Genomic DNA, 44,053 nt, shown 5'->3' with positions numbered 1-44,053 from the left:
TGTTTGGAAACAAACAGAATGCTATCGCTGCATAGTTGAACAGTGATGTTCAGCAGTGTTCAGCGTAAATGTATCAGCTACAGATCCCCACCAGTGTCAGCAGCAACAGTCAGCAGCCCTATCCAGATCCCGATCGGATCCCTCGGCGACCCCCCGAGCAGTTGCGGGATCGGCTGATCGTCTCCGGCCTGCGCTACTACGGTTATACCGGCCTTGATGAGGCGGAACGGGCTTCGGGGCAATGGTTTGAGGTGGATTTCGAGTTGTGGGCGGATCTGCGCCCGGCTGCTCTCAGCGGCCAACTGTGTGATAGCCTCGACTACCGTTCTGCAGTGGCCGGGATTGCGGAACTGGTGAAAAGCAATCAGTTTGTGCTGATCGAGAGTTTGGCGGAGGCGATTGCCGAAATGGTGCTGCGGGAGACGGGGGCCAGCAAAGCTAAGATCCGATTGACCAAGTGTCATCCCCCGATCCCAGAGCTGACGGGGCGGGTTACTGTGGAGATCGTTCGTCCCTAAAACTTCTCTTAGCCCTTTTCTACCGACCTTGTGCTTGTTCTAGAACTCGCCTCTCCTACCTCTAAGGACTGGATCGACCAGGCCATCCGGCACATCGATCTGGTCTTGCTAGACCACGCCAACTGTGAGAAAAAAGCAGCGGGCAACGCCCTCAGTCTGCTCTTTCGCTACCCGGCTAACGGGCGTTTGGTGGAAACCCTCTCGCCGCTGGCGCGGGAGGAGCTGCAGCATTTTGAGCGGGTGCATCGCCACCTGCAACGGTTGGGGATCCCCATCAAGCCCTTGTCGGCTGCGCCCTATGCCGGTCGTCTGAACCAACACCTGCGCCGCTCCGAGCCGGAGCATCTGCTCGACACCTTGCTGGTGGCAGCCATTATCGAGGCCCGCAGCCACGAACGCTTGGGCCTGTTGGGGATCCACGCGCCCGACCCAGAGCTGCGGCAGTTTTATCTCTGGCTGGCGGCTGCGGAGGAGCGCCATTGGCAGCTTTACTTGGATTTGGCGTTGGAGCAGTTTCCCGCCGATCAGGTGCAGGAGCGTCTCGATACTCTACTCCAGGTGGAGGCCGAGATCTTGTCTTCCCTTCACCCCGAACCCCGTGTTCACAGCTAGCCCCACTCCGTTCTCCCCCCGCGGTGCAGCTCCCATGTTCCAAGCGACGCGGCAGTGGTTGGCCTTCTGGTATACAACGGTTACGGCAGTGTTGCTGCTGTTGTTTGCCGGCAGCTTCTATTGGTACGTGCAGTCAACCCTGATCGAGCGGGTGGACGATACCCTTGGCCATGTGGTGGAAATTGTCGAGCGGTCTTTGGTGGTGGATGAGAGCCTCTTGGATCCGCAGCAAGCCCGCCGCAGCTTAGAGGCCAGCTTTCGGGATGATCCCAGCACCCTAGAGGACGATCACATCGACTTGGAGTGGTTCGGCCCTCAAGGAACGCTCATCTGGTCCACGGTACCCGGCGGGATCCCTGCCCCCCTGTTGACCGAGAGATCCCTGCACACTGCCCGCATCGCTCCTGGGTATTGGCTGCGTCAGTTCACCGAGCCGATCGTGGCCCATGGGAAGCTGCTGGGCTATCTGCGGGTCAGCCATCCTTGGTTTGAGGTGAGCAAGCCAACGCGACAGTTGATCCGGGATCTTTCCCTGTGGGTGGTGGCCGGCTTGACGAGTGTGGGAGCCATCGGCTGGATGCTCTCCGGTTTGGCCATGCAACCCATCCGGCAGTCTTATCAGCAGCTCAAGCAATTTACCGCCGACGCCTCTCACGAGCTGCGCAGCCCCTTGGCCAGCATTCAAACCGCGGTACAGGTGGCTTTGGCGGATTCCCAATTGGATGCCGACACCCGGCAGCGCTGGCAGATGGTGGAGCGGTTGTGTTTACGGCTGGGTCGTCTGGTGGATGACCTGCTGTTTCTGGCCCGCCACGACAGCGGTATGGTGCCTTTCCAACCCCGTTGCTGTGCGCTGGATGCTCTGCTGCTGCAGGTGGTGGAAGAGCTGCAGGGCTTGGCCAACCAAAAACAGATCCGCTTGCAGCTGGATATTGCTGCCCCTGAGAGCGGGACGGAACCTTCTCCCGCCCAGGTGGATCCCTTCGGCTTTTGGGGAGATGAAGATCAATTGGCCCGCCTGTTTACCAACTTGATCGAAAATGCCCTTCTCCACACTCCCCCCCAAGGAGAGGTGCAGGTGAGGCTGGAGCAGCGGCTGCGCTCTGGATCCCCAGAGCTGGTGGTACGGGTACAAGATACCGGGCCAGGGATCCCGCCTCAGGCTCTGCCCCATGTGTTCGATCGCTTTTATCGAGCAGATCCGGCTCGCAGCGGGGATCCCGGTCGCCTCTCGGGGTCAGGTTTGGGGCTGGCGATCGTCAAAAGCATTGCCCAACAGCATCAAGGTCAGGTGCAGGTGGAGAGCGAGCTGGGCCAGGGATCCAGCTTTGAGGTCATTTTGCCGCAGCGACAGTTGGAAATCTGTACCCCAGAGAGGGTCTGAAAGTGCTCTGGAAAACAGACAGCCCTCGGTCAATATGCTAGCTTTAAGCCAAGATTGACTGAGTCTTTATTCAGAACTGTATTAAGAACCGTATTGGCCCAGTTGAACTGGATTTTTGGGTACTAGAGATCTTTCCTTTCCAGATTTAAGAACTTCTCTTTTTCCCGGATAAAACGGCAGAGATGGGATCAGCTCCCAGGCTCTTGCCCTTCTCAGCCGGCTGCTGAGCTGTTGATTGGGTGATGAGTGAGTGCAGTCCGCCCGCGCAGCCCCACAATTTTCCATTGAATCCTGTGCCAGGAAAACGTTATGTATCGCTTCCAGGTTCGTGCCATCACCCAGCCGGGCGAGAGAATTGCCTTGGTGGGATCCAGCACAAAATTGGGCTCCTGGGATCCCTGCCATTGCATTTGGCTGCAGACGGATCCCGCTCATTATCCGCTGTGGTGGGTAGAGTTGCCGTTGAGCCCGGCAGATGGCGCGCCCGGCCCGCTGTTACCCTACAGTGGATGTTTAAAAGAAACTCCTCGAGTGGAGTACCGATATCTGCGCGTGCAAGCCGGTGGGCAAGTGATTTGGGAATCCACCGCTGTCAATCGCTGGGTGCCCCTTGAACCAGAACCTTTGCCGGCAGTTTTGATTGTCGAGGATGGGGAGTTTGGCCAGATCCCTGCCTATCCTTACGGCTATTTTGCCGATCCCATTCCTGAGGTCGAACCGGAAAATCCGCAAGGGCTAAAAGTCGTCATTTTGGGCAGCTCCGTTGCCCTGGGGTGCAGCGCTTGGCTGTTGCGAGGTTGGGCTTGGCTGTTGCAGAAAGCTCTGCAAGAACGCTATGGCCATCAAGTGCGAAATCTCTCCCAATTGGGGGCCAATGTCAGCCGAACTCTGTTGCGGTTTGAGCAGGCGGTGATCCCTGAACGTCCTGATGTCGTTATTGTTGCCCTGTCCTTGGGAAATGAAGGCTTGGTATCGGCCTTGCCCCAGCATCGCCGCGCCCTGCAGAGGCGGTTTGAAAACGGCCTGCAGCGGCTAATTCAGCGAATTCAAGACATTGGAGCCTTGCCAGTTCTGGGAGGGGTTTATCCCCATGCAAACTACGGCCCAGAACAGCATCTTCTTTTGCAAGAAACTCAGCAGAGAATGCTCGACTGGGGATGCCCTGTGTTCAATTGGCTGCCTCATTTGGAAGATGGACAGGGCCGCTGGAAACCAGACCTTGCTTTTGACCCAGCTCACCCCAATTCCAAGGGTCATCAGGTCATGTTTGAGGCCATCGATCTCTCTCTTTTGGATCCCGGCCAAGTTAGTTCAGCTCGTAGAAAGCTTGCTCAACCCGTTGGAGAACGGGTCGTTTTTGCAGATGAGCATGGTTTTTGGGTGACTGCAGAAACAGGCAAAAACCAATTTCGCATCGTGAATATAACTCCCTACCCTTACACCATCACGCCCACTTGGCAACCTTTGCAAGCCGCTTTCCAAAAAGCAGGTCTACAGCCGGGTCTGTATGTTGGCAAAAGCGATGAAAGGCTAGGGGATGCTACCTTATATTCCCTTTCCGTACAAGAAGATGGTTCGGTGCAAACCACCCTCTCCGTTCCTGCAGATGCCGATCTGGTCTTCTCCCCAATAGCTCAGTTCTTTTCCTCGGAATCAGTAGAAACGATCTTCGAGGATGGATCGTTGATCCTTCTCAAGCTCAGTGGATCCTCAGAAGGCTCTTCTAATCCCATGCCTCGCCTGTGCGTGATCAACCAGAGCAATCACGAGTACAACATCCACCCCATGTGGAAGGAAGTGCGGGCCGCTCTCAAAGCCATGCCAGCGGGTGTTTATGAAGATCCGAGCCACCGCGAAGCTCTCTTCCGAACCCTGATGATCGGGGAAGGTGGCCTCGAAAGTCGGGTAAAGGCTGCTCCCGAATCGGTCATGCTGCTGGAATACACCTGCAAATTATCGGATATTCATCGTGTTGCCATTGTGCCGTTAGGGGATCGCTGCGCGGTGCGAATGCTGCTCTACAAGTTGGAATATGATGGGCCTGCCTTTCCTTTTGATTTGACGCGCACCAGCAATTTGGCTGATGTGGCCGATATGATCCACAACGAGTTTCAGGGCATGTGGGATCCGCAATATTTGCACTACAGTCCTGAAGATCGGCGAATTTACCACAGCAAGTGGACGGGCCTCTCTTTTGGCCATGAGGTGGAAGAGGGGGAGGATCCACTTCAGAATATGCACCCCATCCATGAGCGAATGCGAACTCGCTACACTGCTCGCGCCAAGCGTTTTATGTATGTTTTGGAAAAAGCCGATAAAGTCTTGTTTGTGCGCACAGGGGGTTGCCGGCGAGAGGCCGTTGTTGACTTAATGGATAAGCTGGCGGCTAAGCGCAGGGGCAAGCCTTTTCTGCTGCTGATTGTTTCTCCTCAGTCTTCTGATGAGTTTGCCGGGATCCCCAATGTTATCCATTATGAGATGGAGTTAAATCCCGACCGCATGTGTGCAGATCCTGAGCATTGGAAGTACTGCACAGGGGTAATGAGAGATATTCTCCATTCTTTGGGGGTCTCTACCCGAAATCTTTTCTGGTGCCCTCCACAACTGTAGCCGTTCCAAGGTTTCACTGCAATTCGAAAGAATGATCGCTGCTGCCCAAACGCTCCGCGCCGCTTCCGCGACCACCCCCAACTCTTCTCCCAAAGGGACTCTGAGGTGTTCAACTCCAGAAAGCTGATGATCGGACTCGAACCGACGACCTGCTCATTACGAGTGAGCTGCTCTACCAACTGAGCTACATCAGCAGGGCTTTGAAGTGAGGACTGGATAGAAGAATCCGCAGACCCACCGGTGGGCCTATCGATTCTAACTCATCCTTGCCTTGCTCGGGATCCCCAGCGCCATAGCCCCAAAGATAGCCCCAACGTCAGCCACGCCAGCCAATCCCCCGCGCGATTGTAGAAAGTTGTCTCAGAACGCCGCTTCACTTCTCCCGTGATCACCCCCCGCTGAAAGATGGGGCCAACCTGCTGGAGCCGACCTGAGGGATCCACCACCAGATTGCCGCCTGTGTTATTGACAAACACCACGCCCCGCCGATTTTCCACAGCCCGGAAAACCGAGAGCTGGCCATGCAACATCGGCCAGTGGCTATTACCAAACCAGCTATCATCCGAAATCACGATCAAAGACTCGGCGCCGCGACGGGTTAAAGTTCGGCTGGGCGCAGGCAAGACGCTCTCCAAGCAGATCATCACCCCCAAAGGCCCGAAAAGCTCCCCTCCGTCCAGAGGCCGATAGCCATCGGGTGAAGGCACGTAGCGCCCCGACTCGAAATAGGGAAAGATCCACTGCTTGCCAAACCAATCCAGTAAGTTGCCCCGGGCGTCAAACAACAGGGCCGTGTTAAAAAATCGCTGCTCTGGCTCCGGCAAATGGGCTGTGCGGGGATCCGGCTCTGTTGCCCCCGTAATCAAAGCGCCTTCCGGCGGCAGAATCGCTTGCATCGGCTCGATCACGTAGGGTTCCAGGCCAGTATTCAGCAGCCGTGCCCGCAGCGCCCCCTCCGGCCAAATCACCAACTGTGCCCCAGCAGCCACCCCCTGGGCAGAAAGCTGATGCAGCTCCCGGTAGCGCTCCAGGCGGTAGTTCCAACTGCGATCGGCTTCCAGCCAAGCCACCTGCTGCACCGCCGCCACCCGAAAGCCGGGATCCCTGTTTTCGACGGCCAAGGCATCGAAGTAGGCCAGGCGTGCGCTTCCATAGGCCAAGACCAGCCCCGTCAACCCCAGGCCGCAGGCAAGCGTACCCCAGAAATCCCTGTTCCTGAGCATCTCACCCAAAACGTTTCTCAGGGATCCCCCAGCCGCCTGCCACCGGCTAGAAATCTGCCTGGCCATCTGCCAAAGAACCCCATTGACGAACACGGCATAGAAGGTAACCCCCCAGATCCCCGTAACATCGGCTACTTGGATCCCGAGGGGCCAGTCGAACAACAGGGATCCCCAGTGGAAAGGGATGGGCCACCAGAGCAAGCCCAACAGCCCATCCAAGCCCGTCCAGACCGTGGCCAAACCCAGCGGACGTGCCCAAACCGGCAGGGGACGGCTCAGCTCCAAACTGAGGAGCGTAGCGGTGGTGAAAAAGAGGGGGATCAGGGGAGCCACCACCACGCCCCCCAGGATCTCCCAGGCGCTCAACACCTTAACCGAGAAGGGATCCACCCAGAAGGCATACAGGCAAACCCAAAACCAGAGGCCATAGGCCAAACGCCACCGCGCCCACCCTTGCCGTTGCTCGCACAGGCCAAACAGCAGGGCTAAGCCCAGCAGCGCTCCCGGAAACCAGTGCCACCAGCGGTTGGGGGATCCCAGACAAAGCAGCGCAATGGCCAAACCCATCAGCCAGCGGGATCCCTCGCCTGGATTTCTCTTTTGGGGCAGATCCTGCTGTTGAGTTGAAGATTTCAGTTCCAGCTTCATCACCTCAATAAAGTTCAGCCTATTCGGGAAACCCCACGTAATGCCCTAGGATTGAACACGCCCTTGCCAACAGATCTTCTCCAGAGTAGCGTTTTGCAGCAGCCGGGAATATCTCCTGGAGCACAGAACTCCTACTGCTTGAATCTAAAGCTGTGTTAACATTTTGCATAACTTCAGGGGGCTGGCGCCTTCCGGCTTGGGTTGGGGATCCCGTCAGCGGTGCGCGGCACTATGGGCAAGGTTTTGGTTTTGAATGCCTCCTACGAGCCGCTCAACATCACCAGTTGGCGCAGGGCAGTCGTTCTTTTGCTTAAGGGCAAGGCCGAGCAAATCGAGCACAATGGCCGAGTGGTGTACGGCAACATTCCCTTGCCCACCGTCATTCGTCTGCGCCACTATGTCCACGTTCCCCACAAGGAGATCCCACTTACGCGCCGCAACGTCCTCTACCGGGATGGGCATCGTTGTCAGTACTGCGGCTGCTTCGGCGAAGATCTCACCCTGGATCACGTGATCCCTCGCTCCCGTGGCGGCGGGGATACTTGGGAAAATGTGGTCAGTGCCTGTGTGCGTTGCAACGTGAAAAAAGGGAACCGCACCCCCCGCGAAGCCGGTATGCCCCTGCTGCGCCAACCCCGCCGTCCCCACAGCACTCTTTACTTTGAAATCTCCAAAGCCGTCGGCAGTGGTTCCCATCGAGAATGGTCTAAGTACACCATCGGCCTAGAAGGGGATCCCCAGGAGGAATTGTTGGACAGCCCAAGCTAGACGGGCCGCCTAGGGATGGACTTCCGATACAGGGGCAGCTTTGGAAATGGGGGGAGAAGTGGTGGCTGGGATCCCGGTCTCGATCCACCGGTGAATCAGGGCATTGACCTCTTCGGGGCGCTCATCGTGGGGGCAGTGGCCAGCCTCCAGGAAGTATTCCACTGCTTGAGGGTAGTGGGCCCGGTACAGCTTAGAGCGTTCCCGAGCCCGCATCCAGGGATCCCGTTCTCCCCAGATCAACAACAGCGGGCGCACCAAGCTGCACAGCAGCTCATCTACATACCGTCCCTTCTGCCCACCTCGCATCAAGGCCACAAACACATCGGCAGCCCCCGGATCCTGGGTGGGGCGATGGATGGCCTCGACCAGCTGATCGGTCACGGCTGCCGGGTCGTAGTAAACCTGCTTCAGCTTGGCTCGGATCACGTGCGGCTGCCGCAAATACTGAAACAGCAGGTAAGACACCAGGCGCTGGCGCAGGCCCCAGCCCACCAATCCGCCTATCCATTGCCGCCATCCGGTCGGGGATCCCTTGAGGGTGGAAAACCCACCTGCCCCATTCAAAAGCACCACGCCCCGCACCCACTCCGGCCACTCCGCCGCAAAACTGAGCACCACATAGCCGCCCAGGGAGTTGCCGATCCCCACCACAGGCCGACGGATTACCTGTTGGCAAAAGTCCCGCAGCTGATCCCGCCAGATTTCGGCGCGGTAGTCCCAGTTGGGCTTGGCGGAGCGACCGAAACCCAGCAAATCAATGGCATACACCTGATAATGTTGAGCCAATTCGGGAATGTTCTTGCGCCAGTGGTCGGTAGAGGCCCCAAAGCCGTGCACCAGAAGCAGAGGCTGCCCCTGCTCACCCTGTCTGACGTAATGAACCGACTGCCCTCGCCAGATCCACCGCGCCGAAATGGGAGTGGCCGATGCCGATGTCGAAGCCATAGGAGTTGCTTGTAAGCCTTTCTTAATTCTAGGTTCTTTGCAGCTACTCCGGGGGGAAGCCCACCCTCTACGGGCAGCGTAAGAGCAGCGAGTCTGCTACAAATAACCTCTGCTTTTCAAGCTTTGCACCACTAGGTCAATACATTCGGAGATGCTTTGCTCGGCAGTTTTGCACACCACCTCCGGGTGTTCCGGCGGCTCGTAGGGATCGTCGATGCCGGTAAAGTTCTGGATTAAGCCTGCCCGCGCCTTTCGATAGAGGCCCTTCACATCCCGACGTTCGCACACCTCCAAAGGGGCATCCACAAAGACCTCGATGAAGCTGCCAATATATCGCCGTACCTCCTGCCGCACCGCCCGATAAGGGGAAATAGCCGACACCAGCACAATCACCCCGTGCCGAGTCAGCATCTCCGCCACAAAGCCGATGCGGCGAATGTTCTCATCCCGATCCGCTTTGCTGAAGCCCAGACCCTTGGTGAGATGTTGCCGCACCACATCTCCGTCGAGCACCTCCACCGGCAGCCCCCAAGCGCGCAACTGCTGGGCCACGCCGCAGCTTAGGGTGGTTTTGCCCGCCCCGCTCAACCCTGTAAACCAGACCGTTACCCCCCGCCGCGACATCTGTCTGTTTGCTTCTGTCTGTTTGCTGTGGATCCCTGAATCTTTGGCCCCGCCAGAATATCATCTCCAAAGCAGGGTGGTACACTCGAAACACGGCTTGCGCCAGCCCCAAAGCGCTCCGCGCCGCCAACACGACAGCAATCTTTTACCGGCCATGTCTCCTCTAACTTCGCCTCTTGCCAGTGCCACTTCGGGATCCCCGACAACTGCCGAGCTGTTTGCCGAGCATGTGATGTCCACCTACGGGCGCTATCCTTTAACCCTGGTGCGCGGGCAGGGGTGTCGAGTTTGGGATGAGCAGGGGCGGGAGTACCTGGATTTTGTGGCCGGCATTGCTACCTGTACTCTGGGGCATGCCCACCCGGTGTGGATTCAGGCGCTCACCGAGCAGGCGCAACAGTTGCATCATGTTTCCAACCTTTACTACAACCAGCCGCAGGCGCAACTGGCCCAATGGCTGACCCAGCACTCCTGTGCCGACAAGGTGTTTTTCTGCAACTCAGGGGCGGAAGCCAATGAGGGAGCCATTAAGCTGGCTCGCAAGTATGCCCACACGGTGCGCGGGATCCAAGATCCGATGATCCTCACCGCCCATGCCAGCTTCCATGGCCGCACCCTGGCCACCATTACCGCCACCGGCCAGCCCAAATACCAAAAAGACTTTGCCCCTCTGGTGCCCGGCTTTGATTACGTTCCCTACAACGACATCGAGGGCACAGCAGCGGTGTTGGAGCGCTGGGGCGAGCGGGTGTGTGCCGTGCTGTTGGAGCCGTTGCAGGGGGAAGGGGGGGTTGTGCCGGGGGATCCCGCCTATTTTCAATGGTTGCGCCGGATCTGCAGCGAGCGGGGCATTCTGCTGATTTTGGATGAGGTGCAGGTGGGCATGGGCCGTACTGGTATGCTGTGGGGCCACTGTAACCTGGGGGTGGAGCCGGATGTGTTCACCTTGGCCAAGGGCCTGGCCGGTGGGATCCCCATCGGGGCCTTGTTGGCGAAAGACTTTTGCGCCGTGTTTCAGCCGGGGGATCACGCCAGCACCTTTGGGGGCAACCCCTTGGCTTGTGCGGTGGGCCTGGCGGTTTGCCGCACGCTAATGTCGGAGAGTTTGGTTTGGAATGCCCAGCAGACAGGGGTGTATCTGCGTCAGGGGCTGTCCCGCTTGGCGGAGCAGTTTCCGCAGCTCGTTGAGCAAGTGCGGGGCTGGGGCCTGATTCAGGGCTTGGTGGTGCGCATCCCGGCGGCTGAAGTGGTCAAGGCAGCCATGGACTGCGGGCTGTTGTTGGTGCCGGCAGGATCCCAGGTGGTGCGCTTTGTGCCCCCCTTGATCGTCACCCCGGCAGAAATTGACGCGGCTCTAGCGATGTTGGCATCGGCTTTGCAAAGGTTGGCCGCCTCCCTTGGCCATTCCGGGGCAGCCTAGCCTCGCCAGACTTGCCGCAGAAAGGCCTGCAACTGCTGTCGGGCAGGGAGCTCGTGGGGAGCGGGATCCCTTGCCTGTTCCAGAAGGGGCAATACCTCCTCCGCATAGGCCGGAACAAAGCCGGCAGCAGGCCAGAGCAAATCCGAGGTGGCCCGCAGGTTGAAGACTTGGGATCCCTGCCTGAGCAGGAGAGGCCGCACCCAGAGCAATGCTGGGGATCCCGCCGCAAGATTGTGGAGAGAAGCCTGAATCAGCTCCACATAGAGGGTGGCTTGCGGCCCTGGCAGGGCGAGGATGGGACGGGGTGAGGGGGGAGCGCTGCCCACTTCCGCCGAGGCGGGCAAAGGGCGCCCCAGCAGACGCAGGCCCTCAACAGAGTCACACTGGGCGGGCAAACAAGGCAACAGGGTCATGCAATCGTTAACTGAAGACGATATGGACTGTACTGATCCTAATCGATGGCCTCCTTACTTTTCTTTGGCAGGCGGGTTGGCCGGGGATCCCGTCTTTGCGGGCATTTCGTGAACCCGATTTTGTGGCATGGTGCTAGGTAGCTTTCTGATCAAACTTGAACGGATCCCGCCATGATGCACACTTTTGTCCCGCCCCACCGCTTTTTCCCCTACCTGACCTGGACGGAGATCCAGGCCATGCCCGACAAAGAGAACGTGGTGATCATTCAGCCGGTTGCCTCAATCGAGCAACATGGGCCCCACCTGCCCCTGGTGGTGGATGCCTGCATCGGCACGGCGATCATTGGGCGCGCCATGGAGAAGCTGGAGCCTGAGATCCCGGCCTATGTTTTGCCCACCCAATGTTACGGCAAAGCCAACGAGCATTGGCATTTCCCCGGCACCATTACCCTCTCGGCTCAAACCCTGATGGCGGTGCTGGCAGAAGTGGCAGAGAGCATCTACCGAGCTGGGTTTCGCAAGCTGGTGTTCCTCAATTCCCACGGTGGCCAGCCACAGGTCCTGGAGATTGTTGCCCGCGATCTGCACCAGAAGTATGAAGATTTCATGCTGTTTCCGGTGTCGGTCTGGCGCGTTCCCCACGAAGGACGAGAGCTGTTTACCGAGAAAGAGCGGGAATTGGGTATTCACGCCGGCGATGGGGAGACCAGTATGCTGATGCACCTTTTGCCCGATACGGTGCGAACCGACCGATTGGTCTGCGAATATCCCCACGATCTGCCGGAAAACAGCCTGCTCAGCATGGAAGGGCGGATCCCTTTCGCTTGGGCAACTCGCGATCTCACCCAGAGCGGAGTTTTGGGCGATGCCACCGCCGCCACGCCGGAGAAAGGCAAAGTTTTGGTGGAGTCCATGTCTGACGGCTGGGTGCGGCTGATCCGAGATCTGCACCGGTTCCAGCAGCCCAAGGCTTGGCGCAAAGCCCCGCTGCTGGTCTAGGGATCCAGGCAAAAGACCTACGGCCTGCTTTGTGAAAGGCTTTCGCCAGAACTGGCCGACCAAGATACGACCTGCTGACGCGATCAGGGCAGCTTTTTGCTGGGCTGCTGCAAACTCTATCTGCCCAATGGGAAAGGGTGATACCTTGGCCCCAGAACACACCCGTTCTGGTGGAAATGGGGTGGATTTGGGCAAAGTTCACCTGGCCACTGCCCATGAGGGTATGGATATCTTCATCGCTAACGGTCAGGAGCTGCAGTCGAAGCGGCAGTACCCGGAAAGCCGAAGGGGAAGCTGGCCCAGTTGCTGCGTTGCAGGCAAAAGGGTTCGCGGCGGTATCGCCGACTGGTTCGTCATCTTTCCTGTCGGGCCCAAGCTGTTCGCCTCTGGCGGCGGGGAGCGCCTGAAAGAATCCTCGCCCTCTGGGTCAAGACTCAATTAACCAACGGCTCCAGCCCCCGCAAACACGCTGCCAATGCGGCGCATTGCCTCTTCCACGTTGGCGCGGCTGTTGAAAGCGGACAGGCGCAGATAGCCCTCTCCGGCGCTGCCGAAGCCAGAGCCAGGGGTACCCACCACATGGCAGGTGTGCAGCAGCTTGTCAAAAAACTCCCAACTGCTCAGCCCAGCGGGTGTTTTCACCCAGACGTAGGGGGCATTCACGCCGCCATAGACTTGGATCCCCACTTCGGCCAACTGCTGGCGAATGATGCGGGCATTTTCCAGGTAAAACTGCACCAGACCTTGCACCTGCGCTTGCCCCGCTTCGGAATAGACCGCCTCCGCCCCCCGCTGCACAATGTAGGACACCCCGTTGAACTTGGTGGATTGACGGCGATACCACAAGCTCCACAGATCCACCCAGGATCCATCGGCAGCTTGCCCCCGCAAAGACTTGGGCACCACCGTAAAGGCACAGCGGGTGCCGGTAAACCCAGCGGTTTTGGAAAAGGAGCGGAACTCGATGGCACATTCCCGCGCCCCTGGAATCTCGTAAATGGAGTGGGGGATCCCGGGCTCGGTGATGTAAGCTTCGTAGGCGGCGTCGAACAGGATCAAGGAGTTGTGGGCACGGGCATAGTCCACCCAGTTTTGCAGATGCTCCCGTGTGGCCACTGCGCCTGTGGGGTTATTGGGGAAGCAGAGGTAGATCACATCCACCTTTTGGCTGGGCAGGCTGGCGGTGAAGTGATTTTCGGCAGTGATGGGCAGATAGACCAGGCCCTCGTATTCGCCGCGTTCGTTGGCCGGCCCCGTATGGCCCGCCATCACGTTGGTGTCCACATAAACCGGATAGACAGGATCCGTGATGGCGATGGTGTTGTCGTGGCCGAGGATATCCAGGATGTTGCCGCAATCGCACTTGGAGCCATCGGAGACGAAGATCTCGGAAGCGTCGATATCGCAGTTGCGGGCCTGGAAGTCGTGCCGGGCAATGGCCTGGCGCAGCCACTCGTAGCCCTGCTCTGGCCCATAGCCGCGAAAGGTGGCCCGTTCCCCCATTTCCTCCACCGCCCGGATCATGGCCGTTCGACAGGCTTCCGGCAGCGGCTCGGTGACATCGCCAATGCCCATTTTGATAATTTGAGCTTCGGGATGGGCGGTGGCAAAAGCCTGCACCCGCCGGGCGATCTCGGGAAAGAGATAGCCGGTCTTGAGCTTGAGGAAGTGGTCGTTGATCCTGGCCATGGAGGTTTGCCGAAGAGGAGGTCATCGGCTTTTCAGTGTAGCTGTTCGCGCTAGCGGGACGGAGTCCTTAGCCGGTTCCGGGCCAGAACTCTTCTACGTCGCGGTTCCCCTGCCCATAGCAACAACCCCGGCGGAGGCGGGACGGAGTAGGATGCTACCTTGGCAAAGATCCTTTGGAGAGCAGGGATGAAGCAGCAGAGGGGAATGGCTCGGCACGAGAGGTGGGCGGTGGGCCTGTTGGCGATCTGGGTTTGGCTGAGCTGGGGGATGGGGGCCTGGTCTGCTCCCCTTTGTCGGGATCCCCTCTTGCTGCGGCAGATCTTGGCAGCTCTGGGCCGCCCGGAGGTGAAGGTAGAGGAGGTGGCCCTTTTTGATTCGGATCAGTGCCTTGTCCAACTGGTGCTGGATCGTCAGGGGTTGAGCGGATCCCTGCCGCCCGAAATAGGCCAATTTCGCCGGTTGCGAGCCTTGTCCCTCAGCCACAACCAACTTTCCGGCCCCCTGCCGCCCGAGCTGGGGCAACTCAGCCAGTTGGAAAACCTGTTTCTCGACTACAACGAATTCTCCGGCTCCATTCCAGCCGAGCTGGGGCAGCTGCGCAACCTGCGCGGCCTGTTTTTGGATCACAACCAGCTCTCTGGGCCTATTCCCCCCCAACTGGGGCAACTGCACCATCTGGAAAACCTCATCCTGCAAAACAACCGCCTCAGCGGCACCCTTCCCGGCCAACTGGGCCAGATGAGCTCCCTCAAGGGCCTGTTTTTGGATCGCAATCAGCTCTCTGGGCCTATTCCCCCCCAACTGGGGCAACTGCGCCACCTGGAAAACCTCTACTTGTCGGACAATCGCCTCAGCGGATCCCTGCCCCCCGAGCTGGCTCAGCTGAATCAGTTACGGGATCTGCGCCTGGCACGTAACCAATTCACGGGAGAACTGCCGACCTTTTTGGCAGAACTGCCCCGACTGGAGCGGCTGCACATCGAGGGAAACCCCGGCCTCTGCTTGCCGGCTGCCCTATCCGAGTGGTTTGCCGGCCTAAACCCAGCGGATCCCCTGCCGGCTCCCATCTGCTCATGGACTCCGTCCCGCTAACGCGACCGGTAGCCTACTGGGACTCCGTCCCGCTATCGCGAAAGGACTCTGTCCCACTATTGTGCTCTGCACCGCTGTCACGAACGCAACAGCGTCGCGTAGCAATAACGGCGCAAGTGTGGGATCCCAGCTTTTCCGGGGGGGAGGGGGAGAGCCGTAGCGACGACCAGGCCACTCCTGCTCGGTGGGCCACCACCACTCCAATCGCCTCTAGATAGGAGGTTACCGATACATGAGGGATCCCCAACTGGCGGGGATGCACCTGCATCACGGTGGTGTTTTCCTCGACGGCAATGAAAAGCGGAGGACGGGCAAGGACTCCGTCCGTTCGCGTCAGCGGCGGAGCATTGTGGTGGGGTTGCGACAGCGTTGCGGAGCCATAACGGCTGGCCAGGTGCAGCAAGCCAGGCCCCCCAAAGGCAGTGGCCGGGGCAATGACGCTGTCCACCTGCTCTGCTGTCAGGTCGCCCGGTTGGGCGGGATCCCCGCTCTTGACGAACTGGGGAGCGTAGCTGAGGCCCACCAAAACCGAAGGCAAGAAGGTAAACCCCACCTCTTCAGCAGCAGCGCGGGGGTGAACCGGCTTGGGGAAAGTCTCAGGGTAGAAAGCGGGGGCATGGGCACAAGGGATCCGCAACTCCCGCACCACCAGGTGGCTGATCAGGGCTTCGACGCCGGCCAGGGGATCCACCCCCCTTCCCTGCTCGTACTGGCTGAAGTCCAAATCATCCGGAAAGCGGGCCACCACGGCAATGGCCTCTGCCCCCAGGCGAACCAGCTCCTGGGCAGTCTCCAAGAGAGCATCAGGCTGGGCCAGGGATCCCTGGCTGGCCCCGGAGGGGGAGAAGCTGACGGAAACGCCCAAGGGTTGGCGGGTCAAGCGCCAGGGGCCGATGTTGAGCCCCAAGGTGGCCTGAGCGGCTTGCATCACCTGCAGGTGGCGTTGTTGCAGATCGGGGGGGATCCCGGCATCCAGCACCACCCCAACACAGTTTTGGCGCACTGGCCGCAAATTCCACACCCCCGCACAGAACTGATCCAGGCCGTACCCTTCCACGTACAACACGTTCCCCATCGGCCAAAACAAACTGGCTCCGTTTAACACGTTGGGATGGGTAATGACCCGCTCTGCGGCTGCTGCCAGAGTGCGGGCAACAGGCAGGGCATCCCCGGCAAAGCCGCCAATGCGGGCACCAATGCCGGTGGGGATGAGCAGGAGGCTGGTGTAGGGATGGCTCATGCTGCTATGTCTACAGCACTCTATGCTGCTACACGCGAACGGGAACCGCACCGCTAACGCCGGACGGACAGGATCTGCTGGGCTAGGGCCTCGGCCCGCCGCACACAATCTCCCAAGGCCACGCCATCCAGGTAGTTGGCACACACCCACACCCCTGGGGTTTGGTCGGCCAGGCTGGCCTGCAATTGGGCAATCCGCTGCCGGTGGCCAAGCGTATATTGCGGGATAGCCTGGGGCCACAGGCGCTCTCCCAGGCGGATGGGTTCGACAGGGCGGGTGAGCAGGATCTGGCTGAGTTCTGCATGCACAATTTGGGCCCGCTCGTCAGGGGAGAGCGCCGTAATGGGCGGGATCCCTTTCTGGCGGGCAAAAGCCGCATCGGTAGCTCCCCCGATGAAGCTGACCAGGCAGTGATAGCCCTGAGGAGCCCGCTCTGGGAAGAGGGAGGAGGCCCAGATGGTGCCCAGGGTGCGCAGGCCCTGAGAGCGAGGGATCAGATGGCCAAACCCTCGCAGCGGCTGGGGAAGGGCTTCTTCTGGATAGGCCAAAGCCACCACCGCCACAGGCGGGTAGGGGATTTCCCTCAGCAGCCGGCTGGCCTGGGGGTTGAGATCCTGCAGGAGGGTGGCAGCAGCGTAGGCAGGGAGGGTGAGCACCACCTGTTGAGCCGCCACCCAGTGGATTTCTTCTGGGGCCGTGTGCTCTGCACCGCTGTCGTGTATGACGAAGCCCACCCGGTAGCCCGTCTCATCCCGCTTGAGATGCACAGCCCGCCAGCCCAGCCGCAGCGCACTGCCCAGTTTCTGGGCAATCGCCTCAGGTAGCTGCTGCAACCCCTGCCGCAGGTTACCCAGTTGGCCCCGCTTGGGAGGAGGTTGGATAGGGGAGTTGCCGCTGTCCTGGTGACGGGTTCGCGGGAGCGTCGCGTAGCGATAACGGCTGCGCAAAGCCTGCACAGCACCGGCAAAGAGGCTGCCGTAGCGTTCTTCCAAGCCGGCAATGCGGGGGAAGGCTGCCAAGGCGCTGAGCTGATCCGGATCCCCGGCATACACCCCTGAGGTGAAAGGTTCGACCAGCCGCTCTACCACCTCGGATCCCAGTTGCCGCTGGAAGAATTGCCGCACCGTTTCCTCTCCGCCTGGCGGCGGCGCAACAAACCCCAACAAGCCGCGCAAGGCCCGCAACTTGCCGCCCACGCTCAACAGCCGCGAGCCAATGGCTGCAGAAGGGCTCAGGGGCACCGGCAGCAGCTCTTTTTCCCAGTAGATGTAGCGGGGCAGCTTGGCATCGGCCAGCACCAGGTGCTCCGCCAAGCCCACCTCGGCAATGAGGTTAAGCAGGGCGGGGACGGGGGTAAAGCTGTTGGGGCCCTCTTCCCAGCGATAGCTGTCTTTGGATTGGGTGGAGATACAGCCCCCCACGCGGGAGCTGGCCTCGGCCAGGAGCACCGGCTGGGTGGAGTCATCCCTGGAGGATAGGCCCTGTTGCAGTCGCAAGGCTAACGTTAGGCCGCTGATGCCCGCCCCGACCACCACCACCTCGGCCTGCGAGGGCTGCGTCCCGCTAAAGTGCTTAACAGAAGAGTTCATCTTTTGGGTTCCAACGGGGTTTTCAATCCTCAAGAGTCAAACAATTATGCTCTGAGCCGCTCCCCGTCCCACCAGCGCGTTCGCGTCAGCGGTGCGGAGCATTTTGGATCTATAGCAGCTAGCGCAGCACCCGAAATAGGCTGGGGATCCCGGCTACCTGGGGCAGTTGTTGGATCTCGGCCAGCGCCTGCCGGCAGTCGGCCTCCCGGACGGTGTGGGTGAGAATCACAATCTCCGCCTGCTCTTGGTGACATTCCTTTTGGGTAATGCTCTCCAGGCTAACCCGGTGGCGACCGAAGCAGGTGCCAATCGCCCCCATTACCCCCGGCTGATCCTGAGCCAACACCCGCACGTAAAACTCCGACTCCAATTCCGAGAGAGGGATCAAAGAGGCGGCAGCGGGGAAGCAGGAGAATCCCCACAGCGGATTGGGGGCATCAGCCCCCGTTTGCCGGTGGGCAATCAGGGTCAGCAGATCGCCAACAACGGCACTGGCAGTCGGCCCCCGCCCCGCCCCCGGCCCCGACAGCACCACCTGCCCCAAAGGATCCCCCTGCACCAGGACGGCATTGTCCACGCCGTTGATGTTGGCCAAGGGGTGGGTAGAGGGCAGAAGGGTGGGGTGAACTCGGATGTCCAAGGCCATCTTCGCTGCCTCCCCGCCAGAGTTGGCCCTTTGGGCGATGGCCAAGAGCTTGAAGGTGTAGCCCCACTCGCGGGCATAGCGAATGTCGGTGGGGCTGATGCCGCGGATCCCTTCGCAGGGGATGGCTTCCCGCTTCACAGACACCCCGAAAGCAAGGCTGGCCAAAATGGCGATCTTGTCGGCGGCATCCCACCCTTCCACATCGGCGCTGGGATCCGCTTCGGCGTAGCCGTGGGCCTGGGCCAGGGCCAGGGCTTCCTCAAATGAGCTGGCCGCCTGGGTCATCTGGCTGAGGATGAAGTTGGTGGTACCGTTCACAATGCCCCAGACCGCCTGGATGTGGCTGGCCTGCAGGGACTGTTGCAAGGGCTGCAGAATCGGAATCCCGCCCCCGACTGCCGCTTCCAAGAGCACCGAGACTTTGGCTTGGGCTGCCGCCTGAAAGATCTCCTCCCCGTGGCGGGCGATCACCGCTTTGTTGGCCGTGATCACCGGTTTGCCGTGGTCAAGGGCTTTTAAGATCAAGCTGCGGGCCGGCTCCAAGCCCCCCATCAGCTCGATGACCACGTCGATTTCCGGATCCGACACGATTTGCTCCAGATTGGTGGTCAGGCGCTCAGGCGGGATCCGCACTTGCCGTGGCTTGTCCAAAGAGCGCACCCCCACCGCCGCAATCTCAACCGACTGCAAGAGAGGATGCCGGGGTTGCTGCAGAATTTGCACAACACCCGTGCCAACCGTGCCCAGCCCCAATAGCCCAACTCGTTCGCGGTAGCGGCGCATAGCGCTTTAGACCACAACTCTTCCTTTTGCCTGCTGTTCCCGTTAGCGGGACGGAGTCCTTTGCCCTGTGAGGGCTCCGCCTCGCCAATGCAAACAGGAAGCGGACGGGATCCCCTCACCATTATCACGCTTGGATCCACGCTCTGCTAACGCGACCATGATCCGCATGCAGAGCACTTTGTTCGCGCTAGCAGGACGGCGTCCTTAGTTGGGATCTATACACTTGTCCGCCAGAGAATCCCGTAAGGCACGGACAAAGTGATAAGGGGGCAAAGGGGCGCTCCAATCCAGTTGCCAATGGGGGTGCTGATCCAGCCAGGTTTGGGTGAGCTGAGCGGCGGCTTCCCACTCGGCAGGGGTGAGCAAAAAGTAGAGCCGCAAGGCCTCTCCCGGTTGGGGATCCCCCCTTTGCACAGGCCAGGTGGAAGGCCAAAGCTGCTGTAGGGCTTGCTGCTCCTGCTCTTGCTGCTCTTGGGCCTGTCGTTGCTGGAGATAGGCTTGCTTGCGGGCCAACAGATAGGCCGTCCCGCTTAGGGAGGGCTGTGGCTCCGGTTGGGGCTGAGGTTGAACCCTTCCTTTGAGACAGTACTCGGCCCGCCCCCCAATGGCTGCGAGGGCTTGTTCGTACTCCGTCTGCCGGGACAGCAGATGGGATCCCAGCTTTTCTGCTGAGAAAAAGCAGGTGCCAAAGCGCAGGGGCAGCACCGGCATCTGGGCGAACAGTCGGCAGATCACCTGGTCGTGGCGCAGGGCAGAACGCACCAACACCTCATCCGAGACTTGCAGCGACTCCGGATCCGGCATCGGCTCCACAGCAGCGGCAATTCGGCTGCCTGTCGGGGAGAACACCTGCACCGACCGATGGATCCCCTCGGTTTGCCGGATGAAGGGCAAAAGTTCTGGAGCTGGCTGCGGGAAGAAGGCGTAGGTGTAAAGGGGGCTGTTGATACTCTGCTCATTCCCGTCAGCAGTACGGAGCACTTGGGGTTCTGGCTGAGCTGGGAAGGTCATGGTCTCGGATTTAAGACGAGTAGGTAAGACGGGTAGGCTTGCCTTCCCAGTCTACGCAACCTAGGATTGGGATCTTTGAAACCTACAGGGTTCCACCTATAGAGTTCCACGGCCAGAGTTCCACGGCCAGCCTGGAGATGCGATAGACTAACCTCGCATCGGTTCTGCACAGGCTGGGGTGTCTGGGGCCGGAACAGCGCCCGTGTTCAGGCGGGCTCCCCGCCTCAATGCCACTAACAGGTGAGGCCATGAACAGCCGCCCAGATTTCAAATCCTTTGAAAAAGAAGAAACCGAACGGTTGCGGGATCTGCTCCCCGCTTCTTTCCGACCCTTGATCAGCGTCGTTCCCCACTTCGGGGGTGAAGCCATGCTCATCTCCCGCCGCAAAGCCCCTTGGCAGCCCCAGGGCACCATCGCCATCGATTTTCGCCGTTGGCAAGGGATCCCTCAGCCGCAGCGGGATCTGTTGTTTCTGCGGGAGGTGGGATGGCTGGGCAACCGCAACTGGCTGCAGCCGGGGTTTTACCAATCGCTGGCCTTGATGGGGGGCATCACCACCGTGGCGGAGCTCTCTTTGCAGCACCCCTTTTCCGCTCTGTTGGCAGGTGGCATTACGGCTCTCTCCGTCCGGCAGATCTGGCAAAACCTGAACCGGGAGAGCGCCCATTTCGACGCCGATGAATTTGCCCTGCGCCGTGCTCAGTTTCGCGGCTACACCCGACAGGAGGCCGCTCAACACCTGGCAGATGCCATAGAACAGGTTCTGAAGCTGGATCCCACCGATATCCTGACGGCGCTACGGCTGCAACGGCTGAGAACCATTGCCCGCAACCTGGCTTCTACCCCCCCCAGCGGAAACGCCTGGTCGCGTTAGCGGGACGGAGTCCTTGGCCAGTTGCACTTGGGTGATGGCCACCCGACCGGAGAAGCAGATGTCGGTATCGGTTTGGGGATCCCGAGCGCGCTCCGCATAGCGGCCCTGATAGCGAAACCACAGCGACTCTGCCCCATTTCCCTCGGCTTCCACCGCATAATCGAGCGGCAGGGGTTGGGTGCAGAGGGGACAATAGACCCGCTCCGGCAGAGGGGATCCGGCGGGCAAGTGGGGCAGGTTCACATTCCAAAACGCCCCCCTGGGCAGGGGTTGTTCCATCAGCTCCGCCAAGATTTCCCGCGTCCACCGCTGGGCTTGCTCCCAGTCGATGGGTTGGCCCCCTGCTCGGTATTGGGAAATGGCAATTCCCGGGATCCCGCGCATCGCTGCTTCCCGTACCGCCGCCACCGTTCCCGACAGATACACATCCGATCCAAGATTTCCCCCCTCGTTGATACCGGAAAGCACCCAATCCACCGCTGGGGCCAGCTTGAATAGGGCCACCCGCACACAGTCGGCAGGGGATCCCTCGACGGCAAAGGTGCGCTCGCCGCGGGCCAAGGCTCGAAAAGGTCGCCCCGTCGTCACCTGGTGGCTGCAGCCGGAAATCTGCTGGTGGGGGGCCACAATCCAACAGTGTTCTTCCGGGATGAGAGAGTTGAGGGCCAACTTGAGGTTGGCCAGCCCGGCAGCCTCGATGCCGTCATCGTTGGTCAGCAATACCTTCATTCCTACTTTTCCCTTCTGCCGGCAACTTCTTGGGTGAGTCCCAGTGGCAAATCTGGAGATCTTGGGTGCAAAAGCGATGGGGATCCCGTTCTTCTTCTACCCTATCCCTAGGGGGGCAGCGTCTCCCATGCCGCGTCCCCTGATCCATCGTATAAACTGATACCGGAGGATTGCGATGACCACACGGGTAGCCATTAACGGATTTGGTCGCATTGGGCGGGCCTTCTTGCGGGTGCTGCTGTCTCAGCCAGCTCGGGAGCTGGAGGTGGTGGCAGTCAATGACCTGACCGAACCCGACAACTTGGCCTATCTGCTCCAGTTCGACTCGGCCTATGGGCGCCTTCCCCAAACCGTGAGCGCGGTGGACGGGCATCTGCAAATCGGCAACCACCTGAAAGTCCGGGTTTTGGCAGAGCGGGATCCGGCACAACTGCCCTGGAAAGATCTAGGGGTTGACCTGGTGGTGGAATCAACCGGCTTGTTCACCAAACGAGAGGGGGCGGCCAAACACCTGGAAGCCGGGGCCAAAAAGGTGATCATCTCTGCTCCTGCCAAAGGCCCCGACTTGACGGTGGTGATGGGGGTCAACGATGACCAATACGACCCAGAGCGGCATCACATCATCTCCAATGCTTCCTGCACCACCAACTGCTTGGCGCCGCTGGCCAAGGTTTTGTTGGATCGCTTCGGCATCGAGACCGGCTTTCTCACCACTTGCCATGCCTATACCGCCACTCAGGCAATTGTGGATCGCCCGGATCCCAAAGATTATCGGCGGGGCCGCTCGGCAGCGGTGTCGATTGTGCCTTCCACCACTGGGGCTGCCACGGCAGTGGCCGAGGTTTTGCCCGCCCTGAGAGGAAAGATGGATGGCCTGGCGTTGCGGGTGCCCACCTTGACCGGCTCGATTGTGGACTTTGTGGTGCGTACCGAGCAGCCCATCACCAGAGAAGCCGTCAACCAAGCCTTTGTCGAGGCTGCAGAAGGCCCGCTGCGCGGCATCCTGGCCATTGCTCCACCGGAGATCGTATCGGCGGATATTGTCGGGGATCCCCACTCTTCCATTGTGGATTTGGGATCCACCATGACCTTAGGGGATCGCACGGTGAAGGTGCTCTCCTGGTATGACAACGAGTACGGCTATGCGGCGCGGCTGGTGGATCTGGCGGCCAAAATCGGGGCTGCGCTGTAGGCGGCCATCCTTGTTGCGTTCAAGGCAAGGCTATTAGAACCGGATTTGCGGTGGGGCAGTTACGGTTCAGATGCGGTTGTGGCCGGGGTTGCAGGCGATGAAGGGGGGCCGAGCCACAGCAGGATCACCATTGCCGGAGCGGCTGTCATCGCTGTAATCAAATAAAACAAAGGCCAATTGACCGCAGCCGCCAAATAGCCTGACACAGCCCCGGCCAAGGTTCCCCCCACGGCAAATACACTGGTGAGCAAAGCATACTGGGTGGCACTAAATTGCCGATCGCAAAGGCTCATCAAAAAAGCCAGAAAAGCAGCCGTGCCCATGCCCCCGGCCATGTTGTCGAAAACGGTTGCCCCCAGCAGCAGCGGATAGTTTTGCCCCACCAACCCAATCGCTCCCAGGCCCAAATTGCCGATCCCTTGCAAGGCTGCGAAAATGAACAGGCAGCGGTAGGTGCCGATGCGGCTGACCCACTCCCCCCCCACAAAAGCCCCAGCCAAGGTGGCCAACAAGCCTATCCAACTGCGGATAATGCCCAGATCGCTGGTGCTAAATCCCGTCTGCAACAAAAATGTAGGGGTCATTTGCCCTGCCAAGCTGTCCGGCAACTTGAAGCAGACCACAAACAGCAGGATTGCCCAGGCCAGGCGATGCCGCCAGAAAGATTGAAATGGCTCGAGGATAGCCGCCCGCAAAGAGGTAGGCTTGAGGGCGCTGTTTTCCGGCTCAGGGGCCAAAAACGAGGTAATCAACCCGATCAACATCAGCAGCGCCATGATCCCGTACACCTGCCACCAGGGCAAATAGTCCGCCAAGATCAAGCTCACGCCACTGCTGACCAACAGCGCGATGCGGTAGCCAAATACGAAAATGGCTACCCCTGCCCCCATCTCCCGCTCTGCCAAGATATCGGTACGGTAAGCGTCCACCGCGATGTCCTGAGAGGCGCTCAAAAAAGCCACCAGCAACCCCACCAGAAAGATCGGGCGGGTGAAAACTGTGATGCCCGGCCAAGTCTGGGACAGCTCTTCCCATCCCAAGGCTTCCAGCCAGGTTTGGGTCGGATCCTGAAAACCCAGTAGCCCTATGCTGAGCAGCAACAGCACCTGGGTCAGGGCCATCCACCCCCGCCGCCGACTGCCCCGCAGGGATCCCGGTGCCGGCAACAGAAATCGATCCAGAACAGGCGACCACAGGAACTTGAAGGAGTAGGGCAAATTGAGCAGGTTAAACAAGCCGATGGCAATGGTGGTCAAGCCCGCTTGGGTCAGCCAAGCATTCAAGGTGGTGTTGATCAACAGCAGCGGCAAACCCGAAGAAAATCCCAACAGCAGCAGGACGCCCATCTTGGAGCTGCCGTAGACGCCCAACATCCGCCTCAAGACGCTTGTCCCTGCCTCAATCATGACCAGCCTTCCCCGCCATCCTGTCTATTTTCAGGGATCCCTGTATTGCCAGTATGGTCATTTCAATTAAACTAGGGCACTGCACCCACACCTAAAACTCTGAGTGCAGCAGGCTATAGGGCTTTATCAAGGACTCCGTCCCGCTGGCGCGATCAGCAGCCCAGGCGTCTCACCTTAACCTGAAATGACCATAACATCCCAGTGAAACTCCCCATTGCGTAGCTCCCCTCTCTCAAGGGGAGAGGGACTTCCCTTAGGGCCAATCCTGAACGCAAACCACCTGCTGGGTTTGGGCAGATCGCTCGGCTGCCTCGGCCACCGCCAGGGCGTGGAGCATGTTTTCAGTATGGATATAGAGGGGTCTGCCGTGGCGCAGGTGATCCAGCACCATGCGGGTGTCTTGCTCGAACAGGCCGTGGCGGGATCCCGTCTCTAGAGGGTGGGCGCTGCCGGGCCGCAGCAACGTTGCCTCTTCGCCGTTGATCAATAGGCCCCCCCGTTGACCGTGGAACTCCAGTAGCCGCTGCGAGCACCACAGGGAATCCCCCTTGCCATAGGTCAACACCGCCAGCAACCCACTGGCAAAACTCAGCTGGGCTGTGCAGTAGCAACTGCTGTAGCGGTGGGGCAGATCCGGCCCGTCGTAGCGCAGTTGGCAGCTCACCCGTTCCACCTTGCCCAACAAGTCCACCAAGCGGTGGATGCGAGAAACAGCCCCCATGAGGGGGAAGCCAAACAACTCAGGCCGATAGGTCCAGCGATCGGGGGCGGGGTGGGTGGCGGTGAGAGTGATGTAGCGAACGGCAAACAGCTTGCCCAACCCTTCCAGCTCTTGTTTCAGCAACCGGTGAACGCCGCTAATTAGCTCGATGTGTTCGACGTGCAGCAGCACTTGCCGCTCGGCTGCCAATTGCACCAAGGAACGCGCTTCGGCAGCGCTGAGGGCGAGGGGATATTCCACGACGGTGTGGATCCCTGCCTCCAGAGCAGCACGGGCAATGGCGGCATGATCCCGATTGATGGTGCTGACAAAAACCAGATCCAGCCGCTGCTCGCCCAACAGAGAAGACCAGTCCGAATAGGCGACGGCCCCCAACTCGGCGGCAAAAGCATCGCTCCGGTCGGGAGCTCGACCGGCAACAGCGACAATCTGCACTTGCCCATCTTTGCGCAAGGCCTCGGCCCGTGAGCGAGCTGCGTAGCCGGTGCCGATGATCCCCACCCGCAAGGTTTGTTCCCTCCCCTAGCCTGCCTCTGTCTGTAGCATCACACAGGAGGGATCCCTTCCACCAGCTGGCAATCGGGATCTCGCTCTCCCCAGGTCTACTGCTGCACCCTTTGCACCATTCATTTCCGATTGCAGCAACCTGTGTGATTGTGTTGGCTCTCCTCTCCCGGGGGGCAAGGGCAGTCAATTGCAGCCCACCACCGGGAAAAAGAAAGGAATCTGTCTCAAACCAACCCAAAGCGGCTCCTCTGCAGAAGGAAAATCACTCGTGCCCGCCCCACAGAGCCGTTCGCCGATGGAGGGTCAGCGTGGGCATTGGGAAGAAGCCGCTGTCTCAACCTGCTGTACCCGCGACGCAATGGCAAAATGCCGCTCCAACAGATCCGGGATCCCTTGGGGGGAAACGCCGCTATAACGGGCTTTGTCGGGCATAAACACCACATGGGGGCCCCGTTTGCAATCTTTCATGCAGCCCACCCCCTGCACGCAAATCGAACCAGAGTAGGCGGCCAAGTGGGCGTTCAGGGCTTGCATCACCGCTCCGGCCCCACGCCGATAACAGTCGGATTTCTGGCAGACCAGCACCTTACCTTTGATGTCTGTACCTTTGATATCTCCTTTGATATCTGTGATGTTTGGAGCAACCGGTTCGGAAGCTGCCTCAGCCCCAGAAGCCGAAGACAAACCCCCCGCCCTCTCTCCGAGGGGAACCACCCGGTAAAGCACCCACTTCTCTCGCCCTTTGTGCGAATCCACCTCCCGCTCCCCACAGATCTGCACGGTGTCTCCAGGTTTGAGGGTGCGGTAGAGGGCAGAACGCAGGGGCTTGGGGATCTTGCCGGAAAAAATGTCAGCCCCAGCCTGCCAACGCAGGTACTTGAGCTTGCCATCCTTATCGGGAAGAAATCCCAAAAACCGGCCTTCCGACTCAAACGGGATCCCTTGCTTAGGGAACTTGCTCATCTTGACCCCCAGCCTCTGTGTTGAGCTGCCAACAAACCTCTAGGCCATCCAATAACTCCTGTCGCCGCGCTGTGTGCTGACGGATCACACTGCGCACCTGTAGAACGGCCAATGGAGTACTCGCCTCCACCCGCAGACGGCCATCTCCCGTACAAACTGCCGGGATCCCCAATTCCATCAGCCGCCGACCAACGCGCCAGCGCTCGCCCAGAGGAATGTTCAAGAGATAGCCGCGCTCAGAGTCCAGAAAGACGGGGTTCATGGCCGGGATCAGCACCTCAGAGTAAAGAATAGTGAAGAGATGAAACAAATTCTCAATAGCCTTTCAAAAAAAAGCCAGAGGTCGGAAACCAGGCAGGCTCAAGCCCACCTGTGGACCTTCTGGCTAGGCTCTGCCGTTCATCAAGCCAAAGACCAGGCTGTCGTTGGCCAGGAAGTGATGGAGATGGAAGGCGCGATCCTCTGTCTTCAACAGGATCTGCTCGTAGAGGTAGCGAGTGGCCCGATCCCCAAGGCTCTCCGCCTGGGCTGCCTGTCGCCGCAGCAGATCGATGATGGCCTGCTCTGCCGCCAGGTCGTTCATTAACATTTGCCGCGCCCCAAAAGCTCCATCCGGCTCAGGGGTAAAGCAGCAAAGCTGGGCCAAGGTGGCAAAGCTGGCTACCGGCACACCTCCCAGCCCTTCTAGGCGTTCTCCCAGGTCGTGGACATGCTCCCTCGCCTGCTCGTAGTGATCTTTGAAGAGTTGGTGCAGCGGATAGAACTCAGTGCCTTCTACCACGAAGTGATGCTTTTGGTACTGCAAGTACAGCCCCTGGAAGCTGGCCAGCAGGGCGTTCATCCCCTCGCAAACCGGCTGGGTTATCTCAGTGCCAAGCAAGACAGGATTGTCGCGCACGCTGTTGAAAGACTGGCGCAGGGTTGAAGTTTCGGACATAAAACTCTCCAGCACAAGTTAAAAGGAGCTGTGAATCCTAGAGCGCCCGCCACAACGGGCCTGGGATCCTTGGGTGTTTATCTCCAAATCTAGCATAGTGCAGAAAATGGCTCTTGTGAATAACTCTCAATAAGCCCGTTGTTGCAGATCCCTTTGGAGTGGGATCAGGGCGCAGACAGATTGGCTCTTGGCTAGGTCAGTCTCCGGTATCGGAAGAAACTTGGCAGTAGGATCCGCCCTGAACTACCTTTGTGGGGCTATCGGCCTTAGGGGAAGAAGCAAGAAGCATGTCTCAGAAAAGCCCATCCTTCTTAGAGAAACTGACTGACCTAACCCGCCAAATTGTTGACCGTGCCCGAGGCATCCCAGAAGCTTCTGAATCTCTCGAGAAGCCAGAAGCCTTTAAGTCTTTCTGGAATTCGGTGTCTCAGATACTACAGAAGGACCTCCTAGAGGCGCAGACAGAGTTGGGCCACTGCAACATCCTGGTCATTGGCAAAAGCGGGGTGGGCAAGAGCACCTTGATCAATGCAGTGTTTAGAGATGAGCTGGCCCGTACCGGTGTTGGCAGCCCCGTCACCCGCCACATTCGTCAGTATTCCAAGCCAGGTTGCCCAATCACCATCTACGATACACCTGGCATGGAACTAGACGGTGAACAGAATCAGCAAGTTCGCCTGGAGGTTTCCCAGCTTATCGAGGAGCTGCGCTTTAAGGATCCTGAACATCACATCCATCTTGTTTGGTACTGCCTCCACCACGAACTGAAGCGGTTGGAGGAAGTTGAACGCAAATGGCTAAAGGAGTTGGAACTCAAAGACGTTCCCGTCATCTTGGTCTTAACCCAATGCTTGGAATATCCCAATCCTGAAGAGAGCGAGTTTTTCCGGTATTTGCAGCATCAAAATTTGCCTGTCCGCTACATTGTTCCCGTTTTGGCCCGCAACAAGGCGATTAACCGGCAAATTACCATTCCTGCCCACGGGCTGGAGCACCTAATTGGCTGCACGCTAGAGCTTTTGCCGGAAGTGGCTCGCCTTGCCTTTATCCGCCAGCAATTGCTGCGGGTGGATCTCAAAGCCGAGGCTGCCTTTAAGTACGTATCAGGCTATGTGGCCAGTGCAGCGTTTATCGGGGCAGTGCCCCTTCCCTTTGCAGATGCCCCTCTGTTGGTTACAGCCCAAGCAGGCATGATTGCCAATATCAGCTTTATTTTTGGCTTCGAGGCTTCCCCTTCTTTTTACTACTCTTTGATAGCCGCTTTGGCAGGCACTACAATTACAACAGCAATCGGGCGAACGATTGTGTCCAACTTGCTGAAGATGATTCCCGGCTCGGGGATTGTAGGCAGCGCTATCCAATCCACTACGGCAGCCACCCTCACTCTCTCTCTGGGCCTGGCCTATATCGAGCTGATGAAGGCCATCGCCCGCGCCAAAATCCAAGGGATCCAGCTATCTCCAGAAGAGATGAAAGATATCTTTATACGCGAGTACCAAAGTTATGTTGCCTCGGGATCCAAAACTCTGAAAGATGACTTTTCATCCTAGCTTTTGCGTAGGTACTGAATCTAGGGCAGGGGAAGGTCGTGGGGTCTCAAACCCAAAGGTGCCATCGACCAGGTAGAGGGGGCGGCCTTTCACTTCTTCAAAAACGCGGCCTAAATACTCGCCAATCACGCCCAAGCTGATCAGCTGGATCCCGCCCAAAAACAAGATCATCACCGCTAAAGAGGCATAGCCAGGTACATCGGAGCCAAAGAGCAAGGTGCGGATGATGAGAAAAAGGCCATACAAAAAGGCTGGAACCGAGATCGCCAACCCTATGTAGCTCCACACCCGCAACGGCCAAGAGCTAAAAGAGGTGATGCCTTCTATGGCTAGGTTCCACAGCCGCCAGTAGTTCCACTGGGTTTTGCCGCGAAAGCGGGGGGCGCGATCGTAAAAAATGGCCGTTTGCCGGTAGCCCACCCAGGCAAAGATCCCTTTCATAAAGCGGGTGCGCTCTCGCAGCTGTTTAACTGCCTCCACCACCTGCCGATCCAGCAGTCGAAAATCCCCCGTATTGCGCGGGATCCGCACCTGGCTGAGTTGATCAATCAACCAATAGAAGCCGTTGGCTGTAAAGCGTTTTAGCCAGCTCTCCCCGCGGCGGCTGCGGCGCACCGCATAAACCACCTGATAGCCCTGCCGCCACTGCTGCAGCATCTCCGGGATCAGCTCCGGCGGATCTTGCAAGTCGGCATCGATGGGAACAACAGCTCGACCAGAGGCGTGATCGAGGCCGGCAGTAAGGGCGATCTCCTTGCCATAGCAACGGGAAAGGTTCACCACTTTGATACGGGGATCCCGACGATGGAAGGCAATGAGCTTTTCCAGCGTGTTGTCTTGGCTGCCATCGTTGACGCAGATAATCTCGTAGGGGATCCCCAGCGGCTCCAAGGTAAGTTGCAGGCGTTCGAACAGGTGTTCCAGGTTGTCCGCCTCATTTTTGCAGGGGACAACAACCGATAATTCAACCAACTCAACCGGGGGCTCAGACAACATCGAGAGGTGTCAGAATCGGGATCCCGTAGTTGGCCATCATTGTGCCATCAGGGGGTGGCCGACATCTCCGCCACAATCGAGCGCAGCTCGTCTTCCGAGATGCGGTAGACCTCGTTGCAGAATTGGCAAACCGCTTCTGCCCCCTTGTCGGTGTGGATCATATCGAGCAACTCGTCCCGCCCCAGCATGCGCAGAGCCCCCTTCACCCGGTCGGAATTGCACTTGCAGTAGAAGCGGATGGTGCGCATTTCCGGCGCAATTTTCAGATCCAAGTCGCCCAGGCAGATTTGCAACAGCTCCCGCAAGCCGCCGCCACCAGCCAACATCGGGCTAAATTCTTCCACTTTGGCCAAACGGGCTTCCATCTCTGGGATCAGACTGGCCGGCGCCCCTGGCATCAGCTGCAACAACACTCCGCCGGCGGCGCGTACCCGCTGTGAGTCGAGATTTACTCCCAGAAGGACTGCCGAGGGAATCTGCTCTGAGGAGGAGAGGTAGTAGGTGATGTCGTCTCCCACCTCTCCCGAAACCAGCTCCACCGCGCTGGTGTAAGGCTGGCCATACCCCAGATCCCGCAGCACATGGAGGTAGCCATAGCGCCCAACGGCTTGGCCCACATCCAACTTGCTCTCGGCAGTGAGAGGAAGCTCAATGGCGGGGTTGCTCACATACCCGCGTACCGTGCCATCCAAGCCGGCATCCACCCAGATGTTGCCCAAGGGGCCATTCCCTTTCAGTTGCAGGTTAATCCGCGCCTGGCGTCGCTTCAAGTTGGCCGCCAGCAACAGGGCTGCGCTCATGGCCCGCCCCAAGGCCACTGTCGCCACATAGGAGAGCTTGTGCCGCTCCCTTGCCTCTTGTACCGCCTGGGTGGCCACCAAGCCCACCACTCGGATTTTGCCTTCTGCCGCCGTGGCCCGGATGAGGTGATCCGGCAGAGATGAGGGCGTACCCTCAGAAATACCTTTCGCTCGCTTCAATCGTTCTGACCCAGAGGCATCCGTCATCGCAACCTCAACGCATGTCTTAAACCAAGCCTGCAGGGATCCCCTGGCGACTCAGCCTTCATTCTAAGTGAGTCTAAGTGAGATTGTAGCCCCTCTCTTGCCGGACTTTGGGGAGGGAACTGCCCTGTCGGGGCGGGAATGGGACTGTCCCTTTTCTGGGAGAGATTTTAAGAAGTGTGAAGATCTGAGATGGCAGACGGCAAGCATATCGGAAAATAGCTTGCGGGTATGCTCGTCATACTCTTTAAAAAATCGACTTGAGGATGGATATCCATGAGTGTTGTTACGAAATCGATTGTGAACGCGGACGCGGAGGCCCGCTACCTCAGCCCGGGGGAACTGGATCGGATCAAGTCCTTTGTTGCCTCGGGTGAGAAGCGGTTGCGCATTGCTCAAGTCTTAACCGAGTCTCGTGAGCGCATCGTCAAACAAGCTGCCGACCAGCTCTTCCAGAAGCGCCCTGACATTGTCTCTCCGGGGGGCAATGCCTACGGGGAAGAGATGACGGCGACTTGCCTGCGGGATATGGACTACTACCTGCGCCTGATCACCTATGGTGTCATTGCCGGCGATGTCACCCCAATCGAAGAGATCGGCCTGGTGGGTGTTCGCGAGATGTACAACTCTTTGGGCACACCCATTCCGGCGGTGGCCGAGAGCATTCGTCAAATGAAGCAGGTGGCCATGGGTCTGCTCTCTCCTGACGATGCGGCTGAAGCCGGCTACTACTTCGACTTTGTGGTGGGGGCAATGAGCTAATCCCTCATTGTTTTTGCCGCACAACCCTTTGCTGTTCGTCGATTTGGATTTAGGAAGCTCATCATGCAAGACGCAATTACTGCTGTAATCAACAGCTACGATGTTCAAGGCAAGTATCTGGACAGCTCGGCCATGGAGAAGTTGAAAGCCTTCTTCGCCACAGGCGAGCTGCGGGTGCGGGCGGCTGCCACCATCGCGGCCAATGCCTCCACCATCGTCAAGGATGCTGCTGCCAAGGCGTTGCTGTACTCCGATCTCACCCGTCCCGGTGGCAACATGTACACCACCCGTCGCTATGCCGCTTGCATCCGCGACATGGACTACTACCTGCGCTATGCCACCTACGCCATGCTGGCCGGGGATCCCTCTATTCTGGATGAGCGGGTGCTGAACGGACTCAAGGAAACCTACAATTCGCTGGGGGTACCCATTGGGGCCACCATCCAGGCCATCCAAGCCATGAAAGAAGTGACTGCCGCTCTGGTGGGTGCCGATGCCGGCAAGGAAATGGGGGTGTACTTCGATTACATCTGCTCTGGCCTGAGCTAACTGCCAGCGTCATTGCCTCGGCGTGAGGTTCATTGTCCAACGAGCACGACGGGCGATTTGCCACAGGGATCTGGTGTGCTATCTGCGGTACGCGAGCTTTCTGAGGTGAGTCGCCTGTTCTGCTGGTCGAGATAGCCCATTTCGTTGTTGAGCAGGGATCCCATATCATGCGCATGTTTAAGATCACGGCCTGTGTGCCCAGCCAAACCCGGATTCGCACTCAGCGGGAGCTGCAAAATACCTACTTCACCAAGCTGGTGCCCTACGACAACTGGTTTCGGGAGCAGCAGCGCATCCAGAAATCGGGTGGCCGCATCCTGAAGGTGGAGCTGGCCACGGGTAAGCCCGGGATGGATGTAGGACTGTTGTAGTTCCCCTATCCAGTCGTTCCTTTCCCTCAGATACTGAGAATAGCCCTCTCCAGATCCGGTATGCCCAGCTCCAGAAGATTTGCCCTTGGGGTTGGGGTAGCGGGTCTGGCTATTTCGTGGGGGTAAGGACAGATGTCAACTGATGTTCCGACCCGGTTGGAGCCAATCATTGCCGCCCACAACCTGAGCAAAGTTTATCCAGTGGCCGTCAAGGATCCCGGAGTGGTTGGCACCTTGCGCCACTTTTTTCGTCGCACCTATCGCTACATCCCGGCGGTGCAGTCCGTGAGCTTTCAAGTTCAGCCGGGGGAGATGGTGGGATTCTTGGGGCCCAACGGGGCGGGCAAGACCACGACCCTCAAGATGTTGACCGGTTTAATCTATCCGTCCGGCGGCACGGTGCAGGTGGTCGGCCATGTGCCCTACCGCCGGGAGCCGGCTTTTTTGCGGCAGATCACCCTGGTGATGGGACAGAAGCAGCAGCTCATCTGGGATCTGCCGGCGATGGACTCTCTGCGCATCAACGCTGCCGTTTACGAGATCCCCGAAAAAGAGTTTCAAACTCGGGTGGGGGAGCTGGCAGAGCTGCTCGACCTAGAAAGCAAGCTGAAGCAACCGGTGCGCAAGCTCTCGCTGGGGGAGCGGATGAAGGCGGAGCTGTTGGCGGCTCTGTTGCACCGCCCGCAGATTTTGTTTTTGGACGAGCCCACCTTGGGGTTGGATGTCAACGCTCAGGCCGGTGTGCGGCAATTTCTGCGGGACTACAACCGCCGCTACGGAGCAACGGTGCTGTTGACCAGCCATTACATGGCCGATATTACTGCGCTGTGCCAACGGGTGCTGGTCATCAACGCGGGGCAGCTCATCTACGATGGCGACCTCGAGGGGCTGCTGGAGCGCTTTGCCCCCTACCGAGAGGTGAAGTTGGAATTGGCCCGCCCTTGCCCTGTGGCTCAACTGCAGCTGTATGGAGAGGTGCGCACGGATGGAGAGGCCGGCGGCTGTGAGGCGCGGCTTTGGGTGCAGCGGGAGCAGCTTACCCAGACGGTGGCGAAGCTGTTGGCGGAGCTGGAGGTGCTGGATCTAACGGTAACCGACCCGCCCATTGAGGAAGTGATCGGGCGGGTGTTTGCGGACGGGATCCCTTCTGGCAGCCCCCAAAGCGTTCGCACCAGCGGTGCAGAGCACCTTTAGATTTTTTGTGTGGCGGCCTCCCGTTGTTCAGGAGTGGAGCGCGCCGCATGCAGCGCAGAGTAGAGCTTGTTGAGGGCATTCATATAGGCTTGGGCAGAAGCGACAATGATGTCGGTGTTGGCGGCATGGCCGGAAAAGATGCGGTCTTCGTGGCGCAGGCGGATGGTGACTTCCCCAATGGCGTCGATGCCAGCGGTAACCGATTGGACGGAAAACTCGATCAGCTTGTTGGGGATATTGACGATGCGGTTGATGGCCTTGTACACCGCATCCACCGGGCCTGTGCCCACAGCAGCGTCCACCCGCTCTTCTCCTTCCGGGGTTACCAGCCGCACCGTGGCGGTGGGAGCTTCCCGATTGCCACACACCACTTGCACATGCTCCAGGCGATAGAGCTCCGGCACCGGGCGAGTTTCGTCGTTAACAATCGCTTCCAGATCCAGGTCGGAGATTTCTTTTTTCTTGTCGGCCAGTTCTTTGAAGCGCAAGAAGGCTCTGTTCAGATCTTGCTCCGACAGCTCGAATCCCAGTTCTTTCAGGCGGGTGCGGAAGGCATTGCGGCCCGAGTGCTTGCCCAACACCAAGGTGCTCGATTGCAGGCCGATGGTCTGGGCGTCCATGATCTCGTAGGTCTGGCGGTTCTTCAACATGCCGTCCTGGTGGATGCCGGATTCGTGGGCAAAGGCGTTGGAGCCGACGATGGCCTTGTTGGGCTGCACCAACATGCCGGTGAGGTTAGAGACCAGGCGGGAGGTGCGATAGATCTCCTGGGTTTTGATGTGGGTGAGAGGCTTCTCGGAGTCCACCGGCAGGCCGAAGTAGGGGTTGAAGTAGCTGCGCCGCACGTGCAGGGCCATCACCAACTCTTCCAGCGCTGTGTTGCCGGCCCGCTCACCAATGCCGTTGACCGTCACTTCCACCTGACGTGCGCCCTGCTTGATCGCTTCCAAGAAGTTGGCCACCGAGACGCCCAGATCGTCGTGGCCATGCACGGAAAGGATCGCTTGCTTAATGTTGGGCACATTTTCGCGGATGCCCTTGATCAGTTGGCCAAACTCCTCCGGCATGACATAGCCGACGGTATCGGGGATGTTGATGGTTGTAGCCCCCGCCCGAATGGCCGCCTCAATCACCTGGTATAGGAACTCGGGATCGGAGCGGGTGGCGTCCATCATGGAGAACTCCACATCGTCCACGAAGGACTTGGCGTAGGCCACCATCTCCTCGGCAATTTGCAGCACTTCGGCGCGGGTTTTGCGCAACTGATACTTCAAGTGAATGTCTGAGGTGGAGATGAAGGTGTGGATGCGGGGCTTGGCAGCAGGCTTCAGGGCGGCGGCGGCGGCCTCAATGTCCGGCTTTAGGGCACGGGCCAGGCTGCAAATCACAGGGCCATCGGGGGTTCCCACCTGCTCGGCCACCTTCTGCACGGCCTCAAAGTCACCAGGGCTGGCATAGGCAAATCCCGCTTCGATGATATCGACGCCCAGCCGGGCCAACTGCCGGGCAATGGCCAGCTTTTCTTCGGTGTTGAGGGTGGCGCCGGGGCACTGCTCCCCGTCTCGCAGGGTGGTGTCGAAAATGAGTACGTGATCCAAAGCTTGGCCATCAAACGCAGCGACCGCGGCAGCATCCATAACGGTTACTGAGATAACGAAACATTGCCTTACTATTTTGACATTAACTGGCAGGGGTTCTAACCTGGCTCGGGGGAGATTGGGGTGGGCTCTGTTAAATTGCCATTTGGCTTGTTTTCCCTGCGTTCCTCGGCGGCAGAAGGAGATGGAGAAAGGTGGATCCCGAAGGCGCAAGCGAGCAGTTGTTCATACTCTTTCTCGTCCTTGAGAGGGCGTTCCCAGCGGCCTTCTGGGGTGGTCTCGATCCACTTGAAAGAGCCATTGGCGCGGGCGGTGAGGGTGACCCGTCCGGTCGGAGTGGCCAGGGTGCAAAGGCGCAGCCGGGTAAACATCGATTCTGGCGAAGTTTGGTGAAAGTGGCACATGGGCTCGAACTCCTGCAGGGAGCGTGGGATCCGATCCAGAAGAAATAGAGTTTTCCAGGTGCGATCCGGCTGTTCCTGCTGAATGAGCCAATAACGGCAAGCAGTGGGATCCCCTGGCCAAGGGGTGAGGCGGTAGCGTCCTTCAGCCTGGGCTTGAATCCCGGGATCCCCCAGCCGCAACGGCTCGCGAAAGGCCTCCCCATACCCCACATCTGCCAGCCAGGCTTCATCGCCGATGTTCACCTGCACAGCCAAGTGGTCGCACTCAGGTCCAAAGCGGACATCGGACTCCGTCGGAGTAGCGCGAACGGCGCGGCTCACCTGTCCTGAGAGCAGGTGTACCGAAAACCCCATTCCCTGCAAGGCAGCGGCCAGCAGGCTGTTCAGCTCAAAGCAAAAGCCGCCCCGCCGCTCTCGGACGATTTTTTGGAACAAGAAATCCCGCTCCAGGCAAATGGCGCGACCCCGATGAATGTCCAGATTTTCAAACGGCACCCTCAGCAGGTGGGCTCGGTGGATCTGGCGGAGGGTTTGCAGGGTGGGCTGGGTGGAGCCAACGTAGCCGATCCGATCCAAGTAGGCCCTGATTTGGGAGGGGGTCAGTGGCTCTAGCATCAGCACAGAAGCCGGTTGGCTGCCAAGCAAGCTTTTGGCCTACCCTAGCCTTGCCCCGGATCCCCGGCCAGAGCTAAAAGAACAGTTTTGTTTGGGCGACGCCCCAACCCCTCACCGGGATCTAGGAGGCGGGTATTTTTTCGCTTCTCCAGAGCCGATTTTTCTGGGGTTGTAGGGATCCCTGATGAGTAGGAGATGGGCAGAGGATTCTGGTGGACGGCCAGGCCCAAGCTTGCCCAAGATGGTTTACAAGACCGTTCAAAGCAGGTGGGAGCACTGTCGATGGTTGCTGCCCAAAATCCAGCCCCCGATGAGCTTTTTTCCATCACGCTGAAGCTCTTTGCCATCTATCAAGAAGTGATCGGACAAACTGAAATGTGCCTGCAGGTGAGCCCCGGTACCACCGTCGGGCAACTGTGCGATCAACTGATCCAGCGCTACCCCAGCTTGGCTCCTTGGCGCTCCCAAACGCGCTTCGGTCTCAACCTCAATTTTGTAGCTGCCGACACTCCCCTATCGGCGGGAGACGAAGTCGTTCTGATCCCTCCGGTCAGCGGGGGCTGAAAAGGAGCAAAAGGAGAATGCTACGATAGCGGCAAGAAAAAAAGAAGGCGAAGCGTTACATGGCAGAATACACTCGGTCGATTTCCTTTTATGGGCGGGAAATTGACATCAATATTGGGCTGATGGCCCCTCAGGCAGGGTGTGGGGTTTGGCTGACTTCGGGCGAAACCTCGATTTTGGTTACCGCCACACGGCAGCCAGGCCGGCCTGGCGTTGATTTTATGCCCTTGTTGGTCGATTACGAAGAGCGCCTCTACGCAGCGGGGCGGATCCCAGGGGGATATCTGCGGCGAGAAGGCCGGCCACCGGAACGGGCCACTTTGATCTCTCGCTTAATAGACCGACCCATTCGTCCGTTGTTCCCAGAATGGCTGCGGGATGATGTGCAGGTGGTGGCCACCACCCTCTCTGTAGATGATACGGTGCCGCCCGATGTGTTGTGTATTTTGGGAGCCTCGTTGGCCATTCACGGTGCTCGCATCCCCTTCAACGGCCCGGTGGCGGCGGTGCGGGTGGGCTTGGTCAAGGATGAATTTATCCTCAACCCCACCTATGCCGAAATTGAGGCGGGCGATCTGGATCTGGTGGTGGCCGGCTGTGCCGATGGCGTGATCATGGTGGAAGCCGGGGCCAACCAACTGCCGGAAAAGGATGTGGTGGAGGCCATCGAGTTTGGTTTTGAGGCCATCCAGGAGCTGCTCAAAGCCCAACAGCAAGTCCTGGCGGATCTCAACATCACCCCGGTAGAGCTGCCCCCTCCCCCCAAAAACGAGGAGCTGATTGCTTTTGTGGAAGAGCAGGCTCAGGAGGGCATTCGCTCCATTCTCAGGCAGTTTTTGGACAAGACCAGCCGGGAACAACAACTGGAGGAGCTCAAGGCCAAGCTGGAGGCCCAAATCCAGGAACGGCCAGAGGGGGATCCCTTGCGGCTCTATCTTCTGGAAAACCCCAAAGAGTTGGACAACCAGTTCAAGGCTCTGCTCAAGAAGCTGATGCGCCAGCAAATCCTGCAAGAGGGGGTGCGGGTGGATGGACGCAAGCTGGACGAGGTGCGACCGGTCTCTTGCCGGGTGGGTTTGATCCCAAGGGTTCACGGCAGTGCCTTGTTCAATCGCGGCCTCACCCAAGTCCTTTCCATTACCACCCTCGGCACCCCCGGCGATGCCCAGGAGCTGGACGACTTGCACCCGGTGGATGAGAAGCGCTACATGCACCACTACAATTTTCCGGGCTTTTCGGTGGGAGAAACGCGGCCTTCACGCTCGCCGGGACGGCGGGAGATCGGTCATGGGGCGCTGGCGGAGCGGGCCTTGGTGCCGGTGCTGCCCAAGGAAGAGGAGTTTCCCTACGTGGTGAGGGTGGTGTCGGAAGTGCTCTCCTCCAATGGTTCCACCTCGATGGGATCCGTCTGTGGCTCTACCCTTTCTCTGATGGATGCTGGGGTGCCGATCAAAGCGCCGGTCAGCGGGGTGGCCATGGGTCTTATCAAGGAGGGGGACGAGGTGCGCATCCTCACCGACATCCAGGGGATCGAGGACTTTCTGGGGGACATGGACTTCAAGGTGGCCGGTACGCGGGCGGGGATCACTGCTTTGCAAATGGACATGAAAATCACCGGCATCACCGTTGACGTGGTGGAGCAGGCCATTCGGCAAGCCAAGGCCGGGCGCGAGTTCATCCTCGACAAGATGCTGGAGACCATTGCCGCCCCTCGACCCCAGTTGGCCAAAACAGCTCCCCGTCTGCTCACGTTCAAGGTGGATCCCGAGGATATCGGCAAGATTATCGGCCCTGGCGGCAAGACGGTGCGCGGCATCACCGAAGCGACGGGGGCCAAGGTGGACATCAGCGACGATGGCACGATCACCGTGTCTTCCTCGGTGGGGGGGCAAGCCGAAGCCGCTCGGGAGATGATCGAAAATCTGGTGCGGCGGGTGGAAGAGGGGCAGGTGTATTTGGGCAAGGTGACCCGCATCATCCCCATCGGCGCTTTTGTGGAGTTTTTGCCCGGCAAAGAAGGCATGATCCACATTTCGCAACTGGCGGAGTACCGCGTCGGCAGGGTGGAAGATGAGGTGGCTGTGGAGGATGAGGTGGTGGTCAAGGTGCGCAGCATCGATCACAAAGGCCGCATCAACCTCACTCGCCTCGGCATTAGCCCTGAGGAAGCAGCGCGGGTGCGCAACCATCACCACTGAGGCTGCGGTTTTCCCCCAGCAACGGGGGGGCCAGGGATCCCCTCGACAGCCGCCGGCAGCGGCCAAAATGGCAGAGAAAACTCCATCGCGACAGCGGTGCGGAGCGCTTTTTAGCTGGCTCGCGTCTGCACTGCCGTTCGTGTGGTCGCGTCAGCGGTGCAAAGCCCTTTGCAATATGCCGGATCCCGTCCCTCCCTTTCTCGTTGGCCAAGGCTATACTTCTCCAGCTCGACTGTCCCCCTCCCGGCGGCGGCTGGGCTGGGCGTTGGCTTGGGGCTTGGGTTGGGCTGCTCTGCTTAACCTTTCTGCTCAGCATCCTTTGTTGGTGCGGATGGAGAGCGACGCCCAGGAGTGGCTGTACGCTTGGCGTGGCCCTCAGCAGCCCTCTCCCGAGGTGGTGATCGTCGGCATTGATGGTCGTATAGGACTCGATCGCGACAGCGGTGCGGAGCACCTTGGCCAAAAGGTTGACTTTCTTCTGGAACGGGCCAACTACGCCGGCCTGACCTTGCGTCTATTGGAAGAAGCCAAGGCCAGGGTGGTGGTGCTGAACCTGCCCAGCAGCTTTGTGGTGCCGCAAAACCTGGGCAACGAGAACTTAGATGCCCCTCTACGTCAGGTGGTACAGCGCTACCCAGATCGCTTGGTCTTGGCCACCCGCAGCAGCGAGAGCTTTGGCCGCTCCGAGATTAACATCTACAACCATTTCCTGCCCTTTTCTTCCCTGCGGCTGGAGTACTTGGTGCCGCCAGAACATGTGCAGGGGGTGGTGCAACATCGGGTAGACAGTGCCGGGATCCTGCGCCAGGCCCAGCTGCGGGGGCTCTACCTGCGCCGCGACAGCCAAGAGGAGCAGATGTTCGCCTCGGTCGAGGCTCTGGCTTTTGCCAAATACGACCCGGAGCGGGCTAGCCGCTGGTTTCGCGAGCGGGGGTTGCAGCCGATCCAATTCAACCCCCTCGGATCCCAGCACGGGATCCCCATCATCCCCATCGAACGGGTTTGCCCTCCAGCTGTTCTCCAGGCAGGATCCGGGTCTGTTGCCCCGATGATCAACCCCAGCCAAGCCTGCCGCGGCCAAGAAGGGATCCCTCCCCTTGACCCCGAAGTTGCCGACCAACTGCGGGACAAAATTGTCCTGGTGGGTTTTGTGGGCGGCTATCCAGAGACCTTCCCAGTGCGGACTGCGGATGGATCCCAGATTGCGGCGGTGGAGTTGCAGGCGCAAGTCCTCTCCAGCCTGCTCACCGGAGAGGTCTACCAATCCGTGCCGGGGGGGGTGGCGGCTGCGGTGGTTTTGCTGCTGGGAGTGGGAACGGGACTGCTCTTGGTGCTTTATCGTCCCCCCCTACGTTCGCGTCAGCGGTGCGGAGCACTTTTGAGCCCTTGGGGCTGGAAGCAACAGCAGTTTCTCCTGCGACCTGTGGTGGGGCTTGCCGTTTACGAAGGGTGGGCTGTGGCCCAGTTTCTGCTGGGGCGTTGGGTTTGGCCTCTCGTCTTGCCGGCCCTGGCCAGTGGGCTAACGGGGGTGAGCCTGCTGCTCACTTTGGTCATTGTGGAGAATCAAGAACGGCTCTTGGCCCAGCAACAGGAACTGGAGCGCCTGCGCCGAGCCGAACAGGAGGCCGCCATTGACCAGGCTCGCAAGCTGCTCTACCGAGTAGCCACCGACATTCACGATCGGGAGCTGCAGGAGTTGAAGGTGGTGATGGACGACTTGGAGAGCTTGCAATGGCAGCAGCAGCAAGGCAGGTCGCCCGACCCCGCCGTCTACGATCACCTGCTCGAACAACTGGAGAGGATCGGACGCGGGATCCGGAATCAGCTCAACGATGTGCGCACCCTAGCCGCCAAGCTGCGCATCTCCCCCAGCTTGCGAGAGGGGTTGCATCGCGGCATCGAGATCTATCTGGACGAGCTGATCCAAGCGGGCAGCCTGACGCTGTCTGTGGAGCGCCAACTGCAACCTCTGCAGGAGCCCAACACCGGTGAGTGGTTTGATCAGCGAGAAGACATCTTGCGCTTCTTGCGGGAGGCCATCGGCAATGTCATCGCCCATGTACAACCCCCCAAAGGCAATGCTTCCTTTGTCAAGGTGTCGCTGGCCCAAACGGAGCGCCACTGCTGCCTTTCCGTGGTCAACGATGGTATCGAGTACGCTCCCGGCCTCAGCGGCGGCTACGGCAGCAAGGCCATGAACACCATCGCCCGCTATCTACCCAAGGGATCCTGGCATCGCACCCGCACCCCAGAAGGCCATACCCACGTCGAGCTGCACTGGGAGATGCCGCTCTGAAAGACCTACACAGCACTGAACAGAACAGATTTTTGCTCAGCGCTGTTGCTTTCTTCCTGCTTCAGCAACCCTTGACTAGCGGTAGGTTTTAGACCTACCACCCCGCCAGAGGAGTCTCCACAGGCGTTAGTTCCCCCAGAGCTTGGGGTACATTTCAAACGGTAGCTGGGGTCTAGAAACATAAACTTAACCACCCGCTCTCTGCACACTCGCACAACTGCCTAGCGTTTGCACATCAGGTTGTAGAGAACTGTGCAGCAAAGTGAGGACTCCGTCTCACTATCGCGAACAGTCAATCGGCGATTAGAGACAGCCCTCTTCCTAGGAAGCGTTCTTTGGCTTATCGGCCCAGGGACTGCAGCCAGCCAATCAGGGTGGTACCGGACAGAGCTTCAAACAGGATCAGGGCAACAAAGCCGATCATTGCCAAACGCCCGTTCAAGCGCTCTGCATATTCGGTGAAGCCCACGCGGGGGGTGCTGTCCACATACATTTCCGGCTCGATGGCGTAGTTGTTCAGCCGACCACCTTCTTCGACGACAACGGAGCGATATCGGGTCATAGGGTTCTCCTTGTGCTTTCTTCACCAGCGTAGCTTGCTTTGCGTAGGATTGTAAAGTTTTATTTACAACGTTGTTGACGCCCAATGTTCCGAGCTGCCGGGCAGAGTTCAACCAGGCCAGGAACAGCCTGTAAGCAGGGTTGTGGCTCTTGTCCCAGTACAGGGGAGCTGATAATAGCAAGGGGACTGGAGGACAACCATGTCGGTGCTGGAACAGTTAAATATGCTGCTGGATGGCCAGCCGGTGGCCAGCTTGGCGGTGCTGGAGCAGGGATCCCCGGCGGTGTCGTTGGTGCCTTTTGTGGTGCAGCGGGATCCCTTGCGCTTTGCCATTGTCATCAGCGATCTTTCTGCCCACACCCAGGCTTTGCGGGCGGATCCCCGGGCCGCGCTACTCATCCACGAGCCGCCTACGCCAGGGGATCCCCGCAGTAACCATGCCCTGTCGCGGGTGATGGTGAGCGGAGAAGCCCAGTTTCTCAGCCGCGAAGAGGCGCAAGCGCAGGGGTTTGAGGCCCTCTATCGCGCCAAGTACGAGATTGCCGAGATGATCCTGGGCTTGGCGGATTTTCACTTCTGTCAGATCGTCCCCAAAACTGGTAGCTTCATCCAGGGGTTTGGCCAGGCATTCCGGCTGAGGGGCCCCAACCTGGATCAACTGGAGCACCTTGGTCGGGCGTAGATTATGAGAATTCCAAGGGCAGCCCGCGCCATCCTTGAGCCCAGGGAAGCTCTTGCTGCGCCGCTTCCTAGCTCCCCTCTTCTGGGGGGAGAGAATGGAGTCCTTTCTCAGGTTTTCGGGTGGGATCCCGGATCCAGTCCAACAGCAGCGGGTTGACCAGCTCTGGGGCTTCATCCTGGGGGCAATGGCCGACCCCCGGCAATGGGATGAACCCCACCACGCAAGGAAACTCTGCCAGGGCCCGCCCCAGAGCAATGGGTTCCCAGGGATCCGCTTCCCCCCACAAGATCAAGACGGGACAGGTGAGCTGAGGCAAGAGATCTTCAGCCAAAGGCCCCTGAGAATAGCGCACAAAGGCCAAAAAGACCTCTGCCGCCCCCGGCTCCAAAGCGGGTTTGAGCAAAAGCTGGATCAGCTCCTCGGTAACCGCTTCTTTGCGCCCGTAGGCTTGGAGGAGGATATTGCGAATGGCCCTAGCCTGGGCCACCTGAGCAAAGAAGAAACGACCAAAGGGGGGCCACCCCAGCAGGGATTGCAGCAAAGGGGTAAACTGGCGGCGCAGCCAGGAGACCTGGCCCCGTTTCCGCTCGTGCAATAGCCGCAGCGAGGGATCCAACATCGCTACCCCTAAAACCTGGGCTGGATCCAGAACCGCCGCCTGCAAAGCCACGATGCCCCCAATCGAGTTGCCCACCAGATAGACTGGCTGGCCCACCACCTCTCGGACAAAGTCTGCCACCAGGGATCCCCAGGTCTCGAAGGTGTAGGGCAAAGGGGATCCCGGCAGGGGCTTGGCGGATCCCCCAAACCCCAACAAATCGACCGCATACACCTGACAGTGCTGCCCCAGCTCCGGCAAATTTTTCCGCCAATGGTCGCTGCTGGCCCCGAAGCCATGGATCAGCAACACGGCTGGGCCTGTGGATCCCGACTGTTGGTAGCGAATGGGCTGGTCACGCCAGAGCCAGCGATGCTCTGTGTTCGCGTTGGCGCTGCATGGCAACATGGGGGTGCAGTGTAGGTTTGAGTCAGCGTTGCGATCCTAACCGTTCGCGACAGCGGGACAAAGTCCTTGTGATCGGGGCAAGTAAACTACCCGGCTCCGACCGCTAAGCGGTACGGAGCGGGCTTTCAGTAGCCCTGAGCCTGCTCTGCTCTACCAGA

Annotated in this window: 41 protein-coding genes and 1 tRNA gene; 20 read left to right on the top strand and 22 right to left on the bottom strand. The window is 59.3% G+C overall.

The window, feature by feature from the left end; translation table 11 throughout:
- The first annotated feature begins 68 nt into the window (after nucleotides 1-68).
- The 4 genes from folB (at nucleotide 69) to NW834_RS02490 (ending at nucleotide 5,124) form a co-directional block, all read left to right on the top strand.
- Complete coding sequence (folB, locus tag NW834_RS02505; protein ID WP_414413808.1) at nucleotides 69-518, top strand: dihydroneopterin aldolase; 450 nt, start codon at nucleotides 69-71, stop codon at nucleotides 516-518.
- 30 nt (nucleotides 519-548) lie between these two features.
- Nucleotides 549-1,130 carry a tRNA-(ms[2]io[6]A)-hydroxylase gene (locus tag NW834_RS02500; protein ID WP_414342126.1) on the top strand — a complete coding sequence of 194 codons (582 nt, stop codon included), beginning with the start codon at nucleotides 549-551 and terminating at the stop codon, nucleotides 1,128-1,130.
- A gap of 34 nt (nucleotides 1,131-1,164) precedes the next feature.
- Nucleotides 1,165-2,514 (top strand): sensor histidine kinase, encoded by a 1,350-nt coding sequence (locus NW834_RS02495; RefSeq protein WP_414419280.1) that lies wholly within the window; start codon nucleotides 1,165-1,167, stop codon nucleotides 2,512-2,514.
- Between the two features lie 309 nt (nucleotides 2,515-2,823).
- Nucleotides 2,824-5,124, top strand: coding sequence for a DUF1796 family putative cysteine peptidase (locus NW834_RS02490; RefSeq protein ID WP_414426209.1), 2,301 nt, complete (start codon nucleotides 2,824-2,826; stop codon nucleotides 5,122-5,124).
- A 121-nt stretch (nucleotides 5,125-5,245) separates the two neighbouring features.
- On the opposite strand, the gene NW834_RS02485 is transcribed toward NW834_RS02490, so the two are convergent.
- A tRNA-Thr gene (locus tag NW834_RS02485) sits at nucleotides 5,246-5,318 on the bottom strand.
- Between the two features lie 66 nt (nucleotides 5,319-5,384).
- The gene (locus NW834_RS02480; RefSeq protein WP_414419282.1) at nucleotides 5,385-6,995 is read right to left on the bottom strand and encodes a nitrilase-related carbon-nitrogen hydrolase; all 1,611 of its coding nucleotides are present in this window, start codon (nucleotides 6,993-6,995) and stop codon (nucleotides 5,385-5,387) included.
- A 231-nt stretch (nucleotides 6,996-7,226) separates the two neighbouring features.
- Between NW834_RS02480 and NW834_RS02475 the strand changes: the two genes are divergently transcribed.
- Entirely contained in the window at nucleotides 7,227-7,763 is a 537-nt protein-coding gene (locus NW834_RS02475; RefSeq protein ID WP_011433030.1) for an HNH endonuclease, read from the top strand.
- A gap of 9 nt (nucleotides 7,764-7,772) precedes the next feature.
- On the opposite strand, the gene NW834_RS02470 is transcribed toward NW834_RS02475, so the two are convergent.
- Nucleotides 7,773-8,708, bottom strand: coding sequence for an alpha/beta fold hydrolase (locus NW834_RS02470; RefSeq protein WP_414419283.1), 936 nt, complete (start codon nucleotides 8,706-8,708; stop codon nucleotides 7,773-7,775).
- A gap of 96 nt (nucleotides 8,709-8,804) precedes the next feature.
- Nucleotides 8,805-9,332 (bottom strand): adenylyl-sulfate kinase, encoded by a 528-nt coding sequence (gene cysC / locus NW834_RS02465; protein WP_414419284.1) that lies wholly within the window; start codon nucleotides 9,330-9,332, stop codon nucleotides 8,805-8,807.
- A 154-nt stretch (nucleotides 9,333-9,486) separates the two neighbouring features.
- Here cysC and NW834_RS02460 point away from each other — a divergent pair, with 154 nt between their 5' ends.
- On the top strand, nucleotides 9,487-10,752 hold the full coding sequence (locus tag NW834_RS02460; RefSeq protein WP_414419285.1) for an aspartate aminotransferase family protein: 1,266 nt from the start codon (nucleotides 9,487-9,489) through the stop codon (nucleotides 10,750-10,752).
- Here NW834_RS02460 and NW834_RS02455 read toward each other — a convergent pair.
- A complete protein-coding gene (locus NW834_RS02455; RefSeq protein ID WP_414349672.1) occupies nucleotides 10,749-11,165 on the bottom strand; it encodes a hypothetical protein in 417 nt (138 codons plus the stop codon). The genes NW834_RS02460 and NW834_RS02455 overlap by 4 nt on opposite strands.
- Nucleotides 11,166-11,339: 174 nt before the next feature.
- Here NW834_RS02455 and NW834_RS02450 point away from each other — a divergent pair, with 174 nt between their 5' ends.
- Entirely contained in the window at nucleotides 11,340-12,164 is an 825-nt protein-coding gene (locus NW834_RS02450) for a creatininase family protein (protein ID WP_414416407.1), read from the top strand.
- A gap of 145 nt (nucleotides 12,165-12,309) precedes the next feature.
- The gene (locus NW834_RS02445) at nucleotides 12,310-12,606 is read left to right on the top strand and encodes a hypothetical protein (protein WP_148202718.1); all 297 of its coding nucleotides are present in this window, start codon (nucleotides 12,310-12,312) and stop codon (nucleotides 12,604-12,606) included.
- On the opposite strand, the gene NW834_RS02440 is transcribed toward NW834_RS02445, so the two are convergent.
- Nucleotides 12,603-13,853, bottom strand: a complete 1,251-nt coding sequence (locus NW834_RS02440) for an LL-diaminopimelate aminotransferase (RefSeq protein WP_414413825.1) — start codon at nucleotides 13,851-13,853, stop codon at nucleotides 12,603-12,605. The two genes, NW834_RS02445 and NW834_RS02440, sit on opposite strands and share 4 nt — an antisense overlap.
- A 204-nt stretch (nucleotides 13,854-14,057) precedes the next feature.
- On the opposite strand from NW834_RS02440, the gene NW834_RS02435 reads away from it, so the two are divergent.
- Entirely contained in the window at nucleotides 14,058-14,945 is an 888-nt protein-coding gene (locus NW834_RS02435) for a hypothetical protein (RefSeq protein ID WP_414349674.1), read from the top strand.
- Between the two features lie 13 nt (nucleotides 14,946-14,958).
- Here NW834_RS02435 and NW834_RS02430 read toward each other — a convergent pair whose 3' ends face one another.
- The 4 genes from NW834_RS02430 to NW834_RS02415 all read right to left on the bottom strand — a co-directional run bounded on the left by NW834_RS02430 (nucleotide 14,959) and on the right by NW834_RS02415 (nucleotide 20,214).
- Nucleotides 14,959-16,185, bottom strand: coding sequence for a DUF3326 domain-containing protein (locus tag NW834_RS02430; protein ID WP_414419287.1), 1,227 nt, complete (start codon nucleotides 16,183-16,185; stop codon nucleotides 14,959-14,961).
- A gap of 53 nt (nucleotides 16,186-16,238) precedes the next feature.
- A complete protein-coding gene (gene hemG, locus NW834_RS02425; RefSeq protein WP_414419288.1) occupies nucleotides 16,239-17,774 on the bottom strand; it encodes a protoporphyrinogen oxidase in 1,536 nt (511 codons plus the stop codon).
- A gap of 118 nt (nucleotides 17,775-17,892) precedes the next feature.
- On the bottom strand, nucleotides 17,893-19,203 hold the full coding sequence (locus NW834_RS02420) for a homoserine dehydrogenase (RefSeq protein WP_414330247.1): 1,311 nt from the start codon (nucleotides 19,201-19,203) through the stop codon (nucleotides 17,893-17,895).
- Nucleotides 19,204-19,407: 204 nt separating this feature from the next.
- Nucleotides 19,408-20,214, bottom strand: a complete 807-nt coding sequence (locus NW834_RS02415; RefSeq protein WP_414419289.1) for a GvpL/GvpF family gas vesicle protein — start codon at nucleotides 20,212-20,214, stop codon at nucleotides 19,408-19,410.
- A 248-nt stretch (nucleotides 20,215-20,462) separates the two neighbouring features.
- On the opposite strand from NW834_RS02415, the gene NW834_RS02410 reads away from it, so the two are divergent.
- The gene (locus NW834_RS02410; RefSeq protein WP_414419290.1) at nucleotides 20,463-21,089 is read left to right on the top strand and encodes a DUF3318 domain-containing protein; all 627 of its coding nucleotides are present in this window, start codon (nucleotides 20,463-20,465) and stop codon (nucleotides 21,087-21,089) included.
- Here NW834_RS02410 and surE read toward each other — a convergent pair.
- Entirely contained in the window at nucleotides 21,012-21,818 is an 807-nt protein-coding gene (gene surE / locus NW834_RS02405; protein ID WP_414419291.1) for a 5'/3'-nucleotidase SurE, read from the bottom strand. The genes NW834_RS02410 and surE overlap by 78 nt on opposite strands.
- Nucleotides 21,819-21,993: 175 nt before the next feature.
- Between surE and gap the strand changes: the two genes are divergently transcribed.
- Nucleotides 21,994-23,010: a type I glyceraldehyde-3-phosphate dehydrogenase gene (gap, locus tag NW834_RS02400; protein ID WP_414419292.1), complete on the top strand. Its 1,017-nt coding sequence runs from the start codon at nucleotides 21,994-21,996 to the stop codon at nucleotides 23,008-23,010.
- Between the two features lie 59 nt (nucleotides 23,011-23,069).
- Here gap and NW834_RS02395 read toward each other — a convergent pair whose 3' ends face one another.
- From NW834_RS02395 to NW834_RS02375, 5 genes are all read right to left on the bottom strand, one after another.
- Nucleotides 23,070-24,356 (bottom strand): AmpG family muropeptide MFS transporter, encoded by a 1,287-nt coding sequence (locus tag NW834_RS02395; RefSeq protein ID WP_414419293.1) that lies wholly within the window; start codon nucleotides 24,354-24,356, stop codon nucleotides 23,070-23,072.
- A 313-nt stretch (nucleotides 24,357-24,669) separates the two neighbouring features.
- Nucleotides 24,670-25,638 (bottom strand): Gfo/Idh/MocA family protein, encoded by a 969-nt coding sequence (locus NW834_RS02390; RefSeq protein ID WP_414419456.1) that lies wholly within the window; start codon nucleotides 25,636-25,638, stop codon nucleotides 24,670-24,672.
- Nucleotides 25,639-25,947: 309 nt separating this feature from the next.
- Nucleotides 25,948-26,607, bottom strand: coding sequence for a (2Fe-2S) ferredoxin domain-containing protein (locus tag NW834_RS02385; RefSeq protein ID WP_414426208.1), 660 nt, complete (start codon nucleotides 26,605-26,607; stop codon nucleotides 25,948-25,950).
- Nucleotides 26,591-26,869, bottom strand: coding sequence for an Asr1405/Asl0597 family protein (locus NW834_RS02380; RefSeq protein ID WP_414419452.1), 279 nt, complete (start codon nucleotides 26,867-26,869; stop codon nucleotides 26,591-26,593). Before NW834_RS02380 ends, NW834_RS02385 begins: the two co-directional genes overlap by 17 nt.
- 123 nt (nucleotides 26,870-26,992) lie before the next feature.
- The gene (locus NW834_RS02375) at nucleotides 26,993-27,544 is read right to left on the bottom strand and encodes a Dps family protein (protein ID WP_414343201.1); all 552 of its coding nucleotides are present in this window, start codon (nucleotides 27,542-27,544) and stop codon (nucleotides 26,993-26,995) included.
- A 422-nt stretch (nucleotides 27,545-27,966) separates the two neighbouring features.
- On the opposite strand from NW834_RS02375, the gene NW834_RS02370 reads away from it, so the two are divergent.
- Complete coding sequence (locus NW834_RS02370) at nucleotides 27,967-29,094, top strand: YcjF family protein (protein ID WP_414419453.1); 1,128 nt, start codon at nucleotides 27,967-27,969, stop codon at nucleotides 29,092-29,094.
- Here the strand turns inward: NW834_RS02370 and NW834_RS02365 are convergent.
- Nucleotides 29,086-30,090 (bottom strand): glycosyltransferase family 2 protein, encoded by a 1,005-nt coding sequence (locus NW834_RS02365; RefSeq protein WP_414349686.1) that lies wholly within the window; start codon nucleotides 30,088-30,090, stop codon nucleotides 29,086-29,088. The two genes, NW834_RS02370 and NW834_RS02365, sit on opposite strands and share 9 nt — an antisense overlap.
- Nucleotides 30,091-30,137: 47 nt before the next feature.
- Nucleotides 30,138-31,028: an Hsp33 family molecular chaperone HslO gene (gene hslO, locus NW834_RS02360; protein WP_414328989.1), complete on the bottom strand. Its 891-nt coding sequence runs from the start codon at nucleotides 31,026-31,028 to the stop codon at nucleotides 30,138-30,140.
- A gap of 342 nt (nucleotides 31,029-31,370) precedes the next feature.
- Between hslO and NW834_RS02355 the strand changes: the two genes are divergently transcribed.
- The 4 genes from NW834_RS02355 to NW834_RS02340 all read left to right on the top strand — a co-directional run bounded on the left by NW834_RS02355 (nucleotide 31,371) and on the right by NW834_RS02340 (nucleotide 33,970).
- Complete coding sequence (locus NW834_RS02355) at nucleotides 31,371-31,856, top strand: allophycocyanin (RefSeq protein ID WP_414331342.1); 486 nt, start codon at nucleotides 31,371-31,373, stop codon at nucleotides 31,854-31,856.
- Nucleotides 31,857-31,919: 63 nt separating this feature from the next.
- On the top strand, nucleotides 31,920-32,405 hold the full coding sequence (gene apcB / locus NW834_RS02350) for an allophycocyanin subunit beta (RefSeq protein WP_414373367.1): 486 nt from the start codon (nucleotides 31,920-31,922) through the stop codon (nucleotides 32,403-32,405).
- A 167-nt stretch (nucleotides 32,406-32,572) separates the two neighbouring features.
- The gene (locus tag NW834_RS02345) at nucleotides 32,573-32,776 is read left to right on the top strand and encodes a phycobilisome linker polypeptide (protein ID WP_414373364.1); all 204 of its coding nucleotides are present in this window, start codon (nucleotides 32,573-32,575) and stop codon (nucleotides 32,774-32,776) included.
- A 132-nt stretch (nucleotides 32,777-32,908) separates the two neighbouring features.
- Nucleotides 32,909-33,970, top strand: a complete 1,062-nt coding sequence (locus tag NW834_RS02340) for an ABC transporter ATP-binding protein (protein WP_414373362.1) — start codon at nucleotides 32,909-32,911, stop codon at nucleotides 33,968-33,970.
- On the opposite strand, the gene NW834_RS02335 is transcribed toward NW834_RS02340, so the two are convergent.
- Together NW834_RS02335 and NW834_RS02330 are read right to left on the bottom strand one after the other, a co-directional pair.
- Nucleotides 33,967-35,607 (bottom strand): 2-isopropylmalate synthase, encoded by a 1,641-nt coding sequence (locus NW834_RS02335; protein WP_414373361.1) that lies wholly within the window; start codon nucleotides 35,605-35,607, stop codon nucleotides 33,967-33,969. The genes NW834_RS02340 and NW834_RS02335 overlap by 4 nt on opposite strands.
- 59 nt (nucleotides 35,608-35,666) lie before the next feature.
- A complete protein-coding gene (locus NW834_RS02330; RefSeq protein WP_414419454.1) occupies nucleotides 35,667-36,587 on the bottom strand; it encodes an arylamine N-acetyltransferase family protein in 921 nt (306 codons plus the stop codon).
- A 282-nt stretch (nucleotides 36,588-36,869) separates the two neighbouring features.
- On the opposite strand from NW834_RS02330, the gene NW834_RS02325 reads away from it, so the two are divergent.
- The 3 genes from NW834_RS02325 to NW834_RS02315 all read left to right on the top strand — a co-directional run bounded on the left by NW834_RS02325 (nucleotide 36,870) and on the right by NW834_RS02315 (nucleotide 41,645).
- Nucleotides 36,870-37,151 carry a MoaD/ThiS family protein gene (locus tag NW834_RS02325; RefSeq protein WP_414408120.1) on the top strand — a complete coding sequence of 94 codons (282 nt, stop codon included), beginning with the start codon at nucleotides 36,870-36,872 and terminating at the stop codon, nucleotides 37,149-37,151.
- A 59-nt stretch (nucleotides 37,152-37,210) separates the two neighbouring features.
- Nucleotides 37,211-39,349 carry a polyribonucleotide nucleotidyltransferase gene (locus NW834_RS02320; RefSeq protein ID WP_414349690.1) on the top strand — a complete coding sequence of 713 codons (2,139 nt, stop codon included), beginning with the start codon at nucleotides 37,211-37,213 and terminating at the stop codon, nucleotides 39,347-39,349.
- 175 nt (nucleotides 39,350-39,524) lie between these two features.
- Nucleotides 39,525-41,645 (top strand): CHASE2 domain-containing protein, encoded by a 2,121-nt coding sequence (locus NW834_RS02315; protein ID WP_414426207.1) that lies wholly within the window; start codon nucleotides 39,525-39,527, stop codon nucleotides 41,643-41,645.
- Nucleotides 41,646-41,985: 340 nt separating this feature from the next.
- Here NW834_RS02315 and NW834_RS02310 read toward each other — a convergent pair whose 3' ends face one another.
- A complete protein-coding gene (locus tag NW834_RS02310) occupies nucleotides 41,986-42,207 on the bottom strand; it encodes a high light inducible protein (protein ID WP_414413991.1) in 222 nt (73 codons plus the stop codon).
- A gap of 199 nt (nucleotides 42,208-42,406) precedes the next feature.
- On the opposite strand from NW834_RS02310, the gene NW834_RS02305 reads away from it, so the two are divergent.
- Complete coding sequence (locus tag NW834_RS02305; protein WP_414413990.1) at nucleotides 42,407-42,889, top strand: pyridoxamine 5'-phosphate oxidase family protein; 483 nt, start codon at nucleotides 42,407-42,409, stop codon at nucleotides 42,887-42,889.
- A 67-nt stretch (nucleotides 42,890-42,956) separates the two neighbouring features.
- Here NW834_RS02305 and NW834_RS02300 read toward each other — a convergent pair whose 3' ends face one another.
- On the bottom strand, nucleotides 42,957-43,895 hold the full coding sequence (locus NW834_RS02300; protein ID WP_414399941.1) for an alpha/beta fold hydrolase: 939 nt from the start codon (nucleotides 43,893-43,895) through the stop codon (nucleotides 42,957-42,959).
- Nucleotides 43,896-44,053: the final 158 nt, after the last annotated feature.

The organism is Synechococcus sp. R60.1, assembly GCF_047461835.1.
Taxonomy (GTDB): domain Bacteria; phylum Cyanobacteriota; class Cyanobacteriia; order Thermostichales; family Thermostichaceae; genus Thermostichus.
Note: the sequence above shows the minus strand (reverse complement) of the source record. Positions and strands in the feature narration are given on the sequence as shown.

Coding starts and splice junctions, on each gene's coding strand:
- NW834_RS02375 (WP_414343201.1), bottom strand. CDS start 27,544: ATGTCCGAAACTTCAACCCTGCGCCAGTCTTTCAACAGCGTGCGCGAC.
- NW834_RS02475 (WP_011433030.1), top strand. CDS start 7,227: ATGGGCAAGGTTTTGGTTTTGAATGCCTCCTACGAGCCGCTCAACATC.
- NW834_RS02470 (WP_414419283.1), bottom strand. CDS start 8,708: ATGGCTTCGACATCGGCATCGGCCACTCCCATTTCGGCGCGGTGGATC.
- NW834_RS02325 (WP_414408120.1), top strand. CDS start 36,870: ATGGTTGCTGCCCAAAATCCAGCCCCCGATGAGCTTTTTTCCATCACG.
- NW834_RS02410 (WP_414419290.1), top strand. CDS start 20,463: ATGAACAGCCGCCCAGATTTCAAATCCTTTGAAAAAGAAGAAACCGAA.
- NW834_RS02420 (WP_414330247.1), bottom strand. CDS start 19,203: ATGCGCCGCTACCGCGAACGAGTTGGGCTATTGGGGCTGGGCACGGTT.
- apcB (WP_414373367.1), top strand. CDS start 31,920: ATGCAAGACGCAATTACTGCTGTAATCAACAGCTACGATGTTCAAGGC.
- NW834_RS02330 (WP_414419454.1), bottom strand. CDS start 36,587: ATGCTAGAGCCACTGACCCCCTCCCAAATCAGGGCCTACTTGGATCGG.
- NW834_RS02335 (WP_414373361.1), bottom strand. CDS start 35,607: ATGGATGCTGCCGCGGTCGCTGCGTTTGATGGCCAAGCTTTGGATCAC.
- NW834_RS02435 (WP_414349674.1), top strand. CDS start 14,058: ATGGCTCGGCACGAGAGGTGGGCGGTGGGCCTGTTGGCGATCTGGGTT.
- NW834_RS02300 (WP_414399941.1), bottom strand. CDS start 43,895: ATGTTGCCATGCAGCGCCAACGCGAACACAGAGCATCGCTGGCTCTGG.
- NW834_RS02460 (WP_414419285.1), top strand. CDS start 9,487: ATGTCTCCTCTAACTTCGCCTCTTGCCAGTGCCACTTCGGGATCCCCG.
- NW834_RS02380 (WP_414419452.1), bottom strand. CDS start 26,869: ATGAACCCCGTCTTTCTGGACTCTGAGCGCGGCTATCTCTTGAACATT.
- NW834_RS02450 (WP_414416407.1), top strand. CDS start 11,340: ATGCACACTTTTGTCCCGCCCCACCGCTTTTTCCCCTACCTGACCTGG.
- NW834_RS02310 (WP_414413991.1), bottom strand. CDS start 42,207: ATGACCCGATATCGCTCCGTTGTCGTCGAAGAAGGTGGTCGGCTGAAC.
- NW834_RS02455 (WP_414349672.1), bottom strand. CDS start 11,165: ATGACCCTGTTGCCTTGTTTGCCCGCCCAGTGTGACTCTGTTGAGGGC.
- NW834_RS02320 (WP_414349690.1), top strand. CDS start 37,211: ATGGCAGAATACACTCGGTCGATTTCCTTTTATGGGCGGGAAATTGAC.
- NW834_RS02440 (WP_414413825.1), bottom strand. CDS start 13,853: ATGGCCAGGATCAACGACCACTTCCTCAAGCTCAAGACCGGCTATCTC.
- NW834_RS02430 (WP_414419287.1), bottom strand. CDS start 16,185: ATGAGCCATCCCTACACCAGCCTCCTGCTCATCCCCACCGGCATTGGT.
- NW834_RS02395 (WP_414419293.1), bottom strand. CDS start 24,356: ATGGGCGTCCTGCTGCTGTTGGGATTTTCTTCGGGTTTGCCGCTGCTG.
- NW834_RS02385 (WP_414426208.1), bottom strand. CDS start 26,607: ATGAGCAAGTTCCCTAAGCAAGGGATCCCGTTTGAGTCGGAAGGCCGG.
- NW834_RS02495 (WP_414419280.1), top strand. CDS start 1,165: ATGTTCCAAGCGACGCGGCAGTGGTTGGCCTTCTGGTATACAACGGTT.
- NW834_RS02315 (WP_414426207.1), top strand. CDS start 39,525: ATGCCGGATCCCGTCCCTCCCTTTCTCGTTGGCCAAGGCTATACTTCT.
- folB (WP_414413808.1), top strand. CDS start 69: ATGTATCAGCTACAGATCCCCACCAGTGTCAGCAGCAACAGTCAGCAG.
- NW834_RS02305 (WP_414413990.1), top strand. CDS start 42,407: ATGTCGGTGCTGGAACAGTTAAATATGCTGCTGGATGGCCAGCCGGTG.
- NW834_RS02480 (WP_414419282.1), bottom strand. CDS start 6,995: ATGAAGCTGGAACTGAAATCTTCAACTCAACAGCAGGATCTGCCCCAA.
- NW834_RS02415 (WP_414419289.1), bottom strand. CDS start 20,214: ATGACCTTCCCAGCTCAGCCAGAACCCCAAGTGCTCCGTACTGCTGAC.
- NW834_RS02355 (WP_414331342.1), top strand. CDS start 31,371: ATGAGTGTTGTTACGAAATCGATTGTGAACGCGGACGCGGAGGCCCGC.
- NW834_RS02365 (WP_414349686.1), bottom strand. CDS start 30,090: ATGTTGTCTGAGCCCCCGGTTGAGTTGGTTGAATTATCGGTTGTTGTC.
- gap (WP_414419292.1), top strand. CDS start 21,994: ATGACCACACGGGTAGCCATTAACGGATTTGGTCGCATTGGGCGGGCC.
- NW834_RS02340 (WP_414373362.1), top strand. CDS start 32,909: ATGTCAACTGATGTTCCGACCCGGTTGGAGCCAATCATTGCCGCCCAC.
- hemG (WP_414419288.1), bottom strand. CDS start 17,774: ATGAACTCTTCTGTTAAGCACTTTAGCGGGACGCAGCCCTCGCAGGCC.
- surE (WP_414419291.1), bottom strand. CDS start 21,818: ATGAAGGTATTGCTGACCAACGATGACGGCATCGAGGCTGCCGGGCTG.
- NW834_RS02490 (WP_414426209.1), top strand. CDS start 2,824: ATGTATCGCTTCCAGGTTCGTGCCATCACCCAGCCGGGCGAGAGAATT.
- cysC (WP_414419284.1), bottom strand. CDS start 9,332: ATGTCGCGGCGGGGGGTAACGGTCTGGTTTACAGGGTTGAGCGGGGCG.
- NW834_RS02345 (WP_414373364.1), top strand. CDS start 32,573: ATGCGCATGTTTAAGATCACGGCCTGTGTGCCCAGCCAAACCCGGATT.